Source organism: Streptomyces sp. NBC_00986, from assembly GCF_045162565.1.
Classification (GTDB): Bacteria; Actinomycetota; Actinomycetes; order Streptomycetales; family Streptomycetaceae; genus Streptomyces.
This window is the reverse complement of the sequence record NZ_CP108733.1, coordinates 3,329,506-3,387,176: the sequence shown is the minus strand read 5'-3', so window position 1 is coordinate 3,387,176 and position 57,671 is coordinate 3,329,506. Positions and strand designations below refer to the sequence as shown.

Annotated in this window: 51 protein-coding genes and 1 pseudogene (2 of these 52 only partly in view); 27 read left to right on the top strand and 25 right to left on the bottom strand. The window is 70.4% G+C overall.

Annotated features, from left to right (window positions below; translation table 11 throughout):
• The 6 genes from OG504_RS14730 to OG504_RS14705 form a co-directional block, all read left to right on the top strand.
• On the top strand, positions 1 to 129 hold the 3' portion of the coding sequence (locus OG504_RS14730; protein ID WP_405996335.1) for a hypothetical protein. The gene continues 984 nt to the left of window position 1, outside the view; 129 of the gene's 1,113 nt are visible here — the last part of the coding sequence; its start codon lies beyond the left edge, outside the window; the stop codon is at positions 127 to 129.
• Between the two features lie 266 nt (positions 130 to 395).
• Positions 396 to 2,207, top strand: coding sequence for a stealth family protein (locus OG504_RS14725; RefSeq protein ID WP_405990249.1), 1,812 nt, complete (start codon positions 396 to 398; stop codon positions 2,205 to 2,207).
• A complete protein-coding gene (locus tag OG504_RS14720; protein ID WP_405990248.1) occupies positions 2,204 to 3,175 on the top strand; it encodes a hypothetical protein in 972 nt (323 codons plus the stop codon). Before OG504_RS14725 ends, OG504_RS14720 begins: the two co-directional genes overlap by 4 nt.
• An 8-nt stretch (positions 3,176 to 3,183) precedes the next feature.
• On the top strand, positions 3,184 to 6,054 hold the full coding sequence (locus OG504_RS14715; protein WP_405990247.1) for a stealth conserved region 3 domain-containing protein: 2,871 nt from the start codon (positions 3,184 to 3,186) through the stop codon (positions 6,052 to 6,054).
• 68 nt (positions 6,055 to 6,122) lie between these two features.
• A complete protein-coding gene (locus OG504_RS14710) occupies positions 6,123 to 8,126 on the top strand; it encodes a PIG-L family deacetylase (protein ID WP_405990246.1) in 2,004 nt (667 codons plus the stop codon).
• 49 nt (positions 8,127 to 8,175) lie between these two features.
• On the top strand, positions 8,176 to 9,564 hold the full coding sequence (locus tag OG504_RS14705) for a hypothetical protein (protein WP_405990245.1): 1,389 nt from the start codon (positions 8,176 to 8,178) through the stop codon (positions 9,562 to 9,564).
• Between the two features lie 75 nt (positions 9,565 to 9,639).
• On the opposite strand, the gene OG504_RS14700 is transcribed toward OG504_RS14705, so the two are convergent.
• The 5 genes from OG504_RS14700 to OG504_RS14680 all read right to left on the bottom strand — a co-directional run bounded on the left by OG504_RS14700 (position 9,640) and on the right by OG504_RS14680 (position 16,275).
• Positions 9,640 to 11,769: a 3-hydroxyacyl-CoA dehydrogenase NAD-binding domain-containing protein gene (locus OG504_RS14700; RefSeq protein ID WP_405990244.1), complete on the bottom strand. Its 2,130-nt coding sequence runs from the start codon at positions 11,767 to 11,769 to the stop codon at positions 9,640 to 9,642.
• Positions 11,766 to 12,983, bottom strand: coding sequence for an acetyl-CoA C-acyltransferase (locus OG504_RS14695; RefSeq protein WP_033285033.1), 1,218 nt, complete (start codon positions 12,981 to 12,983; stop codon positions 11,766 to 11,768). The genes OG504_RS14700 and OG504_RS14695 overlap by 4 nt, the downstream gene beginning before the upstream one ends.
• Positions 12,984 to 13,303: 320 nt before the next feature.
• Positions 13,304 to 14,581: an HRDC domain-containing protein gene (locus OG504_RS14690; RefSeq protein ID WP_405990243.1), complete on the bottom strand. Its 1,278-nt coding sequence runs from the start codon at positions 14,579 to 14,581 to the stop codon at positions 13,304 to 13,306.
• A 167-nt stretch (positions 14,582 to 14,748) separates the two neighbouring features.
• Positions 14,749 to 15,411, bottom strand: coding sequence for a response regulator transcription factor (locus tag OG504_RS14685; RefSeq protein ID WP_030605794.1), 663 nt, complete (start codon positions 15,409 to 15,411; stop codon positions 14,749 to 14,751).
• A 237-nt stretch (positions 15,412 to 15,648) separates the two neighbouring features.
• Complete coding sequence (locus OG504_RS14680) at positions 15,649 to 16,275, bottom strand: DUF3000 domain-containing protein (protein ID WP_405990242.1); 627 nt, start codon at positions 16,273 to 16,275, stop codon at positions 15,649 to 15,651.
• 147 nt (positions 16,276 to 16,422) lie between these two features.
• Between OG504_RS14680 and hemE the strand changes: the two genes are divergently transcribed.
• Positions 16,423 to 17,490 carry a uroporphyrinogen decarboxylase gene (gene hemE / locus OG504_RS14675; RefSeq protein WP_405990241.1) on the top strand — a complete coding sequence of 356 codons (1,068 nt, stop codon included), beginning with the start codon at positions 16,423 to 16,425 and terminating at the stop codon, positions 17,488 to 17,490.
• A 9-nt stretch (positions 17,491 to 17,499) separates the two neighbouring features.
• Here hemE and OG504_RS14670 read toward each other — a convergent pair whose 3' ends face one another.
• Positions 17,500 to 18,324, bottom strand: a complete 825-nt coding sequence (locus OG504_RS14670) for a rhomboid family intramembrane serine protease (protein ID WP_405990240.1) — start codon at positions 18,322 to 18,324, stop codon at positions 17,500 to 17,502.
• Between the two features lie 125 nt (positions 18,325 to 18,449).
• Between OG504_RS14670 and OG504_RS14665 the strand changes: the two genes are divergently transcribed.
• Complete coding sequence (locus OG504_RS14665; protein ID WP_033285029.1) at positions 18,450 to 18,773, top strand: hypothetical protein; 324 nt, start codon at positions 18,450 to 18,452, stop codon at positions 18,771 to 18,773.
• 5 nt (positions 18,774 to 18,778) lie between these two features.
• Here the strand turns inward: OG504_RS14665 and OG504_RS14660 are convergent, their stop codons facing one another.
• Together OG504_RS14660 and OG504_RS14655 are read right to left on the bottom strand one after the other, a co-directional pair.
• On the bottom strand, positions 18,779 to 20,179 hold the full coding sequence (locus tag OG504_RS14660) for an FAD-dependent oxidoreductase (protein ID WP_405990239.1): 1,401 nt from the start codon (positions 20,177 to 20,179) through the stop codon (positions 18,779 to 18,781).
• Positions 20,180 to 20,206: 27 nt separating this feature from the next.
• Positions 20,207 to 21,142 carry a DUF4349 domain-containing protein gene (locus OG504_RS14655; protein WP_405990238.1) on the bottom strand — a complete coding sequence of 312 codons (936 nt, stop codon included), beginning with the start codon at positions 21,140 to 21,142 and terminating at the stop codon, positions 20,207 to 20,209.
• 174 nt (positions 21,143 to 21,316) lie between these two features.
• Between OG504_RS14655 and hemG the strand changes: the two genes are divergently transcribed.
• Together hemG and hemQ are read left to right on the top strand one after the other, a co-directional pair.
• Positions 21,317 to 22,747, top strand: a complete 1,431-nt coding sequence (gene hemG / locus OG504_RS14650; protein WP_405990237.1) for a protoporphyrinogen oxidase — start codon at positions 21,317 to 21,319, stop codon at positions 22,745 to 22,747.
• Between the two features lie 4 nt (positions 22,748 to 22,751).
• Positions 22,752 to 23,483, top strand: coding sequence for a hydrogen peroxide-dependent heme synthase (gene hemQ, locus OG504_RS14645; RefSeq protein ID WP_405990236.1), 732 nt, complete (start codon positions 22,752 to 22,754; stop codon positions 23,481 to 23,483).
• 64 nt (positions 23,484 to 23,547) lie between these two features.
• Here hemQ and OG504_RS14640 read toward each other — a convergent pair whose 3' ends face one another.
• From OG504_RS14640 to OG504_RS14610, 7 genes are all read right to left on the bottom strand, one after another.
• The gene (locus OG504_RS14640; protein WP_405990235.1) at positions 23,548 to 25,149 is read right to left on the bottom strand and encodes an alpha/beta hydrolase; all 1,602 of its coding nucleotides are present in this window, start codon (positions 25,147 to 25,149) and stop codon (positions 23,548 to 23,550) included.
• Positions 25,150 to 25,283: 134 nt separating this feature from the next.
• Positions 25,284 to 26,060, bottom strand: a complete 777-nt coding sequence (locus OG504_RS14635) for a TIGR04222 domain-containing membrane protein (RefSeq protein ID WP_405990234.1) — start codon at positions 26,058 to 26,060, stop codon at positions 25,284 to 25,286.
• A 117-nt stretch (positions 26,061 to 26,177) separates the two neighbouring features.
• The gene (locus OG504_RS14630) at positions 26,178 to 26,948 is read right to left on the bottom strand and encodes a DUF4142 domain-containing protein (protein WP_405990233.1); all 771 of its coding nucleotides are present in this window, start codon (positions 26,946 to 26,948) and stop codon (positions 26,178 to 26,180) included.
• Between the two features lie 135 nt (positions 26,949 to 27,083).
• A complete protein-coding gene (locus OG504_RS14625; protein WP_405990232.1) occupies positions 27,084 to 28,451 on the bottom strand; it encodes a DUF692 domain-containing protein in 1,368 nt (455 codons plus the stop codon).
• Positions 28,452 to 28,592: 141 nt separating this feature from the next.
• Positions 28,593 to 29,381 carry a DUF4142 domain-containing protein gene (locus OG504_RS14620; RefSeq protein WP_405990231.1) on the bottom strand — a complete coding sequence of 263 codons (789 nt, stop codon included), beginning with the start codon at positions 29,379 to 29,381 and terminating at the stop codon, positions 28,593 to 28,595.
• Positions 29,382 to 29,515: 134 nt separating this feature from the next.
• Positions 29,516 to 30,127, bottom strand: coding sequence for a TIGR03086 family metal-binding protein (locus tag OG504_RS14615; protein ID WP_405990230.1), 612 nt, complete (start codon positions 30,125 to 30,127; stop codon positions 29,516 to 29,518).
• Between the two features lie 104 nt (positions 30,128 to 30,231).
• Positions 30,232 to 30,915 (bottom strand): TetR/AcrR family transcriptional regulator, encoded by a 684-nt coding sequence (locus OG504_RS14610; RefSeq protein ID WP_405990229.1) that lies wholly within the window; start codon positions 30,913 to 30,915, stop codon positions 30,232 to 30,234.
• Positions 30,916 to 30,960: 45 nt separating this feature from the next.
• On the opposite strand from OG504_RS14610, the gene OG504_RS14605 reads away from it, so the two are divergent.
• From OG504_RS14605 to OG504_RS14565, 9 genes are all read left to right on the top strand, one after another.
• Positions 30,961 to 31,416, top strand: coding sequence for a hypothetical protein (locus tag OG504_RS14605; RefSeq protein WP_405990228.1), 456 nt, complete (start codon positions 30,961 to 30,963; stop codon positions 31,414 to 31,416).
• A gap of 150 nt (positions 31,417 to 31,566) precedes the next feature.
• Positions 31,567 to 32,391, top strand: a complete 825-nt coding sequence (locus tag OG504_RS14600) for an ABC transporter ATP-binding protein (protein ID WP_405990227.1) — start codon at positions 31,567 to 31,569, stop codon at positions 32,389 to 32,391.
• Between the two features lie 17 nt (positions 32,392 to 32,408).
• Positions 32,409 to 33,266 (top strand): ABC transporter permease, encoded by an 858-nt coding sequence (locus OG504_RS14595; protein WP_405990226.1) that lies wholly within the window; start codon positions 32,409 to 32,411, stop codon positions 33,264 to 33,266.
• A 107-nt stretch (positions 33,267 to 33,373) separates the two neighbouring features.
• A complete protein-coding gene (locus OG504_RS14590) occupies positions 33,374 to 34,483 on the top strand; it encodes an ABC transporter substrate-binding protein (protein WP_405990225.1) in 1,110 nt (369 codons plus the stop codon).
• Positions 34,484 to 34,522: 39 nt separating this feature from the next.
• The gene (locus OG504_RS14585; protein ID WP_405990224.1) at positions 34,523 to 35,584 is read left to right on the top strand and encodes an LLM class flavin-dependent oxidoreductase; all 1,062 of its coding nucleotides are present in this window, start codon (positions 34,523 to 34,525) and stop codon (positions 35,582 to 35,584) included.
• Entirely contained in the window at positions 35,584 to 36,243 is a 660-nt protein-coding gene (locus tag OG504_RS14580; RefSeq protein WP_405990223.1) for a cysteine hydrolase family protein, read from the top strand. Before OG504_RS14585 ends, OG504_RS14580 begins: the two co-directional genes overlap by 1 nt.
• Positions 36,240 to 37,574: an NtaA/DmoA family FMN-dependent monooxygenase gene (locus OG504_RS14575; protein ID WP_405990222.1), complete on the top strand. Its 1,335-nt coding sequence runs from the start codon at positions 36,240 to 36,242 to the stop codon at positions 37,572 to 37,574. Before OG504_RS14580 ends, OG504_RS14575 begins: the two co-directional genes overlap by 4 nt.
• Before the next feature lie 46 nt (positions 37,575 to 37,620).
• On the top strand, positions 37,621 to 39,018 hold the full coding sequence (locus tag OG504_RS14570) for an MFS transporter (protein WP_405990221.1): 1,398 nt from the start codon (positions 37,621 to 37,623) through the stop codon (positions 39,016 to 39,018).
• Positions 39,019 to 39,077: 59 nt separating this feature from the next.
• A complete protein-coding gene (locus OG504_RS14565) occupies positions 39,078 to 39,605 on the top strand; it encodes a flavin reductase family protein (RefSeq protein WP_405990220.1) in 528 nt (175 codons plus the stop codon).
• A 6-nt stretch (positions 39,606 to 39,611) separates the two neighbouring features.
• On the opposite strand, the gene OG504_RS14560 is transcribed toward OG504_RS14565, so the two are convergent.
• Positions 39,612 to 40,502 (bottom strand): DUF2236 domain-containing protein, encoded by an 891-nt coding sequence (locus OG504_RS14560; RefSeq protein WP_405990219.1) that lies wholly within the window; start codon positions 40,500 to 40,502, stop codon positions 39,612 to 39,614.
• A gap of 205 nt (positions 40,503 to 40,707) precedes the next feature.
• On the opposite strand from OG504_RS14560, the gene OG504_RS14555 reads away from it, so the two are divergent.
• The 5 genes from OG504_RS14555 (at position 40,708) to OG504_RS14535 (ending at position 47,240) form a co-directional block, all read left to right on the top strand.
• Positions 40,708 to 41,352 carry a methyltransferase family protein gene (locus tag OG504_RS14555; protein WP_405990218.1) on the top strand — a complete coding sequence of 215 codons (645 nt, stop codon included), beginning with the start codon at positions 40,708 to 40,710 and terminating at the stop codon, positions 41,350 to 41,352.
• Positions 41,353 to 41,839: 487 nt separating this feature from the next.
• Complete coding sequence (locus OG504_RS14550; RefSeq protein ID WP_405990217.1) at positions 41,840 to 43,429, top strand: NAD(P)-binding domain-containing protein; 1,590 nt, start codon at positions 41,840 to 41,842, stop codon at positions 43,427 to 43,429.
• Between the two features lie 5 nt (positions 43,430 to 43,434).
• Positions 43,435 to 44,568 (top strand): alpha-hydroxy acid oxidase, encoded by a 1,134-nt coding sequence (locus OG504_RS14545; RefSeq protein ID WP_405990216.1) that lies wholly within the window; start codon positions 43,435 to 43,437, stop codon positions 44,566 to 44,568.
• On the top strand, positions 44,565 to 45,947 hold the full coding sequence (locus tag OG504_RS14540; protein ID WP_405990215.1) for a cytochrome P450: 1,383 nt from the start codon (positions 44,565 to 44,567) through the stop codon (positions 45,945 to 45,947). Before OG504_RS14545 ends, OG504_RS14540 begins: the two co-directional genes overlap by 4 nt.
• A 12-nt stretch (positions 45,948 to 45,959) precedes the next feature.
• A complete protein-coding gene (locus OG504_RS14535; RefSeq protein WP_405990214.1) occupies positions 45,960 to 47,240 on the top strand; it encodes a cation:proton antiporter in 1,281 nt (426 codons plus the stop codon).
• 421 nt (positions 47,241 to 47,661) lie between these two features.
• On the opposite strand, the gene OG504_RS14530 is transcribed toward OG504_RS14535, so the two are convergent.
• Positions 47,662 to 48,393 carry an aminoacyl-tRNA hydrolase gene (locus OG504_RS14530; RefSeq protein ID WP_405990213.1) on the bottom strand — a complete coding sequence of 244 codons (732 nt, stop codon included), beginning with the start codon at positions 48,391 to 48,393 and terminating at the stop codon, positions 47,662 to 47,664.
• A gap of 151 nt (positions 48,394 to 48,544) precedes the next feature.
• Here OG504_RS14530 and OG504_RS14525 point away from each other — a divergent pair.
• Together OG504_RS14525 and OG504_RS14520 are read left to right on the top strand one after the other, a co-directional pair.
• Positions 48,545 to 49,390 (top strand): annotated as a pseudogene (locus tag OG504_RS14525) (ATP-binding cassette domain-containing protein); the annotation flags it as partial.
• A gap of 34 nt (positions 49,391 to 49,424) precedes the next feature.
• Entirely contained in the window at positions 49,425 to 50,096 is a 672-nt protein-coding gene (locus OG504_RS14520; protein ID WP_405996334.1) for an ABC transporter, read from the top strand.
• Here OG504_RS14520 and OG504_RS14515 read toward each other — a convergent pair.
• The 8 genes from OG504_RS14515 to zapE form a co-directional block, all read right to left on the bottom strand.
• On the bottom strand, positions 50,088 to 50,231 hold the full coding sequence (locus OG504_RS14515; protein ID WP_405990212.1) for a hypothetical protein: 144 nt from the start codon (positions 50,229 to 50,231) through the stop codon (positions 50,088 to 50,090). The two genes, OG504_RS14520 and OG504_RS14515, sit on opposite strands and share 9 nt — an antisense overlap.
• Before the next feature lie 39 nt (positions 50,232 to 50,270).
• Positions 50,271 to 51,113, bottom strand: coding sequence for a polysaccharide deacetylase family protein (locus OG504_RS14510; protein WP_405990211.1), 843 nt, complete (start codon positions 51,111 to 51,113; stop codon positions 50,271 to 50,273).
• A 55-nt stretch (positions 51,114 to 51,168) separates the two neighbouring features.
• Positions 51,169 to 52,065: a PPK2 family polyphosphate kinase gene (locus OG504_RS14505; protein WP_405990210.1), complete on the bottom strand. Its 897-nt coding sequence runs from the start codon at positions 52,063 to 52,065 to the stop codon at positions 51,169 to 51,171.
• Positions 52,066 to 52,136: 71 nt separating this feature from the next.
• On the bottom strand, positions 52,137 to 52,934 hold the full coding sequence (locus OG504_RS14500; RefSeq protein WP_405990209.1) for a slipin family protein: 798 nt from the start codon (positions 52,932 to 52,934) through the stop codon (positions 52,137 to 52,139).
• A 100-nt stretch (positions 52,935 to 53,034) separates the two neighbouring features.
• Positions 53,035 to 54,531, bottom strand: coding sequence for a SulP family inorganic anion transporter (locus OG504_RS14495; protein ID WP_405990208.1), 1,497 nt, complete (start codon positions 54,529 to 54,531; stop codon positions 53,035 to 53,037).
• A gap of 8 nt (positions 54,532 to 54,539) precedes the next feature.
• Positions 54,540 to 55,121, bottom strand: coding sequence for a carbonic anhydrase (locus tag OG504_RS14490; RefSeq protein ID WP_393754240.1), 582 nt, complete (start codon positions 55,119 to 55,121; stop codon positions 54,540 to 54,542).
• An 87-nt stretch (positions 55,122 to 55,208) separates the two neighbouring features.
• On the bottom strand, positions 55,209 to 55,607 hold the full coding sequence (locus tag OG504_RS14485) for a hypothetical protein (RefSeq protein ID WP_405990207.1): 399 nt from the start codon (positions 55,605 to 55,607) through the stop codon (positions 55,209 to 55,211).
• 154 nt (positions 55,608 to 55,761) lie between these two features.
• Positions 55,762 to 56,868: a cell division protein ZapE gene (gene zapE / locus OG504_RS14480; RefSeq protein WP_405990206.1), complete on the bottom strand. Its 1,107-nt coding sequence runs from the start codon at positions 56,866 to 56,868 to the stop codon at positions 55,762 to 55,764.
• A gap of 197 nt (positions 56,869 to 57,065) precedes the next feature.
• On the opposite strand from zapE, the gene OG504_RS14475 reads away from it, so the two are divergent.
• Positions 57,066 to 57,671, top strand: partial view of a pyrimidine reductase family protein gene (locus tag OG504_RS14475; protein WP_405990205.1) — the 5' portion only. Its footprint extends 189 nt past the window's final position; only the first 606 of its 795 coding nucleotides appear in the window; the start codon lies at positions 57,066 to 57,068; its stop codon lies off the right edge, out of view.

Sequence of the window (57,671 nt, the reverse complement as noted above, 5' to 3'; positions counted from 1 at the left end):
ACGCCCGCCCTGGCGCACGACGCCTGGGGGCGTGTGGTGCTCGCCGCCTTCGACGCGGACGGCGCCCTGTGGGTGGGGCGGCAGGCCCCGGATCCAGGATTGGTCTTTTCGGACTGGGTGCGTGCCTGACCTGCGGTCCCCGTGCGGCGGCCTCGCGATGTGGCCTTCGTGACAGAAGTTTCACAGAAACCGATTGCTTCTGGACAGGTTGCGAACCAGATGTAAACATTCTGTCTGATCAGTAAGACGCAAGTAAGCCGCAAGTGTGACTTCGGTAAAAATTTGGTCAGATCTACTGGTTCGGCGGCGGTCGCACAGGGGGTGCGGCAGTCGGTCAGGGTGGGGAAAATCCGCCGGGGGTGACCCCGGCCACGACTTGGATGGTGCGGAAACAGGTGAGCCTCAACAATCCCGAGGCGAGCGCGTTCGTGTCGACATATCGATCTTTGGTGCCTGTGGGGGCGCGTCGCAAGATCGTCAGGCGGCTGCCGAGCCCTCTGCGCACCTCCGTGAAGCGCTCGCTCGCCTCTGCCGACGCGGTGCGATCGGCGGTGGTGGTGCGGGCGCTGGGCGGCAGCCGCAAGGGGGGCCGGCACACCACCGAGGGCCGGCTGCGGGTCGTCCGCGTGAGCGGCCGGCACCTCCGCGCCATGGAGGTGCCCGGGGCCACGGCCTGGGCCGCTCGTGCCCGTAACCTCCACCTCCTCGTCGCGGTGCTCGAAGAGGCCGGGATCGACTACTTCTGTGTGCGGGGCACCTCGGCCGCCGTGCCGTGCGTCGCCGTACCGGCCCGGCTGCGGCCGGAGTTGGAGGCCGCGCTGCGGCTGGAGTGCGAGGACGGCGCCGGCTACGTCGGCACGGTCCCGCCCGGTCAGATGCGGCCCGGCGCCCTCACCGCGAGCTGGCGAGGGCTGCGCGACCAGCGCGTGCTGCGCCTCGCCTGGTACGTCTGCGACCCGTCCGGGAACCTGGTCTTCGGCCGGGAGTCCGGCTGCGACGTCGAGTTCTGGGACGAGCGGGACGGGCAGCTCGTCGCACCGCGGCCCAACCGGGTGATGACCGAGGTCGCGGTGGACGCCGGCCGCTGCTGGACCGAACAGAAACGATTCAGCCCTGTTCCGGCCGCCTACGCCACCGGTCATGCCCGTACCCTCCCCGAGTTCGCCGCCGCGCTCCCCGACGACCACCTCTTCCCGATCGACGTGGTCTACACCTGGGTGGACGACTCCGACCCGGTGTGGAGCGCCGGCCGGGACGCGTTCCGGCGCGAGCTCGACGGCGGCGACGCGGACGGCGGGAGCCTGCACGAACAGGCCGCGAACGACTCCCGCTTCACCAGCCGCGACGAGCTGAAGTACTCCCTGCGCTCCATCCACCAGTACGCCCCGTGGGTGCGCAACATCTTCCTCGTCACCGCCGGCCAGGTACCCGCCTGGCTGAACACCGACTTCCCCGGCATCCGCGTGGTGGACCACCGGGAGATCTTCGCCGACCCGTACGCGCTGCCGACCTTCAACTCGCACGCCATCGAGAGCCAGCTGCACCACATCCAGGACCTCTCGGAGCACTTCCTGTACCTGAACGACGACGTCTTCTTCGGCCGCCCGGTCCAGCCGAGCCACTTCTTCCACCCCAACGGGCTGACCAAGTTCTTCCAGTCCAAGGCCCTCATCCCGTCCGGCCGGGCGAGCACCGGAGACCTCCCCGTCAACGCGGCCGGAAAGAACAGCCGCGGTCTGATCGCCCAGCACTTCGGGACCGTCATCTCACAGAAGATGAAGCACACCCCGCACGCCCTGCGGCGGAGCATCCTGGCCGAGATCGAGCAGGTCTACGACAAGGCCCACCGGGTCACCCAGCACTCCCGCTTCCGCTCGCCCCGCGACGTACCCATCGCCTCCTCGCTGCACCACTACTACGCCTACCACTCCGCGCGGGCCACGGTCGGCGACATCCGCTACGTCTACGTCGACCTAGCCGACGACCTGGCGGAGCGCCGGCTCAACAGCCTGCTGGCGCGGCGCAACTTCGACACCTTCTGCATGAACGACACCGTGACCGCAGCCGACCCCGAGGCCCAGAACCGCATGGTGGAGACGTTCCTGGAGGCCTACTTCCCGGTGCACAGCCCCTTCGAGACCGCATCCGGCATCACCGCACCGCGGCCCGCGCCGCGGGTAGCCGAACTGGGGCGCACCGGCTCATGACCTCCCGCCCCGAGAGCTCCGCCCGACCGACGGGCGGAGCGGCTCGACCGCGCCGTGCGCGCGCCCGCCTCGGCGCCCTGCGCAACCGGCTGATGCTCGGCTTCTTCATCCCCCTGCGCCGCCGCCGGGCCGCCCGGCTCCACTACGCCGCCATCCTCGACGGCCAGACGGTGAACCTGCACGCCGGACTCCCGCCGTCCGCCGGACTGCCGGACCGGGCCGAGATCCTGGTACGGCGCGGCCGGCGCCGTCATGCCGTCGAGGCCCGCGTCTACCAGGGCCCGGCCGGCGAGGCACTGGTCGACGTCGCCGTCCTGCTCGGCGCGGAGGTCGGCGGAGTACCCGTCACCACCGGACGCTGGCGGCTGCGCCTGCGCCTGTACACCGGGCGCAGGAAACGCTCGCTGTCCCTGCTGCTGCTCCAGCCACCGGTGCCCTACGAGGGACCGACCAAGCCCATGGCGGCGTCCCCCGTGACCGGGGAACGCCACCGGCTCGGCCGCTCCGTGCGCGGCAGCGCCCGGGTCATCAGCGCCGGGGTCCGCCCAGGCGTCGAGGTGACCAAGGTGCACCTGACCCATGCGGGCGTCACCGTGGACTTCCGGGTGCTGGGCGTCACGACCGACCGGCCGTGGGCCGAGTTCGTCGCCTCCGGACGCCGGTTCGAGCAGCCTGTCACCGCCGACGCCACCAGCGGCTCCGGCCTCTTCCGGGTCGACGTACCCCTGGACCGGATGACCCCGCGCGGCGCACGCCCCGAGCACTGGGACGTCGAACTGCACGACCACGACGGCCGGTCCCTGCGCCTGGGCCGCCGACTGCACGACGTACGCAACCCGCTGCGTGTCTTCGCCATGCGCAGCATCGCCATCACCCCCCAGGGCCGACCGCCCCTGATCGTCCAACCGCGCTACACCCCCGCAGGAAATCTAAGGTTCACCTGCACGCGCATGTCCGAGGCAGGCTGAACCGACCGATGAAGATCACATTCCTGCTGACCACGGCCGACGCCGTGGGCGGCACCGAACGCGCGGTGTTCAACCAGGCGTCGGAACTCGCCGCCCGCCACGACGTGCGGGTGCTCAGCGTCTTCAAGAGCAGGCCGGCCCAGTTCTTCACCCCGGACGAACGGGTCCGTGTCGACTACCTGGTCGACCTCACCGCACGCACCCCCCGCCCCACACGTCCGACCACCGTGGACACCTCGGTGTGGGCCGGACTCGCCGCGCAGCCCAGCCACATCGTCGACCGGGCATGGGAGTCGGCCTTCAACCGGCTGGCCGACCTGGAACTCGAACTCGCCCTGCAGGACACCGACACCGACGTCCTGATCACCACCACCCCGGCGCTGATGGCACTCGCCGTCCAGCTCGCACCGGCCCACGTCATCACTGTCCACCAGGAGCACCGGGTCTCCGAACTGCGCGGCACCAGCGGCGAACCGCTGCGCCGCTACGCCGCCCGGCTGGACGCGCTCGCCGTGCTCAGCGAACGCACCCGGGACTGGTTCGCCGAGACCCTGGGTGACGCCGCGCCCCGGCTGGAGGTGGTGCCCAACGCCCTGCCCAGCGGCTTCCGGCCCCGCTCCACCCTGCAGACCCGCACCGTCGTGATCGCCGGCCGGCTCGTGGCCGAGAAACAGATCGACCACGCCGTCACCGCCTGGGCCACCGTGGCCCGCCACCACCCGGACTGGCAGCTGCGGATCTTCGGCGACGGCCCGCTCAGCGGCGCCCTGCGCCGGCAGATCGACACGCTCGGACTGCACGACTGCGTCCAGCTCAACGGCAACTCCCCCCACCTCGCCGAGGAGTGGGCCAAGGCCGGCATCGCCACCCTCACCTCGCGCAACGAGGCCTTCGGCCTGGTCCTCGCGGAGGCACACGCCGCGGGCGTCCCGGTCGTCTCCTACGACTCGCCCAACGGCCCCCGCGAAGTGGTCATCGACGGACAGACCGGCGTCCTGGTCCCGCCCGGCGACACCGACGCCCTGGCCTCGGCCCTGATGCTCCTCATCCAGGACGGCGAACTGCGGCAGCGGATGGGCGCCGCGGCGCTCGCCTCCGTCAACCGCTTCTCGCCCGCCGTGGTCACCGCGCACTGGGAGCGGATCCTCCACGAACTCGTCGCCGAGCGGGACACCGGCCGCCGGGCCGTGGCCAAGGCCGAACGCCAGGCCGTGCACGCCTACTACGGCGGCGCCGACGGCATGGTGCCCGCCGCGGTCCCCGCCCCGGCCACCACCGTGCGCACCTCCGACCAACGGGCCCTGGAACAACGGCTCCTGAAGCGGCGCGGCACGGTCAGCGACGGCGGCCAGGTCTGCCGGCTGCTGGACTGGGAGTCGCCCTGGGACGTCGTGCAACAGAACCTCGCCCTGGTCGCGAACGCCCTCGAGGCCGCCGACATCCCCTACCTCGTCGTGCGCGACCACCTCGTACGGCACACGGTCGCGGTGCACGCCGTACACCGTGAGGCGGTCTTCAAGGCGCTCGCCGAGCGGTACGCCACGGAGGCCGTCTACGCGGCCGTGCTCAACGAGGGCCAGAAGACGGTGGCCACCGTCCTCGCCGGACTCGTCGCGCCGTACGCCGACGGAGCCTCGTCCGGCGTGCGGATCTACCAGAACGTGGTCTCGCCCTCGCGCATCCTGCGCCTCGGTGCCGTCTACGGCTGCACCGTCTCCTTCTGGGAGCACGACCCCGAGGACGAGACCCACCTCAAGGCGCCCGCCCGCACCCTGATCGGCGACCGGGTGCCCAACAGCGCCATGTACCGGAGCACGTTGACGTTGGGGGGCCGCCCCTACCCGACGATCCACGCCTTCGGGCAGGCGCTCCACGGAGACGTGACGTTTCCCGTGGACGCCGTCTACACGTGGGTGAACGGCTCCGACGTCTCGTGGCTGGAACGGAAGAACGCCGTGCTGGCGGCCCTGGGCATGGAGACGGAGGACGCGGCGACGAGCGCGGCGCGCTTCCGGGACCGTGACGAACTGCGGTACTCCCTGCGCTCCATCGACATGTACGCCCCCTGGATCCGGAACATCCACATCGTCACCGACCAGCAGATCCCGCACTGGCTGGACCTCTCCCACCCACGGATCCGCGTCGTGGACCACACCGAGATCTTCGGCACCCGGGGCGCGCTGCCCACATACAACTCCCATGCCATCGAGAGCCAGTTGCACCACATCGAGGGCCTGGCCGAGCACTTCCTCTACTTCAACGACGACGTGTTCGTCGGACGGACCCTGCAGCCCACCATGTTCTTCCACGGCAACGGGCAGGCGAAGCACTTCATGTCGCCCACCTCCGTCCCGATGGCGCCGCCCTCCTACGACGACGAGTTCAACATCAGCGCCGCGAAGAACAACCGTGCCCTGGTGGAGCACTCCTTCGGACAGACGCTGGTCCACTCGTTCCTGCACGCCCCGCATCCGCTGCGGCGCAGCGTCCTGGCGGACATCGAGGAGAACTACCAGCAGGCGGTCGCGACGACCGCGGCCAACCGGCTGCGCGACCACAGCGACATCTCGGTCGCGTCCTCGCTGCACCACTACTACGGCTTCCACACCCTGCGCAGCGTGCCGGGCAGCATCTCGTGCGGCTTCGTCAACGTGGGGCTCAGCGAACACCAGCCGAGGCTGAGCCGACTGCTGACGGCCCGCCCGCACGACGTGTTCTGCCTGAACGACTACCACGACGGCGATGTGCCCGAGGACGAACAGGACGCGACCCTCAGGGCCTTCCTCCCGAGCTACTTCCCGGTGCCGAGCCAGTTCGAGACCGGATCGCTGCGCAACCAGCGCGCCCACGCGGGCTATCTGCCGGACTGGCCGCTGTGACGCCCGGCATCCCATCGCTCCACCGCCCGTCCGCCCGTCCGCCCGTCCGCAGCCGAGGGAACACCGCCATGCAGTCCGCTGAGGGAAACACACCGCGCGCTTCGCTGGTCCAGGTGCTCGCACACCCGGACGACGACCTCTACTTCATCAACCCCGACCTCCAGCGGGCGCTGGAAGCGGGGCACCGGGTGACCAGCGTGTACCTGACGGCCGCCGAGGCCGACGGGCGCAACATCGACACCCGCGATCCGCACCGCCTGGACAGCCCGCCGGACTACGCGGGCTACGCGGAGGCCCGCCAGCAGGGGCTGCGCGCGGCCTACGCGACCATGGTGACGGGCAAGCGCGAGAGCGAGTGGGCACGGGACGTCGTCTCGTTCTCGACCGGAGTCACCGCCGAGCGCTCCACCCTGCTGGCGGCGCCGCACGTCCAGCTGTTCTTCTTCGGGCTGCGCATGGTCGACGACCGGCACGGGTTCCCGGCCGACCGCCCGCAGGCCCGGCTGGCCACCCTGTGGACCGGGCAGTCCGGCACCCAACTCACCCTGAACGCCGCGGAGTCACCGCTTCAGCAGCCGCAGGAACTCACCCGGGACGAACTGCTCGGCTCCCTCGTCGAGGTGCTCCGCCACACGCGGCCCGACCACTTCTGGACCATGGACCCCGACCCCTGGCACACGGCCTGGGACGAGAAGCGGGGGCCGACGTCCAGCGACCACCAGGACCACACCGCGACAGCGCAGTTCGCGCTGGCCGCCCTGGAGCACTACGTCGCGGAGGGCGGCGTGCCGCCGCTCGTGGACCACTGCGTCGGCTACGGCAACAAGCTCTGGCCCAGCAACCTCACCGAGCACGCGTGGGCCGAGAAGAAGCGCGTGGTCGAGGTGTACACGTCGGCCGACGGACATGACTGCCGCCACCGGCACTGCGGCGACCGGCAGTTGTCCGACGGCTCCGACATCCGCCGCTACGGCTGGAGCACCCGGGCCCGCTACGAGGGCGGCACCGACTGGCTCCACCTCCAGGCCGACGGCCGGCTCGCCGCGTACACCGTGCTCGGCGGCCGGGTCGCGGTCTGGACCGAGGGCGTGCCCGGTGGCGACAACTGGGGCCGGCCGGCCTTCCTGCCCGGGGCCGGTCTGACGCCGGCCCTGTCCGTCGCCCCCGACCGCACCGGCGGAGTGCACCTCGTCGGTCTGCGCCGCACACCGGGGCCGGGCGGTCAGGTGGACGTGGAGGTCGTCCGCATGTGGCGGCAGGCCCACACCGGGGCCGTGGCGCCCTGGGAGGAGGTCGGCAACCCCAACGCGCGGTCGAACGACTGGCAGCGCTGCCGGGAGGTCGGCGTGCCCGAGGCCGTGGCCGACCCGTCGGGACGGCTGCACGTCTTCATGCGGAACTTCGGATCGGGGATCAGCGCCCGCCGCGAGACCGGCGAAGGGTGGGCCGCCTGGGAGGACCTGGGCGGCCGCGGCATGCAGGACTGTCTCACCGCGGTCCTGAAGTCCACCGGCCGGATCCAGCTGTTCGCCGCGAACCGCGTCGGCGGCGTGCACTGGTACCAGGAGGACGTGTACGGCCCGTACAGACTCCAGGACGGTGTGACGACGGCCGACCCGGACGCCTGGCGGCCCGCCGGCGGTCTCGCCCCCGTGCAGATCGGCCGCTCCCGCATGGCGTTCTTCTACCGCGAGGAGGACTCCGGCGAGGTGATGTGCGTACGCCAGCGGCCCGACGGCCGGTGGAACGGACAGGCCGAACGGCTCGGCGGGCACGGCGGAACCGGCCGGATCGCCGCCCTGCGACAGCTGACCGACCGGCACGACTCCCTCGTCCTCGCCCGCCGCAACGCCCACAACCGGCTGAGCCTCGCGGTCCTGCCCACGCAGGGCAGGCCGCAGGCACCGGACTGGTTCGACCACGACGTGCTGATCGCCCGGCCACCCGCCCTCGCGCTCGACCACGTGGGCCGGGTCGTGGTGGCGGTGCTCGGCACGGACTCGCGACTGCGGGTGATGCGGCAGAACACGCCGGACGTGGCCGACGGCTTCGGACCCCCGGTGATCGTGTGACCGGCTCCGACACCGGCCGCGGAGGACATCGGGAAGACGTGAGGAACACATGAGGAAGATCTGCATCATCGGGAACTCGGTGGCCGCCTCGCGGACCGAGGAGGAGGCACCGCTCGCCGGCTGGGGCCAGTTCCTCGGCGAGTTCCTGGGCGGCGACTGCGAGGTGCGCAACTACGCCCGGGACGCCATGACGTTGCGCGGCTACTTCACCGAGCGCCTCGCCACGCTCCTCTCCGTCCTCAACCCCGGCGACCTGGTCCTCATCGCCTTCGGCAACGTCGAGCAGCGCGTCAACCAGCCCGAACGCCACCACGGGCCACGCGAGTTCAAGGAGTACCTGCGCCTGTACGCCGAGGCCGTCCGGACCGAGGGAGCCCTCGCCGTACTGGTCACTCCCGCGGCGCGCTGCACCTTCGACGAGGCCGGGAGCGTCCTGGACACCCATGACGGATACCCCGAACTCACCCGCGAGGCCGCGGCCGAGACGGGTGCCGCACTGATCGACATGACCGCGTTCACCACCACGATGCTCGCGGAACTCGGGCCCACCCGGGCCCGCCGGCTCTACCGCTGGCTGGATCCGGGCGAGCACCCGAACCACCCCGACGGCATCATCGACTCCAGCCACTTCAACGAGCAGGGAGCACGCGAGGTGGCCCGACGGCTGGCCGCGTCCGTCCTGGACAACCCGGGCCTGCCGCGTGACCTGGTCGACCCGCAGCGGCTGGCCCCCGACACGTTTCCCGCGGTCCTCGCCGAGTTCACCGTGAGCCGCCCCGAACTGGCCCTCACCATGCAGCCGAGCCTGCCGGACCCGCCGGTCTTCACCTCGCCCGCCCCCGGCGAACTGGTCGGCGCCGCCCGCAGACTGAGCGGCAAGGCACCGGCCGGGACCGACTACGTCCTCTTCTACGAGCAGGGCCGCTACCTCGGCGGCACCTCCGTCTCCTCTTCCGGGACCTGGCAGTGGCGCCGGGTCGTCAACTGGCCGGCGGGCCCGCACACCGTCGAGGTGCTCGGGGTCGCGGGCAACAGCGTCTCCCGGACCTCCGCCGTGGACTTCCGCGTCCTCGACCGGCTGGAACCGCCGCAGATCGTGGGCCCGAGGCCGAACGCCTGGTGCGGTCCACGTCCCCGCTTCTCCGGCAGGGCGGCCCCCGGCGTCACGAAGGTCATGGTGCTGGAGCAGGGCAGACTCATTGCCCAGGCACCCGTCCAGGACGACGGAACCTGGCGGGTCACCCACGCCCACGACTGGCGGCCGGGCACCTACACGGTCGAGTTCGTGGCGGTGTTCAGCGCCATCCACTCGGCGCCCGCCGCCCTGACCCTGCGCGTGCACGGCATCCCCGAGGACAACTGGCTGCACACGTCGCTGTCGTCCCGCGAACCCTGCTCCGGCACCTGCGAGCACTACCCGGCGATGCCGACCTGGTGACCCACCGGCACGGAACGACAGAGGGCCCCCGCCCAAGGCGGAGGCCCTCATCAAGTCACGTCCGTACGGCGGCAGTTACGCCGGAACGCTGGCCACACCCGGCGCCAGGAACGGCTTGCCGTTGACCCGCTCCGACACACCCTCCCGGTCCAGGTACGGCGTGATGCCGCCCAGGTGGAAGGGCCAGCCGGCGCCCGTGATCAGGCACAGGTCGATGTCCTGCGCCTCGGCGACGACACCCTCGTCGAGCATCAGCCCGATCTCCTGCGCCACCGCGTCCAGGACCCGGTCCCGCACCTGCTCCTCGGTCAGCACGGAGTCGCCCTGCTGCAGCAACGCGGCGACCTCGGGGTCGAGTTCGGGCTTCCCGCTGTCGTAGACGTAGAAGCCGCGCTTGCCCGCCTTGACGACGGCCGCGAGGTTCGGGGAGACCGTGAAGCGGTCCGGGAAGGCCCGGTTGAGGGTCTCCGAGACATGCAGGCCGATGGCCGGACCGACCAACTCCAGTAGCACCAGCGGGGACATGGGCAGCCCGAGCGGTTCTACGGCCTTCTCGGCGACGGCGACCGGGGTGCCCTCGTCGATGACGTTCTGGATCTCGCCCATGAAGCGGGTGAGGATGCGGTTGACGACGAACGCCGGGGCGTCCTTCACCAACACCGCTGTCTTCTTCAGCTTCTTGGCCACCGCGAATGCGGTCGCGAGCGAGGCGTCGTCCGTCTGCTCGCCGCGCACGATCTCCAACAGGGGCAGAATCGCCACGGGGTTGAAGAAGTGGAAGCCCACGACCCGCTCGGGGTTCTTGAGCTTCGACGCCATCTCGCTCACCGACAGCGAGGAGGTGTTGGTGGCGAGGATCGCGTGCGCCGGGGCGACCGCCTCGACCTCCGCGAAGACCTGCTGCTTGACGCCGATCTCCTCGAAGACGGCCTCGATGATGAAGTCGGCGTCCGCGAAGCCCTCGGCCTTGTCCAGCACACCGGTGACCAGGGCCGTGAGGCGGTTGGCCTTGTCCTGGTTGATACGGCCCTTGCCGAGCAGCTTCTCGATCTCGGCGTGGACGTAGCCCACACCCTTGTCGACGCGCTCCTGGTCGATGTCCGTGAGGACGACCGGCACTTCGAGGCGGCGCAGGAAGAGCAGGGCGAGCTGCGAGGCCATCAGACCGGCGCCGACCACACCCACCTTGGTGACCGGACGGGCGAGGGACTTGTCGGGCGCACCCGCCGGACGCTTGCCGCGCTTCTGGACGAGGTTGAACGCGTAGATACCGGCGCGGAGTTCGCCACCCATGATCAGGTCGGCGAGGGCCAAGTCCTCGGCGTCGTAGCCCTGTTGGAGGTCGCCGTTCTTCGCGGCGCCGATGATGTCGAGGGCGCGGTAGGCGGCCGGGGCGGCCCCGTGCACCTTGGAGTCCGCGACGAAACGGCCCTTGGCGACGGCCTGGTCCCAGGCCTCGCCGCGGTCGATCGCCGGACGCTCGACCTTGATGTCGCCCTTGAGGACGCTCGCCGTCCAGATCAGGGACTGCTCCAGGAAGTCGGCGCCCTCGAAGAGCGCGTCGGCGATCCCGAGGTCGAAGACCTGCTGGCCCTTGAGCTGCTTGTTCTGGTTCAGGCTGTTCTCGATGATCACCGAGACGGCCTTCTCCGCGCCGATCAGGTTCGGCAGCAGCGTGCAGCCGCCCCAGCCGGGGACGAGGCCGAGGAAGACCTCGGGCAGCGAGAAGGCCGCGATGTGCTTCGACACCGTGCGGTACTCGCAGTGCAGACCGACCTCGACACCGCCGCCCATGGCCGCGCCGTTGTAGTACGTGAAGGTCGGTACCGCGATGTCCGCGAGGCGCTTGAAGACCTCGTGGCCGCCCTTGCCGATGGCGAGCGCGTCGTCGTGGTTCTTGAGGAGCTCGACGCCCTTCAGGTCCGCGCCGACCGCGAAGACGAACGGCTTGCCGGTGATGCCGACACCGACGATCTCGCCGGCCGCCGCCTCCTTCTCGACCTGGTCGATGGCGGTGTTCAGGTTCGCCAGCGAGGCCGGACCGAAGGTGGTCGGCTTGGTGTGGTCGAAGCCGTTGTCCAGCGTGATGAGCGCGAACCGCCCAGCGCTGTACGGCAGTTCGAGGTGACGGACGTGCGCGGACGTCACGACCTCGTCGGGGAACAGCTCGGCCGCACCCTTCAGAAGCTCGGTGGTGGTGCTCACTTGTCCCCCTCGAAGTGCGGGTTCTCCCAGATGACCGTGGCGCCCATGCCGAAGCCGACGCACATCGTCGTCAGGCCGTAGCGGACGTTCGGCTGCTCCTCGAACTGACGGGCCAGCTGCGTCATCAGGCGGACGCCCGACGAGGCCAGCGGGTGGCCGAAGGCGATCGCGCCGCCGTACTGGTTGACGCGCTCGTCGTCGTCAGCGATGCCGTAGTGGTCGAGGAAGGCCAGCACCTGTACGGCGAAAGCCTCGTTGACCTCGAAGAGGTTGATGTCCTCGATGCCGAGACCCGCCTTGGCGAGCGCCTTCTCGGTCGCCGGGATCGGGCCGTAGCCCATGACCTCCGGCTCGACGCCCGCGAAGGCGTACGACACGAGACGCATCTTCACCGGCAGGTTGTGCTCGCGCGCGAAGTCCTCGCTGGCGATGATCGAAGCGGTGGCACCGTCGTTCAGCCCGGCCGCGTTGCCGGCGGTGACCCGCCCGTGCACACGGAACGGAGTCTTCAGCCCGGCGAGGTTCTCCAGGGTCGTCCCCGGACGCATCGGCTCGTCGGCGGTGACGAGACCCCAACCGACCTCGCCCACCTGCTCGTTGGTGTTGCGCACCGAGATCGGCACCAGGTCCTGCTGGATCTTGCCGTTGGCGTACGCCTTGGCGGCCTTCTCCTGCGAACGCACCGCGTACTCGTCGGCGCGCTGCTTGGTGATGTGCGGGTAGCGGTCGTGCAGGTTCTCCGCGGTCATGCCCATGAACAGTGCGGAGTCGTCGACCAGCTTCTCGCTCACGAACCGCGGGTTCGGGTCCACGCCCTCGCCCATCGGGTGGCGGCCCATGTGCTCGACACCACCGGCGATGACGGCGTCGTAGGCGCCGAACGCGATGGAGCCGGCGGTGGTCGTGACGGCGGTCAGCGCGCCCGCACACATGCGGTCGATGGAGTAGCCCGGGACGGACTGCGGCAGCCCGGCGAGAATGCCCGCGGTCCGCCCCAGGGTCAGCCCCTGGTCACCGATCTGCGTGGTCGCGGCGATGGCGACCTCGTCGATCTTCGCGGGGTCGAGTCCCGGGTTGCGGCGCAGCAGCTCCCGGATCGCCTTCACGACGAGGTCGTCGGCCCGGGTCTCGTGATAGATGCCCTTCGGGCCCGCCTTGCCGAACGGGGTGCGGACGCCGTCGACGAAGACGACGTCCCTGACGGTACGAGGCACGATTGGCTCTCCTCCAGGGTGCGGGATCGGCACTGCCGCGATGCGCTGAGCGCGCGCTCAGTACCCATGCTACTTGCGGGTAACCAACCTGCCCACCCCCGGGGTCGGGAGCGGCGAACGTCACACCCCGCCCGCGCCCGGTTCCCCACGCACCACCTGAGGATCTTGGCCTGATCTCGACGCCGAGGTTCCGCTTCCGAGCGCCTTTCCGTGCCCCACGGGGAGCCGATCGGCAGCGGCCAGCCGACCAGCCTTTAGGGGCGCGGGGAACTGCGCGACCAGCCACAACGGACGCGCACCCGCAAAACAACGCACAACCCCTACGGTGCTTTCGCGGTCAACGCCTCCACCAAAACCGGCGCAACCTGCTCAACCTGCCAAGCCCGAGCCCCATACCCGGCAAGAGCCGCCCCCACAGACTCCACATCCACACTCTTCGGCGGCTCCCAGCAAACCCGCCGCACAGTATCCGGAGTAATGAGGTTCTCCTGAGGCATGTTGAGCCCCTCAGCGACCGCCGACACCGCAGCGCGCGCCGCGGACAACCGAGCCGCAGCCTCAGGATCCTTGTCGGCCCAAGCGCGGGGCGGCGGCGGCCCGGTAACCGGCTGACCAGGCTGCGGCAGCGCGGAGTCGGGAAGGGCCTTGGCCCGATCGACGGCCGCCTGCCACTGCTCCAGCTGCCGCCGCCCCATCCGATGCCCGAACCCGTTCAACGCGGCCAGCGCCTGCACGTCGACGGGAAGAGAGAGTGCGGCCTCCACGATCGCCGCGTCCGACAGCACCTTCCCCGGCGACACATCCCGCCGCTGCGCGATCCGGTCCCGCGTCTGCCACAGCTCCCGCACGACACCGAGCTGCCGGCGCCGCCGTACCTTGTGCATCCCGGACGTCCGACGCCACGGATCCTTGCGGGGTTCGGCGGGCGGCGCCGCCGCGATCGCGTCGAACTCCTGGCGGGCCCAGTCCAGCTTGCCCTGCCGGTCGAGTTCCTTCTCCAGCGCGTCCCGCAGATCGACGAGGAGTTCGACGTCGAGGGCGGCGTAGCGCAGCCAGGGTTCGGGCAGCGGGCGGGTGGACCAGTCGACGGCGGAGTGCCCCTTCTCCAGGACGAAACCCAGCACACCCTCGACCATCGCGCCCAGTCCGACCCGCGGGAATCCGGCGAGCCGACCCGCCAGCTCGGTGTCGAAGAGCCGCGTCGGCACCATGCCTATCTCGCGCAGACACGGCAGGTCCTGAGTGGCGGCGTGCAGCACCCACTCGACGCCGGAGATGGCCTCACCGAGGCCCGACAGATCGGGGCAGGCCACGGGGTCGATCAGTGCGGTGCCCGCGCCCTCACGGCGCAGCTGCACCAGATAGGCGCGCTGTCCGTAGCGGTAGCCGGACGCGCGCTCGGCGTCGACGGCCACGGGACCCGTGCCGGCGGCGAAGGCCGCGATCACCTCGGCGAGGGCGTCCTCGTCGGCGATCACGGGCGGAATGCCCTCTCGGGGCTCGAGCAAAGGGATCGGCGCCGTTTCGACGTCGTCCGGAGGGGCGCCTCCGGTGGTTCGCAGTGAGCTGTCTGCTGCGGTTTCTTGGGCGTCGGTCACCTGTCAAGGGTATCCGTGTATGGACAACGCCCGCCGACGGAACGTTCCGTCGACGGGCGTCTGGGGGTCGTAAACCAGTCAGGTAAGTGAAAGATCCGGTTCACGGCTCGAAGGGGGAGCGGGAAGGAGAGCGGAAGGAGATGCGGGGACGGGGTCGCGGGACAGGGTCAGTGGATGATTCCGGTGCGCAGCGCCACCGCGACCATGCCGGCGCGGTCACCCGTGCCGAGCTTGCGGGCGATACGGGCGAGGTGGCTCTTGACGGTCAGTGCGGACAGGCCCATGGAGACGCCGATGGCCTTGTTCGACTGGCCCTCCGCGACCAGACGCAGGACCTCGACCTCACGGCCGGACAGTTCGCGGTAGCCACCCGGGTGGCTCGGGGAACCCGGGGGGCGGCGGTGCATACGGGCCGCGGCGGAGCCGATGGGGGCGGCGCCGGGCCGGGTGGGGAGCCCGACGTTGGTGCGGGTGCCGGTGACGACGTAGCCCTTGACGCCGCCCGCGAGGGCGTTGCGCACGGCACCGATGTCGTCGGCGGCGGACAGGGCCAGGCCGTTGGGCCAGCCTGCGGCTCTGGTCTCGGAGAGCAGGGTGAGACCGGAACCGTCGGGAAGGTGGACGTCTGCCACACAGATGTCGCGGGGGTTGCCGATGCGGGGACGAGCCTCCGCGACGGACGAGGCCTCGATGACGTCGCGCACACCGAGCGCCCACAGGTGGCGGGTGACGGTGGAGCGTACGCGCGGGTCGGCCACGACCACCATGGCGGTCGGCTTGTTCGGGCGGTAGGCGACCAGGCTTGCGGGCTGCTCGAGGAGAACGGACACCAGGCCTCCTGGGGTGTGGGACGACTTTCAAGGTCACAGTCGTCTTCGGCACCAAACCCCAGGTCCTTTAGAGAAAGATCACGATTTAGTGAGTAGCAATCAGTGCAATTCGGACATGCTGTCGATCGTTCGGTGAACGAAACGGCTCGTTCGATGGGCCACTCCTGATTGAAAGTGGCCGTATCGACAAAGACACCGGAAGTGCTCGGTAAGACCTCGGTGTGCCTCGGGTAAGGCTCAGCGTGACTGCGGGCCCCGGCGCTGCGGCAGCGTGACGATGGACGCGTCGCCCGGGCCCGCCGGGGGCAGGCCCGCGACCTGGGCCAGCAGATCGCACCAGGAGGCCAGATGCGCCGCCGTGTCCGGGACGCCGCCGAGCCCCTCGCGCGGAGTCCACGAGGCACGGATCTCGATCTGGGACGCGGACGGCCGCTCGGACAGTCCGCCGAAGTAGTGGGAGCTGGCGCGGGTGACGGTGCCGCTCGGCTCGCCGTACGTCAGTCCGCGCGCCTGGAGCGCGCCGGTCAGCCAGGACCAGCACACGTCGGGCAGCAGCGGGTCCGCCGCCATCTCCGGCTCCAGCTCCGCGCGCACCAGCGTCACCAGCCGGAACGTGCCGTGCCAGGCGTCGTGCCCGTCCGGGTCGTGCAGCAGCACCAGCCGGCCGTCGGCCAGGTCCTGGTCGCCGTCGACGACCGCGGCCTCCAGCGCGTACGCGAAGGGGGCGAGCCGCTGGGGAGCGGGCGTCGGATCGATCTCGATCTGCGGCCTCAGCCGACTGTTCTTCAGGGCCTGGACCGCGGCCTGGAAAGCCGGCGGCGCCGCACCGCCCCCATCCCGGTCCCCCTCCTTGGAGTCGTCCATCCCGTCAGCGCCATCCGACAATCGTCCCTGAGCCGCAGCCATGCGGGAAGATTAAGGGGAACGGAGGCATCGTGCGGGACTAGACACCCGCTCTTCCGCTCAGCACACCGTGTAATCGCCTTCTGGCGCCGTGCGAGACTTGCCCCCGTGAGTGCCAACCAGAGCCCCGCGGGCCAGCAGCCGACCGCCACTTACGACTCCGCCTTCATGAAGGCGGCCAGGCGTGAGCCCGTTCCGCACACACCCGTGTGGTTCATGCGGCAGGCCGGGCGCTCGCTGCCGGAGTACCACAAGGCGCGCGAGGGCATCGCGATGCTCGACTCCTGCACGCGCCCCGAGCTGGTCGCCGAGATCACCCTCCAGCCGGTGCGCAGGCACAACGTGGACGCGGCGGTCTACTTCAGCGACATCGTCGTCCCGCTCAAGGCCATCGGCATCGACCTCGACATCAAGCCCGGCGTCGGCCCGGTCGTCGAGAAACCGATCCGCACCCGCGCCGACCTGGCCCGGCTCCGCGACCTCACCCCCGATGACGTCTCCTACGTCACGGAGGCCATCGGCCTGCTGACCGCCGAGCTCGGCCCGACCCCCCTCATCGGCTTCGCCGGCGCCCCGTTCACCCTCGCGAGCTACCTCATCGAGGGCGGCCCGTCCCGCACGTACGAGAACGCCAAGGCGATCATGTACGGCGACCCCGAGCTCTGGGCCGACCTCCTGGACCGCCTCGCCGACATCACGGCCGCCTTCCTCAAGGTCCAGATCGAGGCGGGCGCCAGCGCCGTCCAGCTCTTCGACTCCTGGGCCGGCGCCCTCGCCCCGGCCGACTACCGCCGCTCGGTGCTCCCCGCCTCCGCGAAGGTCCTCCAGGCGGTCGAGGGCTACGGCGTCCCGCGCATCCACTTCGGTGTCGGCACCGGCGAGCTGCTCGGCCTGATGGGCGAGGCCGGCGCGGACGTCGTCGGCGTCGACTGGCGCGTCCCGCTCGACGAGGCCGCCCGCCGCGTCGGCCCCGGCAAGGCGCTCCAGGGCAACCTCGACCCGACCGTCCTGTTCGCCTCCACGGAGGTCGTCGAGGCGAAGACCCGCGAGGTCCTCGAGTCGGCGAAGGGCCTGGAGGGGCACATCTTCAACCTCGGGCACGGCGTGATGCCGTCCACCGACCCGGACTCGCTCACCCGGCTCGCCGAGTACGTCCACACCCAGACCGCCGGCTGAAGTCCGCGCTCACCACGTGTGCCGGGGCCTCGCCCGCCTGCCGAACAGCAGGCCGCGCGGTTCCGGCGGCGGGGGCGTGCCCGCCTTGAGCGGCCAGGCGAGCAGCATGCCCACCAGGAACCCGACGACATGCGCCTCGTACGCCACGGTGCCCGCGTCGGAGACGCCCTCGCCGGACGAGTAGAACGCCTGGAGCACGAACCAGAAGCCCAGCACCAGCCAGGCGGGCAGGCGTAGTGGCAGGAAGAACAGGAACGGCACCAGGACCCACACCCTGGCCTTCGCGTACAGCACCAGATACGCGCCCAGGACACCGGCGATCGCCCCGGAGGCGCCGATCAGGGGGTCGGCCGAGTTGTCGTTGAGCAGCGCGAAGCCGTAGCCCGCCGCGTAACCGCAGACCACGTAGAAGAGCGTGAAGCGGATGTGGCCCATGCGGTCCTCGACGTTGTTGCCGAAGATCATCAGGAACAGCATGTTGCCCAGCAGGTGGATCCAGCTGCCGTGCAGGAACATCGCGGTGAAGACGCTCAGCGGGGCCGACTTGTCGTAGGTCGGCGGGCCGGCCGCGCACGCAGGGCCGCCGGGGCCCGCCTGGACGGCGCCGGTCGGGACGAGCTGCGGCATCTGGTGGTGGATCAACTCCCGCGGTACGGCCGCGTAGTGGTCCAGGAACGCCTGCAGATGGCACAGCTGCGAGAGGTCGCTGCCGCCCGCCACGGAGCCCGCCATTCCGGGCGTGAACAGGAAGACGAGCACGTTCGCGGCGATGAGCGCATACGTCACCCAAGGGGTGCGGCGCACCGGGTTCACGTCATGGACGGGGATGACCACAAGGGATTAGTGCCCCCGATACGCGCGGCGAACCGGTGAACACCGCCGTCCGCCTGTGCGTATGACTCCTCAACCGCCCGCGGTGCGGGGAAGGCGTGTCGCGGGGACGACGTGAGGAACAGGCGATGAACGACCGTATTTCCCCTCAGATGACCGCCACGCCCGACGGCGAGGCCGAGATCTCCCTGGTGGTGCGCCTCCCCTGGGAGGACGTCGCCCGGCTCGGCCAGGAGGCGGGACGCATGGCCGCGCAGATGCAGCGGCCGGTCACCCTGGACGAGGCGGTGAGCAACCGGCTGCGGTCCAACGCGCTGGGCGCCCACGCGAAGCCGGCCGGGGCTCAGCCCGCCGCGATGGTGCCGCCGAGCGCGTCCGTCTCGTCCCTGCCCGCCAGGCCGCCGGCCGAGCAGGCACGGCAGGCGATAGACCGCATCAACGGCACGGCGTAAACGCTTTACCGCAGGCCCGCCTGGACCTTGGCGGCCGCCTTTCGGGCCGCCACCAGGACCGGGTCCCACACCGGGGAGAACGGCGGGGCGTAGCCCAGGTCCAGGGCCGTCATCTGTTCCACCGTCATACGAGCCGTGAGGGCGACCGCCGCGATGTCGACACGCTTCGCGGCGCCCTCCCGGCCGACGATCTGCACGCCCAGGAGCCTGCCGGTACGGCGTTCGGCGAGCATCTTCACCGTCATGAGGGCGGCCTCGGGGTAGTAGCCCGCGCGGCTGGTCGACTCGATGGTGACCGTCTCGAACCGCAGGCCCGCGCGGTGGGCGTCCTTCTCGCGCAGCCCGGTACGCGCGATCTCCAGATCGCACACCTTGCTCACGGCGGTGCCGACCACCCCGGGGAAGGTGGCGTAACCGCCGCCCACATTGGTGCCGATGACCTGCCCGTGCTTGTTGGCGTGGGTCCCCAGGGCGATGTGCCGCTCCTGCCCGGAGACCAGGTCGAGCACCTCGACGCAGTCGCCCCCGGCCCAGATGTTCTCGTGCCCGCGCACCCGCATCGCCAGGTCGGTGAGCAACCCGTCGTGCTGCCCGACCGGCAGCCCGGCCGCCTTCGCGAGCGTCGTCTCGGGCCGTACACCGATCCCGAGCACCACGACATCCGCCGGATACTCCGCGTCCTCCGTGACCACGGCCCGCACCCGTCCGTCGTCCCCGGTGCGCAGCTCGGTGACGTGGGCGTCGTCGACCATGGTGATGCCCAGGCCCGCCATCGCCTTGTGCACCAGGCGCCCCATGTCCGGGTCGAGCGTGGACATCGGCTCCTTGCCCCTGTTGACGACGGTGACGTCATACCCGCGGTTGACGAACGCCTCGGCCATCTCGACCCCGATGTACCCGGCCCCGACCACCACGGCCCGACGCCCACGCGTGCGTGCCAGCGAGTCGAGCAGTGCCTGCCCGTCGTCGAGCGTCTGCACCCCGTGCACGCCGGGCGCGTCCACCCCGGGCATGTCCGGCCGGATCGGCCGCGCCCCGGTCCCGATCACGAGCTTGTCGTACGACGTCCAGGACTCCTCCCCGGAATCGACGTCACGCGCGCGTACCCGCCCACCCGCGACGTCGAGTTCGACGACCTCGGTGCGCATGCGCAGGTCGATGTCCCGCTCGCGGTGCTCCTCCGGGGTGCGGGCGATCAACTCCTCCGGGGCGGACACGTCACCGCCCACCCAGTAGGGGATGCCGCACGCCGAGTACGAGGTGAAGTGGCCGCGCTCGAAGGCCACGATCTCCAGCTCGTCCGGCCCCTTGAGGCGCCGTGCCTGTGACGCCGCGGACATGCCCGCGGCGTCTCCGCCGATGACGACCAGTCGTTCCCGGGTACCCCTCGCACGGCTCATGCTCATGCGAACACGCTACGGGGACCGATCATTTCAGTCCTGGCTGCCCTCTTCCGGCAGAGCGCTCACTCCGGTGGCCGCCGGAACGGTCGCCGCCCGGCGCGGTCGTACGAGACGCAGCCACACGACGAGCGCCAGCGCCGCCACGGCCGCGAACGGCAGTACCGCGCCGAGCGCCAGGGCGATCCAGCGCAGCATCGTCACGAAGACGTGCCAGCCGCCCGCCACAGCGTCCACGAAGCCGGGACTGTCGTCCTTCGCGGCGGCCTTCGCCACCGGGGTCTGCGACAGGGACAGCGTGATGGTGGCCAGGCTGGTGCGGTCCTTCAGGGAGGCCTGTTGGGCGAGCAGCGCCTCCAGGTCGGACTCGCGGGTGCTCAACTCGCCCTCCAGCTCCACCACATCACTGAGCTTGGTGGCCCGGTCCATCAGGTCACGCACGCGTGCCACGCTGGCCCGCTGCGAGGCGATACGGCTCTCCACGTCCACCACCTGGTCGGTGACGTCCTGCGCCTTCGCGGTGCGGTCGAGCAGCTTGCCCGCGCCCTCCAGGTCGGCGAGGACCTCGTCGTACTTGTCGCTGGGCACCCGCAGGACGACCCGCGTGCGCTCGTGGCCCTGCCCGTCGCGGCTGGTCGACTCGTTGCCGACGAACCCGCCCGCGTTCTCGGTGGTGGTGCGGGCCTCGTCGAGGGCCTTCGGCACGTCCTTGACCCGCACGGACAGCGAGGCCGTACGGATGATGCTGGTCGCGGTGAGCTTGGGCGTCGTCTTGGTGTTCCGGGCGTTGCCGCTGCCCGCCGCGCCTTCCTGCGGAGCGACGGCCTTGTCGTTCGCGCCCGCGCCGGCATCGCTGGCAGTGGAACTCTTGTCGCTCGCGCCGCCGCTGCACCCGGCCAGCGCGAGCGCCGAGGCCAGCAGGACCGCGGCCAGGGCCTGGACAGGCCGTACGGAGTGTCGTGTGCGCATGTGTCGCTACCCCCGGGGTTTCGTCGTGACGACTGACGCACCTTCGACGCCGGGACCGGGCGGGACGTTGGCGGTAAACGGTCCCGATGCGGTCACGGTCGGGACTCGCACCGGACACCGCGTCGGACACCGGCCCGGAGTCGGACTGTCAGTGGGGTCTGAGAGGCTGGGTGCATGCGTGAAGTGGAGACTCGTACGGGCACAGGGCATGTCGTCGTCATCGGCGCCGGGATCGGCGGGCTGGCCGCCGCACACCGGCTGCTGGACAGAGGCGTGCGCGTGACCGTCGTCGAGGCGTCGGAGCGGGTCGGCGGCAAGCTGCTGCCCGGTGAGATCGCGGGCGCCCGCGTGGACCTCGGCGCCGAGTCGATGCTGGCCCGCCGCCCCGAGGCCGTCGCGCTGGCCCGCGAGGTGGGCCTCACCGACCGCCTCCAGTCGCCCGCCACGTCCACCGCGTCGATCTGGACCCGGGGTGCGCTGCGCCCCATGCCCAAGGGCCACGTCATGGGCGTCCCCGGCACCGCCTCCGCCCTCTCCGGAGTTCTCTCGGACGAGGGCCTGCACCGCATCGAGCGCGACGCCGACCTGCCCCGCACGGAGGTCGGCGACGACGTGGCGGTCGGCGAGTACGTGGCGGCCCGCCTCGGCCGCGAGGTCGTCGACCGCCTCGTCGAGCCCCTCCTGGGCGGGGTCTACGCAGGCGACGCGTACCGCATCTCGATGCGCTCCGCAGTCCCGCAGCTGTACCAGGCCGCGAAGACCCACGACTCCCTCACCGAGGCCGTCCGCGGCATTCAGGAGCGCGCCGCCGCCGCACAGCAGACCGGCCCGGTCTTCATGGGCATCCAGGGCGGAGTGGGCCAACTCCCGCTCGCCGTCGCGGAGTCGGCACGCGCGCGGGGCGCCGAGATCCGCACCGGAACACCGGTCACGGAGCTGCGCCGCACCGGGGCATCGGGCTGGCGCGTCGTCGCCGGAGGCCGCGTGCTCGAAGCCGACGGCGTGATCGTCGCCGTCCCCGCACCTGTCGCCGCCGAGCTGCTACGGCCCGAAGCACCGGGCGCCGCCGCCGAGTTGGCCGCCGTCGAGTACGCCTCGATGGCCCTGATCACCCTCGCCTACCGCCGCGCGGACATCGAACTCCCCGAAGGCAGCGGCTTCTTGGTGCCACCGGTCGACGGCCGCACCATCAAGGCGTCCACCTTCGCCTCCCAGAAGTGGGGCTGGATCGCCGACGAGAACCCGGACGTGCTGGTCCTGCGCACCTCGGTGGGCCGGTACGGCGAGACGACGATCCTGGAGCGCGACGACACGGGCCTGGTCGACGTCTCCCGGCACGACCTGCGCGAGGCCACCGGCCTCGACGCCGAGCCCCTCGCGACCCGAGTCACCCGCTGGACCGACGGCCTGCCCCAGTACCCGGTAGGCCACCACGCGCGCGTGGCCCGCATCCGCGAACACGTGGGCAAGCTCCCCGGCCTGGCGGTCTGCGGCGCTGCGTACGACGGCGTAGGCATCCCGGCGACCATCGCGAGCGCGTACGCGGCCGTCGAGCGGCTGACCGGTGACCCGGTGCCGAGCGCCTCCGGCGGAGCGGGAGAATAGCCCCATGAGCGACGACGCCCCCACCACCGACCCCGGCCGTGTCCCGAACAAGGGCAAGCTGGCCAAGGACCTCAACGAGGCCATCCGCTACACCCTGTGGTCCGTCTTCAAGCTGAAGGACGTGCTGCCCGAGGACCGCGCCGGTTACGCCGACGAGGTCCAGGAGCTGTTCGACCAGCTCGCCGCGAAAGACGTCACGGTCCGCGGCACGTACGACGTCTCGGGCCTGCGTGCCGACGCCGACCTCATGATCTGGTGGCACGCCGAGACCGCCGACCAGCTCCAGGAGGCGTACAACCTCTTCCGCCGCACGAAGCTCGGCCGCGCCCTGGAGCCGGTCTGGTCGAACATGGCGCTGCACCGCCCCGCCGAGTTCAACCGCTCGCACATCCCGGCCTTCCTGGCCGACGAGACCCCGCGCAACTACATCAGCGTGTACCCGTTCGTGCGCTCCTACGACTGGTACCTGCTCCCCGACGAGGACCGCCGCCGCATGCTCGCCGACCACGGCAAGATGGCCCGCGGCTACCCCGACGTCCGCGCCAACACGGTCGCGTCCTTCTCCCTCGGCGACTACGAATGGCTCCTCGCCTTCGAGGCCGACGAGCTCTACCGCATCGTCGACCTCATGCGCCACCTCCGAGCCTCCGAGGCCCGCATGCACGTCCGAGAAGAGGTCCCGTTCTACACGGGCCGCCGCAAGGACATCGGCGACTTGGTAGCAGGCCTGGCGTAGTCGCCCTGTTTTAGGCTTTTAGGGGCGCGGGGAACTGCGCGACCAGCCCCCACCGGCTCGCAGACTACTTACTACCTGACCGCGCAGCACTCGGTTTCGGCTCCTGATGCGGCGCGCAAGCCGCACGCCGCTCAGGCAGCCGCCCCTCCAACAGGTACGCATCCAAATACCCGTTGACGCACTTGTTGGATCCCCCCGCGATCCCATGCGTCCCCGCATCCCGCTCAGTCACCAACACAGAGCCGAACAACCGCCGCTGCAACTCCAACGCCCCGTCATAAGGCGTAGCCGCATCCCGCTCAGCAGCCATGATCAGCACCGGCGGCAACTCACCCGGGCCCGTGCGCACATCCAGGGGCTGCTGACGCGGCTCGGGCCAGTACGCACAGGGCAGATTCATCCACACGTTGTCCCACGTCTCGAACGGCGCCACCCGAGCGAGCCGAGTGTTGTCCCGGTCCCAGGTCTGCCAATCGGTAGGCCAGGCCGCGTCATTGCACTCGACGGCCGTGTACACCGCATTCCCGTTCTCCGCCTCGACGGCCGCCCCCGGCGTAGGCCCGGCCTGCTGGATCAACGGCTTCGGGTCGCCCTTCAGGTACGACGACAACGCGGCGGCACTGTGCGGCCAGTAGTCGTCGTAGTACCCGGCGGACAGGATCGCGCCCTGCAACTGCGCCGGCCCCACCTTGCCGCCGGCGGGCTTCTCGGCGAGCCGCGCCTCGGCCTTGCGGTAGTTGCCGAGCACCTTCTCCGCCGTGTCGCCGAGCCCGTAGACGTCGTCGTGCCTGGCGATCCACTCGCGGAAGTCCGTCCAGCGGCCCTCGAACGCGGCCGACTGGTCGAGGTTGTTGCGATACCAGATCTGCTCGGGGTCCGGGTTCACCGCCGAGTCGAACACCATCCGCCGTACGTGCGTGGGGAACAGCGTCGCGTACAGCGCCCCGAAGTACGTCCCGTAGGACGCCCCCATGAACGTCAGCCGGTCCTCGCCGAGCGCGGCGCGCAGGACGTCCAGGTCGCGGGCGTTGTTGAGGGAGGTGTAGAAGCGGAGCTTGCTGCCGGAGCGCTTGGCGCAGCCGCGCGCGTAGGACTTGGCCTCGGCGATGCGTTCTTTCTTGTACGACTCCGAGGGGTACGTCGGCGACTGCGAGGGCGCCTTGAAGAAGTGCTTGGGGTCCTCGCAGGACAGGGGCGCCGACTTGTCGACGCCGCGCGGGGCGTAGCCGACGAGGTCGTAGGCCGACGCGATGCGCTTCCACTCGGGGAGCATGCCGATCAGCGGGAAGTAGAGGCCGGAGGCGCCGGGGCCGCCTGGGTTGTAGACCAGGGAGCCCTGGCCGGGCACTCTGCGCTTGCTGTTGTGCGGGTCCTTGTGGGTGGCCCGGGCGCGGCTGACGGTCAGCCTGATCTGCTTGCCGTCGGGGTGCGCGTAGTCGAGCGGGACGGAGACCGTGCCGCACTCCATGGTGCCGGGCAGGTCCTGGGCGTCGGGGCACTTCCCGAAGGTGATGCCCGCCGCCCGGGCGTGCGCGGCGGCCAGCGCGGTGCCGGTCAGTTCGGCTGCCCGGACGCCCGGAACGCCGGGGGTACCGGTGGCCGGGGCGGCGGCGAGGGTGGTGAGGAGCAAGGACCCGGCGGCCGAGTACAGGGCGGCGGCTCGCATGGTGGGGTATCCCTTCGGAGCACGGCAGCAACAAAAGGGATGTTTCGTTCGGCTGTTGGCGAAGGCAAGCACCATCGGGCGGTGTCGGCCCCAATGACCCCTGTGCGCCCCCGGGGAGCGCCTTCACGCTGTGGTCAGCGGCGCCACTCGTACTGCTCGCGGTGCGCGAAGGCCGCCCGTAGATCCGGTTCGCCGACCGCGCGGATGCCGCGTACGGCGACGGACGTCAGATACGTACGGTCGTCCCCGCTGCCCGCGTGCCGGGCCAGCGTGCCCAGCAGCCGCTGACCGGCCGGGGAGGCCCAGCGCGAGTACGGGTGCACCTCGACGCGCGCGATGGCCAGACAGCTCAGCGTGAGGGCCAGCGGCAGCGCGAACCAGAGCGCGACCAGCCCCCGCGGCATCTCGGCCCCCGGCGTCAGCAGCGCGGTCGCGCCCAGCGCGAGCACGACGAGCGCGGCGCCCCGCACCTGCCGTACCCCGGACGCAACGGTCGTAGTGCTCCCGTCCGGTACGGCCAGACCCGCGTCGACGAGCCGGACCGCGACCTCGCGCACCGCGTCCGTGGCCGCCGCGGTGGCCCGCACCGGGCCGATCCTGGACTGCCCATCGGGCCCGATGGCGCCTATCACCGACCGCTCGATGGCGTCCCGGCCGCGCGGGTCGACGACGGTCGCCCAGCCGGTGTGCGCGAGCAGCAGCCGGTGCTGCCGCGCCATGGAGACGAGCGTCAGATCGGCGACCCGCGCGGGGCCGCCGGACAGGAACGCCGCCTCGTAGAGCGTCAGATCGTGTCCCGTGCCCGTGTCGTCCGTGTCGACGGCCGCCGCTCTGACGGCGGCCAGGCACAGCCGCGTGCACGCCGTGCCGGCGACGGCCCAGGCCAGGAGCAGGAGAAGGACCCAGAACATGCCAAGTTTCTATGCCAAAGGCCCAGTGCGACGCCATGCCTTGTTCACAATCCGGACGGAGCGTTGTCGGTATGTGACGTTCCGAATGTCCGGAAACGGACTACGGCCGAAACGGTTCTACGGCTGTGCCGACGGCGGTGGGGCGGAGGCGGCCGGCGGGAGCGTGTAGGTCGGCGAGACCGACGGGGTCAGCGGGACCACCTGACCGGGGTCGGCCGCGGCGGAGACGCTGGGCACCGGCGAGCTCGACGCGGCCATGTCCCGGGCCAGCGCGGCGAAGTCGACGTACCCGGTGGCCTCCAGGACCTTGATGTGGTCCAGGACGGTCGTGTTGGCGTCGTCGGCGAGGGCGCGGACCAGCGAGTTCTGGGTGGTGGCGCGGACCTGCGCGACCACCGTGAACACCTTGCCGTGCGCGAGGCGCAGGATGTTGGCGAACTTGCGGTCGAAGTCCACGCCCCGCGCCGCGTTGAGTGTCGCGAGCCACTGCTGCTGCTGAGCGTTGGGCTGGTTGGGCAGCGGCACCCCGAGCCGGGCGGCGACATCCCGCACCCGCTCGTCCAGGAACGTGTGTCCGTCGATGAGGTGCTGTCCCGCCGTCCGTACGGCCGCGGTGGTGCCCTTCTCCTCGGCCTGCTGCCCGGCCGGCAGCTCCCACAGCCCGGCCAGCCGGACCCTGGTGACGAAGTCCCGGTCCAGGGCGGACAACGGCCCGTACTGCGTGGTCACGGTCTGGTCGCTGAGCACGCTGGCACTCGTCGTCCCGGACCGGTCGGCGTAGGACCAGACCGGGAAGACCAGCGCGGCCAGCGTCGCGGTCAGGCCGATGACGATGACGCCGGTGCCACTGAATATGCCTCGGCCCTGTACGGGTGGTCGCGGTCGCATGGGTGCCTCCTGTTACGGCACCGCACGTGAGTGTGCTTTTCGTGCGCTTCGCGTGCGGGACCGCAATATTACTGCGGAGTCACTGTCACCTTCCAAGGCCCCACGTCAGCCGCACAGCAGCCCCGCCCAGATCCCTCAACGGCGCAGCAGCACCCGCCGGGTGGCGCGGGCGAGCCGGACCGCGGGCCGCGTCGACCGCGGGACGGGCCCCGAGCGCTCCAGCCACCACTCCCGCAACTCCCGCCGCACCTCCGCGTCCTCGGGCCCGCCCGACAGCAGCAGCTGCCCGGCGAAGTCCAGCGCGTCCCGTCGGTAACCGCCGGTCATCGGGTGCGAGTGCGCGTACGCGAGGAAGGCCGGTCGGTACAAGTCCCCGAGAATCTCCGGCAGTTCGGGCGCCACCTTCGCCACGACATCGGCCCGCTTCACCCCGAGCGCCCGCGCTTGCACACCGAGCCGCACACGGTCGAACCCGTCGGGAACGGGAGTCCCGGCGACCAGGGCGGAGAGGAGGGCGGTCTGGGCGAGGGCGAGGCGCTGGCGGGTGGGGGCGGTTGGGGGAGGGGGAGGGGTGGGCTGAGCGGCGGCGGTTTGGGGAATGTGTGCTGCTTTCGATGCCCTTGCGGCCTTTGTCGCCCGCGCTTCCCGCGCAGGAACCCTGCTCGCGGCCGCCCGCGCCCATCCCTTGGTCAGCGCCCCCTGAATCGCCTCCAACTCCCGCTCCAGCACGGCCGGTTCGGGGAAGTTGTCGTCCCGCTCCAGCAGCACCCCGGGCGGGGAGACGCGGGACGCGAGATCGGTCAGGATCGCGAGGACCGGGGCGGGGACCGGGTGGGCGTGGGTGTCGTGCCAGACGCCGTCGCGTTCGACGCCGCCCGCGACATGGACGTACGCGATCGCCTCGACGGGGAGTTCGGCGAGGGCCTTGGCCGGGTCCTCGCCGCGGTTGACGTGGTTGGTGTGCAGGTTGGCGACGTCGATGAGGAGGCGTACGCCGGTGCGGTCGGCCAGTTCGTACAGGAACTGTCCCTCGGTCATCTCCTCGCCCGGCCAGGCCAGCAGCGCGGCGATGTTCTCGACGGCGAGGGGTACGGGCAGTGCGTCCTGGGCGATGCGGATGTTCTCGCAGAGCACGTCGAGGGCGTCCCGGGTGCGCGGTACGGGCAGCAGGTGGCCGGCTTCCAGGAGTGGGGAGGCGGTCAGGGGGCCGCCCGCGCGGACGAACGCGATGTGCTCCGTGACCAGCGGTGCGCCCAGCGCCTCGACCCGCTCGGCGAGCGCCGTCAGCCTGGCCTCGTCCGGGCGGTCGGCGCCGCCGAGGCCCAGGGAGACGCCGTGCGGGATCACAGTCACGCCGCGTTCGCGCAGCCGTAGGAGGGAGTCGGGGAGGTGGCCGGGGCAGACGTTCTCGGCCACCGCCTCGACCCAGTCGATGCCCGGCATACGCTCCACGGCGTCCGCGATCTCCGGTCGCCAGCCGATGCCTGTCCCCAGTCGCTTCAACGTCCGTCCCCGTCCTCCAGGAAATCCATGAACTCCTCATGGCCGCTGTTCCGGCGTGACGGAGGTATCGCCCCGGCGCCGGGACCCGAACCCCGCCCGCGTCACCTTCAGAGCAACATTTGAGGTTCGGGGAGCGGTCTCCTAGCCCAGAATGCCGTTCGAGTCGACCGGATCCGGGCGGCCGGTGTTGACCGTGCCCGGTGCCGCCGGGGACGGGCGCGAGGTGGCGCCGATGTTGCCGCTCGCCTCGGCGGCCGGTGCGGACGGCGCCTGCTGGCCGGGCGCCGGCGCGGCGGGGCCGGTCGGGCTGGCGGTCGAGGCGTTGGCGATCTCGTTGGCGATGGCGTCGAAGTCGACCCGCCCGGTCTTCTCCAGCACCGTGATGTGGTCGAGCACGGTCTGGTTGGCGTCCGAGGCGAGCTGCCGTACGAGCGTGTTCCGCGTGGTGTTCCGTACGGCGCCGATGGCCGGGAAGATCTTGCCGTGCGCGGCCCGCAGCAGGTTGGCGAACTTGTACTCGTACTCGGCGCCGGTCGCCGCGCTCATCTCCCGCAGCCAGCCCTGCTGTTGCTCGTTCGGCACGTTCGGCAGCGCGACACCGAGCTGGGCCGCGATGATCCGCACCCGCTTGTCGAGGTCGGTGTGGCCGACGATGAGATGGTCCCCGGCCTCCTTGATCGCCTGGCTGGGCGCCCGCTCGATCGCCTGCTGCCCGGCCGGCAGCTCCCACAGCCCGGCCAGCCGCACCCGCACGATCAGATCCCTGTCGGCGGCCGTCAAGGGCCCCCACTCGGTGTTCACGGTGCCCGCCGCCACGTTCGCCTGCCCGGTCCCCGCCCGGTCGGCGTACGACCACACGGGAAAGACGAGCGCACCGGTGGTGGCGAAAATGGTGGCGATGAACACAGCCGTACCGTTGATACGACGCAAGGGAGCCTCCCGGGGAAACCAACTGGTCGTTGGGGAAAGTTGACGCTTGGCCAGTGTCAGGAGGTACGCGCGGGGCGGTTTCCTTGTTCAAAGGGAGGGCAGCTTTGCTCAAAGGGCAGGCAAAGGGAGCGAGTTCAGCGGCCCTTCACGGGCCAGTGTTCCGGCGTCCGGCCCAGCAGCCGTAGCGCCTCGTCGAGCGGGCCTGCCTCCGGCGGTACGTCGAGCGGCGGGGCGAAGGCGAACTCCGGTCCGCGTACGGCGGGTTCGGTGGGTACCAGTCGGGCCACCACCAGCGCGATGTCCAACACGTCGTCCGGCAGGTCGAGTTCCGTGCCGAGGGTGGCGGCGACGTCCCAGGCGTGGACGACGTAGTCGATGAAGTGGAAGCCGATCGCGGTCCGGCCGGGGAAGCTCGCGCCCAGCTCCGGGAGGGTGAAATCCCGCTCGGTGGCGCCGGGTTCGGCGAACGCGGCGAGGACGGCGGTGGCCGCCGCGCGGTGCGTCCGGGCCGGCTTGCTCATGTCCTCCGGCTCCCGCCAGTACGCCCTGTCCTGACCCGCGCCGCGCGCGGCGGCCGCGAACCCGTGATGCTGCGCGGCCATGTGCGCCACGAGCCGCCGCAGGTCCCACCCCGCGCAGGGGGTGTCCCGCCCCCAGTCCTCCTCCTGCGCCAACTCCACTACGCGCAGGGCCTCGTACACGGCGATCCGGTCGAGCTCGACGATGTCCGTTCCGGTGGCTGTCATGGGGCTTGAGCCTAAAACTGTGCGAACGGTCGTGCTACTTGTTTTCGGCCGAAGTGAGGTGAGGGGAAAAGTGCTGTCTGTCGGGAGGCGAAATGCCTTGTACGTCAGGGGACTTGAGGAGCCGTCGAAGGGTTCGTGGCCGCGCATCGCAGACGGGCCGCTATGCCGACGCGGGCCCGGCGGTACACGGTCTCCTCGTCGTGCAGGACCGAGAACGCGTTGGACGTCTCCATCAACGCGACGATCTCGAAGGCGAGTTGGGGTATGTCGGTGTCGGCCCGCAACTCGCCGGAGTCCCGGGCCTCGGCGGCCGTCCGCTCCACGAGGGCCGTCCAGGCCCGCTGAGCGTCGACCATCGCGTCGTGCACGGGACCGGAGCGGGCGTCGAACTCGGCGATGACCCCGTAGAAGAAACAGCCGCCGGGGAACACCCGCCCCCGCGAGTACTCCAGCCACAGCTCGCACAGCCGCCACAACCGGCCCACGCCGACCGGGACTTCGGCGGCGGGCCCGATGACCTTCTCGGTGTAGATGCGGGCGGCCTCGCGCACGGTGGCCAGTTGCAGCTCCTGCTTGGAGCCGAAGAGCGCGAACACCCCGCTCTTGCTGAGCTGCAGCTCGGTGGCCAACCGGCCGACGGTCAGGGCCTCAAGGCCTTCGACGGAGGCGATGTCGACGGTGCGGCGCAGGATCAGTTGCCGGGTGCGGTTGCCCCGCTCGACCCGGCCGTCGGGTCGTGTCGTACCCGCGTACTCGTCAGGTGTCCTTGTCGCTCCGCCCGCTCTCATGGTGGTCCACCCTAAGCAACACGGGGGAAACGGACTCTTCCTAGGATGCGGCGCGTGCACCTGATCGTCCTGGACGCCCCCACCGAGTGGAGCCGGTTCGCCGAGGGTTCCGTCGAGCGCCGCATGCTGCTCGCGCTCGGCGACCGCCTCGGTACGCCGCTGCGCCCGAAGCCGCTCATGCTGCCCGACGGCAGCCGGGTCGAGGTCGAGGGGATCGACGCGGGCTGCCGCGTACTCGTCCAACTGGTCGGCAATCAGGGTGCGTACAAGCCCGCGTACCGCAACAAGGTCATGGCGGACATGTTCAAACTGCTCTGGCTGCGGGAGTCCGTACCGACCGCCGAGCGTGCGGTGCTGCTGGTCACCGAGCTGATCGTGCAGGCGCTCGGCGGCTGGGTGGCGCGGGCCGCGGCGGACCTCGGGATCGAGATCCAGGTCTTCGACGGCAGCGCGGTCGCTCCGCTGCGATCTTCGGCGAAGCCAGACGTAAAACGCCCGTAACAGTCAACTGCGCTGTCCCGAAACACAATCTTCCTACGGTCGGGGGCACCTAAGCGGATTTCCGCGTGGCAGTCAGTCGCACTCGCTACGCACGCTCTCCGACTTCCAGGATCGGGCACTTGTGCCCGCGACATGGATGGGAGCGTGAAGGTGACTGGTACGCCAGCACTCGAACTGCGGTCGGTACGACGGGTCTACGGCTTCGGGTCCGCCGCGACCACGGCTCTCGACGACGTCCACCTGACGGTGCCGTCGGGCCGTTTCGTCAGTCTCATCGGCCCCAGCGGCTGCGGAAAGTCCACCCTGCTGCGTCTCGTCGCGGGCCTCGAACAGCCGGACCTCGGCGAGGTGTCGGTGCACGGGGTGACACCGGCGGACGCCTGCGCGGCCAAGATGATCGGCCTCGTGCCGCAGAGCCCGGCGCTGCTGCCGTGGCTGTCGGTCCTGCGCAACGTCACGCTGCCGCAGAAGATCAACAGGGGCGCGGGCAAGCGGCGTGAGCGCATCGCGGACTTCGCCGAGCGGCAGACGGCGGTTCCCGACATGGAGGAACTCCTCGTCAAGGCCGGTCTCGGCGACGCCCTGCACAAGCTCCCGGCCCAGTTGTCCGGCGGCATGCGCCAACGCGCCGCGATCGTGCGGGCGTTCGGGCTGCAGCCGGATGTGCTCGTCATGGACGAGCCCTTCTCGGCGCTCGACGAGTTCACCCGCGAGAGCCTTCAGGACCAACTCCTCGACCTGTGGGAGGAGTTGAGGACGACCGTCCTGTTCGTCACCCACTCCGTCTCCGAGGCCGTACGGCTCTCCGACACCGTCGTCGTCATGGCGCCGAACCCCGGCCGGATCGTCGAGAGCATCGACGTCGACCTGCCTCGGCCACGTGGTGAACGGCTCTTCGGGGAACGGCGGTTCCACGAGTACGAGGACCTGGTGAGAGAGCGGCTGCGGCGCGCGTGGAGCAGTGAAGCCGCGTGAGTGGGGGCGTGAGGGACGTGACTGTTGCCGACGAACGCACCACCGCTCCGGTGACGAAGACACCGTCGCCTGTCGAGCCGTCCCGGTTCAGCCTGAAGCACCCGAGGTCGCGGATCGGGTGGATCCGGCCGGCCGTGTGGCTGCCGCTTGTGGTGATGCTGGTGCTGCTCGGCGGGCTCTGGCACTGGGGAGCTGAGCAACTTCCTTATCTGTTGCCGCCGTTGTCCGACGTCGGTAGTTCGCTGTCCGATGAACTCGGCTACTACGTCCACAACGCGCTTGTCACCCTTGGCGAGGCTACGGCCGGGCTGGGAATGGGGTTCGTCGGGGCGTTCGTCCTCGCGGTGCTGACGAGTGAACTGCCGTTGGTGCGGCGGGCGGTGATGCCGATCGCTGTTGTCCTCAATGTGACGCCGTTGGTTGCCATCGCGCCGGCGCTTGTCGTGGCCTTCGGGTTCGGGCCGATGCCCAAGCTGATCATCACTGGGTTGATCTGTTTCTTTCCGATTCTCATCAACACGGCTACGGGGTTGCGGTCTGTGCCGCAGCAGGTGTTGCAGGTGTATCGGACGATGGATGCGAGCCGGGTCGAGTTGTTGTGGCATGTGCGTGTGCCCAACGCGCTGCCGTATCTCTTTGCCGCGCTGCGTATCGTCTTTCCGCTGTCGATCATCGGGGCGGTGGTGGCGGAGATGTCGGCGTCCGGGTCCACGGGGGGACTGGGCACCGCGATCAGTGTGGCCTCCTCCATGAATCAACTCCCTGTTGTCTACGCCTCGATCCTCGTGCTTGCGGTGATGGGCGTCTTGCTGTTGCTGGCCGTCACGTTGGTCGAGCGACGTGTGTTGCATTGGCACGACAGCGTGCAGGAGTAGTAGGGACTGTTCTTTATCTGCGGGCCGGTGGGGGCTGGTCGCGCAGTTCCCCGCGCCCCTTTGGGGGCGCTCAACTCACCGGCATTCAGCCAGTTTGGAGTCCACCCATGCCTCGTTATCGCCTCACCAGATCTGCCCTCGTCGCCGCCGTTTTGGTGCTCGGAGTCGCCGGATGTGGCTCCGGGTCGGACGACAGTTCCTCCGCCGGCTCGGCCGGGTCCGCGATTTCTGCCAAGCGGTGTGCCGAGAACAAGGCCGCCGGGAAGATCACGTACCTCTCCGGGTACCAGTTCCAGTCCTCTGTCTCGATCCTCGAATACATCGCGGCCGCCAAGCTCGGCTACTTCAAGGACCTTTGCCTCACCGTCGACCTCAAGCCGGGCAGTGGCGACACCGCGCAGAACACCAAGTTGCTCGCCGGGGGACAGGCGACCGTGTCCGCTATCTCCGAGCAGGATCTGATTCAGGCGCAGGCCAACGGGATTGACATCAAGGGGATTTCCTCGTACTCGAATGCCGGGCTCGACATTCTGATGACGAACAAGGACATCACCGATCTGACCCAGCTGGACGGGAAGGTCGTCGGGCACAAGGGGTATGTTCCCGCTGCCGTCGAGGCGATGCTGGTCAAGGCCGGGGTCAAGTGGGACTCGCTCAAGCTGGTCAAGGAGGGGTACGACCCCTCGGTGCTGCCGCGTAAGCAGGGTGGGCTTGAGGCGCTCACCGGGTTCGTGTCCAACGAGCCGAATCAGCTGAAGGCGGCCGGCAAGGACGTCACCGTGTGGAAGCCGGTCGACTACAAGATTCCGAGTTCGATCGGGGCGATGGCGGTCAACCCGGCGTTCGCCAAGGCGCATCCGCATGCCGTCGAGGACGTGTTGCGGGCCGCGCTGCACGCGTACCAGTACTGCTCCGCCAGCGAGGCGCACATCACCGAATGCGTCGGCTACGCGGCCAAGTTGTCCGGTCCGACCTACGACAAGAAGCTGAACGCGACGATCTGGAAGACCGAGACGCAGGTCGTCAAGGAGAACCCGACGCCCGGACAGCCGCTCGGCGGTGTCGACCCCGACAACGTCACCCAACTCGTGGCCATGCTGCACCAGTTCAAGATCGTGCCGAGCAGTGTGACCGCCGCCAAGGCAACGGGGTGGTTCGACACGTCCTTCGTCAAGGACATCTACAGCGGCGACAAGCTCGTCTGGCCCGCGCCGTAAGAACCAAGAGACCCGCAGAGCCGTAGAAAGGTCCGTGACGTGCCCGCGAAAGAGTATGGAATCTTCCTTCCCATCGGGAACGGCGGCTGGATGCTGTCCACCACCGCGCCGCATCCCGAGGCGACCTACGCGTACAACAAGCGTGCCGCCGTGCACGCGGAGAGCATCGGGCTCGACTTCGTGATGTCGATGGCCAAGTGGCGTGGTTTCGGGGGGAGTACGGACCACTGGGGCCGTTCGCTGGAGTCGATGACGATGATGGCGGCGCTCGCCGAGGCGACCAGCCGGGTCAAGATCTGGGCGACTCTGCACGCGAACATCCACAATCCCGCCGTCGCGGCGAAGATGCTCACCACGCTTCAGGACATCTCCGGCGGGCGGGCCGGGATGAACATCGTGAACGGGTCGTACGCGGGGGAGTTCGAGCAATTCGGCGACTGGGACCCGGAGTTGAGTCATGAAGACCGTTACCGGATGACGGAGTTGTGGACGGAGGCGGTCACGCGGCTGTGGACCGAGGACTCGGTCACCCTGCGCACCCCGTACTTCGATCTCGTCGACTGCGAGTCCCGTCCGCATCCGGCGACCCGGCCGACCCTCATCAGCGCGGGGCGGTCCGAGGACGCGCGGCGGTTCCAGGCGCGGTACGCCGACGGTGCCTTTCTCGCCGCCGACAGCCTCGACGACATGCGGTCGCTCTCGGCCGACGTGCATGCGCGGGCGAAGGCCAACGGCCGTGTCTGCAAGACGTATTCGATGCTCACCGTCGTCCAGGACGACACCGACGAACTGGCCGTCAAGAAGGTCAAGGAGTGGGGCGTCGGCGTGGACCGCGAGGCGCTCGCGCATATGCGGCACACCTGGGGCGTCCCCGCGGACCAGGCCCGCGCGTGGGCCGACGGCGCCAATGGGGAGGCGGCGTTCCAGACGCCGTACGTCGCCGGTTCGGCCCGTACGGTCACCGAGCACATCGAGTACATCGTGCGGGAGGCCGACCTCGACGGACTCATGCTGATCTTCCCGGAGTACGACGAGGACATGCTGCTGTTCGGCGAGACCGTGCTGCCCGAGCTGCGCGCCCACGACGAGGTGGCGGCCTGATGTCCGATCTGCGGGACAGACAACTCGCCCAACTCGCCGGGCCGTTCAGCAGGCCCGCGCTCGTCGTCGTGGATGTGCAGCGTGACTTCGCCGACCCGGACCGGCTGGGGGCCTACGGCCTGACGGACACGGCGCTGGCGACCCTCGACCGGACGGTCACCCGTATCGCCGAACTCGTCGACACCGCGCGCGCCGCCGAAGTACCCGTCGTCTGGGTTGAGTTGGGCAGCGACCCGGCGCGACCGTGGCGGTCGAGCAACTGGCTGCGCGAGGGTGACTACGACGCGCCCATGAGCCCCGACGAGCCGTGCCGCATCGGGACGTCCGGCGCCGAGTGGTATCAAATGCAGCCGGAAGAAGGGGAGTTGCGGGTCGTCAAGCGTGGCTACAGCGGCTTCCTCGGTACGGATCTCGACGCGCGGCTGCGCGCCGCCGGCCACGACTGGCTCACCGTCGTCGGCCTGACGAGCGAGTGCTGCGTGTACGCCACCGCTCAGGACGCCGTCCAACTCGACTGGCCCGTCGTCGTACCGCAGGACACGACGACCGCCTACGACCACCACGTCAACGCCGCCGCCCTGTTCCAACTGGGCCTGAACGTGGCCGTATTGAGCGACGCCGACGAAGTGGCCGAGCTGTGGAAGAAGGCCGTGCGATGACCGGAATGCACATCGGCTACGACCTCTCCTTCACCCACACCGAGGGCGCCTGGGCGCGACAGGGCTCGTGGATCGGGCGGGACTTCCCGGACGTCCGTATGTTCATGGAGCTGGCGCAGACCGCCGAACGCGCGGGCGTGGGCCTGCTGTTCTTCGGTGACGGCAGCGGCATCCCCAGTACCTGGCGGGGCAGCATCGCACCGGCCGTGGAGTGGGGCATCCAGTGGCCGCGCCACGACATGGCGCCGGTGATCGCCGCGATGTCCACGGTGACGGAGAAGGTCGGCTTCGGGCTGACGTACTCCTCGACGTTCATGCATCCCTTCTACGTCGCACGGCTGTTGAACTCGCTCGACCATGTGACCGGCGGCCGGATCGCCTTCAACGTGGTCGCCTCCACGCGCGGCGCCGACGCGGCCAACTACGGGTTCGCCGAGCTGATGGACCACGACCTGCGCTACGAGCGGATGGAGGAATTCGTCGACGTCTGCCGGGCGTTGTGGGACTCCGTCGCCCCGGACGCCATCGTCCGCGACCGCAGCACGGGGCGGTTCGCCGACCCCGAGAAGGTGCACCCCATCGACCACGAGGGGCGCTTCTTCACCGTCAAGGGCCCGCTCGCGTCCGTACCCGGTCCGCAGTACCACCCGCTCATCGTCCAGGCCGGCAACTCGCCCCGGGGCATTGCCGCTTCGGCCCGCTTCGCCGACCTCGTCTTCGGCTTCGGCGGCAATCTCGCCGGCCAGCAGCGCCACCGCAAACTGCTCGACGAGGCGCTCCTCGCCGAGGGGCGGGACCCGGACCACGTGGGCATCCTCTGGGCGACCCAGGTGATCGTCGGCCGCACGAAGGCCGAGGCGTCGGCGCGCTGCGAGGCGGTGCACGAGTTCTGGAACGAGGAGGCCGTCGCCACCTATCTCTCGCACAACGCCGGTTACGACTTCTCGACGCTTCCGGCCTCCTTCCAACTCGGAGAGCTGCGCGACGAGTTGGCCGCCGCCAACGCGAGTCCCGCGGGGATCGTCGGCTCGCTCGTCGCGGAGTTCGGCGCGGACCACACCATGAGCCGTAGCGAGTTCTTCGAGCACGGGCGGGGGAGGGCGACGGGCCTGGACCACAGCGTCGTCGGCGATCCCGCCGCCGTGGCCGACGCGTTGGAGGAGACCTTCGCCTCGACCGGAGCACGCGGCGGCTTCATGTTCTCCAGCCCGCTCGCCATGCCCTCCGGCTTCGCCGGGATCAGCGAACTGCTGCTGCCCGAGCTGCGTCGTCGCGGTGCGCTCGCGCCGCCGTACCAGGGGCCGACTCTCCGCGAGAACCTGGCAGTTTGAGATGCCCGCGGTGAGTGCGGGCGCGAGTGCGGGTGGGGATGGGGGCGTGGGTGTGCGGCGCGAGTGGTTCGCGCTCGGCAGCCTCTGTACGGGGTTCTTCATGCTCCTGCTGGACAGCACGATCACCTCGGTCGCGCTGCCGTCCCTGATCAGCGGGCTGCACGCCGACGAGACCGCCGCGATGTGGGTCAACAGCGGCTATCTCATCGCCTATGCGGTGCCATTGGTCGTCGCGGGACGACTCGGGGATCGGTACGGCCATCGGCGCGTCCACATGGTCGGCCTTGCGGCCTTCACGCTCGGGTCGCTGCTGTGCGCAACTGCCGCCTCCATCACGGCACTTGTCGCCTGGCGGGTGGTGCAGGGCATCGGGGCCGCGCTGATGACACCGCAGTGCCTGACCCTCATCAAGGCGCTGTTCCGGCCGCCGCGGCTCGCCGTGGCGCTCGGGGTCTGGGGTGCGGTCGGGGGAGCGGCAGTGGCTGTCGGGCCGTTGCTGGGCGGTTTCCTTGTCGCCGCCGGGGGTTGGCCCGCGGTGTTCTGGGTCAACGTGCCAGTCGGGGTTGGTGCGTTGGTGGCCGTGGCCGTGTTCGTGCCGGTCCTGCCGCGGCAGGAGGCGCGTATCCCGGTGTGGGCGATCTGCGCGAACGCGAGCGGGGTCGGTGCGCTGGTGATCGGCATCCAGGGCACGGATGCGGCGAGTGGTGAAGTGCTGGGTGTGCCGAGGTGGTTGCTCGTCGCCGTCGGTGTGGTGGTCGTAGCGGGCGTGGTGTGGTTTCAGCGTCGGGACGGTCAACGTGCGCTGGTGCCGGTCGAGTTGTTGCGCAGGCGGGGGTTCGTCGTCGCGGCTTGGGCCGGTGCCGCCGCTGCCTTCTGTTCCGGGTCGGCGATGATCCCGCTGATGTTGTACCTCCAGCGGGAGCGCGGGCTCGATGCCGGCGCGGCCGCGCTCACCCTCGTACCGATGGGCGTGGTCTGCCTGTTGGGGGCTCCGGTGTCGGCCCGGCTCAACAACGGGATCGGGTCCCGCGCGGTCGCCGTCATCGGCTCCGGCGCCCTCGTCCTGTCCATCGGGACGTCGGCGGTGCTCGTCGCGACGGACGCCCCGATCTCCGCACTGACCGCCACCTTCGCGGTGTACGGGGTCGCCAACTCCTTTGTCTGGTCGCCTCTTTCGATCGCGGCGGTGACCTCGGTCGGCCCGGACGAGGTCGGGGCCGCGTCCGGAACCTTCAACGCCGTGAAGCAACTTGGCGCGGTGCTGGGCAGTGCGGTGTGCGCGGTTCTGCTGGCCGGGCACGGTTACGCGACGACGCTCGGTGGGCTCGCGGCGGTCGGGGTGCTCTGCCTCCTGGCGTGCGCTCTCCTTCGTACCGAGCCTCCTGGCAACGGACCCCTGCCGGTGTCCGCCGCCGCACCACAACTACCCACGGGAGTCGCCTGATGAAGCCCGATGAGAGCTGATGGGACCTCATGAAGCCTGATGCAGACGGGGGTTGCACGATGACGGCAATCGAAGGCATGGCAGGCCTGGAGAATCTGGACGGCGTCACCTCGGACCCCGGGGAGATCACGAGAGCGTTCTCCGGGTTTCCGTCGGGCGTCGCGGCCCTCGCCGCACGCGTCCACGGCGAACCGACCGTCATGATCGTCTCGTCGTTCGCGGTCGGGGTCTCCCACAACCCGCCCATGGTCTCCTTCGCCGCCCAACACACCTCCACGACCTGGCCGTTGCTCTCCCGCGCGCAGACCATCGGCATCTCCGTCCTGGGCGAGACCCACGGCGACAAGGCCCGCCAGCTCGGCTCCCGCAGCAAGGCGGCCCGCTTCACCGACCTGCGTACGGTGGAAGCGGAATCCGGCGCGATCTTCCTCGACGGCGCACCGGTGTGGCTGGAGTGCACGGTCGAGCACAGTTATCCGGCCGGCGACCACGACATCATCGTGCTACGGGTGCTCGCGATGCGGTCCGACGATGAGAGGAGTCCGTTGGTGTGGCATCGACGGACCCTGAAAATGCTGGGTAGTTGAGGCGCTTCACCCGAGGGAGGGGCTTGCGGCGGATGGCCCGCGGCGGGTCCGCCGTAGCCGCTCGGGAAGCGGTCTGCGGTAGTCGGGCAGTAGACGCTGGGCGAGGAACGCGGACTTCAGGAAGGCGCGGACGGCACGCTCGCGGCGCGGGGAGAGCCAGCCGATCCGGTGGAGCCGGCAGACTCGCTCGCCGGCGAGATACCGGGTCAGGTCCCTGCCGAACGCCCGTAAGGGGGTGGGGAACCAGTACTCGGCGAAGAACTCCATCATCGCGGTCGCCACCCGGTGGCCGGACTCCGTCCCTGGGTACGGCCGGGATTCAAACTTCAGGGCGAACTCGGTCATCGCGTCCCAGTCCTCTGGGAAGGCCTCGTCGGCCAGCGGGCCGGACTCGCGCTTCAGGAGGCGGAAGAGGGTCTGCGCCCAGTGATGCCAGGCGGTCTTCATGTTCTCGCTCGTACCGGGCAGGCCGAGGGAGGTCTGCAGCCGGTCGGCGGACGTGGCCAGCAGGACCAGGGGATAGACGAAGTCGTCGACGTCGTCGAAGTTGCCCGGCAGGTGCGGTGTCGCACGGGCGATGGCCAGGTGGATGTGGTTGAGCCGCTCGGCGGCCCTGCGGCCCGCGGCGCTGGTCAGCCCGTCCACCATCCAGGCCATCAGGAACTCGTTGCCGTCCTCGAAACGCCGCCGGGGTCTCGTCTCCAGCTTCCCGGTGTGGGCGAGGGTGGCGGATCCGAAGCCCGGCTGCATCATGCGCATGGTGCCCGGATAGACCATCATCGCCAGCGCGAACTCGGGGACGCGGTGGCCGACGTAGAGCGAGATCATGCGCTCCCAGTCGGTGTCCGGGTCCATCCGGGCCAGTTCGCGGTCGACCCACTTGTAGCCACGACGCACGGTCGGTTCCCTCTCGTGGACTTTCAGAAGGGGGACGCTCCGGCAGGGCTGTCCGATGCCGCGATCCGTCGTGATCTGAGTCACCTCGACCGTGAGTCATGGCGTGAGTCATAGCGTGAGCCATGGGTCTCCACCCGAGGGTGGAGCCGCGGAATCAGCCCGTGGGTGGTGGTGATCGACGCAGGTCGGGGCGCAGCCTTGTGCCATGGGCTCACTACATTCCGCACTCGTCGCTCTCACGGGCAGCTGTGTCGCGATCTTCGTCGTGGCCTGGATCGCGGGCGCCGTCTACTTCGGTGTGAAGAGCGAGGCCGGGCTGAGCGGCTGGGCGCGCGGCCTCCGCCGCACCCTGCCTCGGCGGGCTCTGCTGTTCGTGGGCGCCTACGCCTTCTCCGTACTGATCGGACACTCTCCGGACTCCTTCTGGCACCACCTCCAGTACTGGCAGCCCGAGTTGGCGATCCCGGGCGCGGTGCTCGCCGTCGCCTCCACCGCCCTGCTGCTGTGGGCCCGTTGGGTGCTGGGCGTCATGTGGGCCAGTATTCCGCTGGTCCACGAACACCACGAGCTGCGCACCGAGGGCCCGTACCGCATAGTGCGGCACCCCATCTACACCGGGCTCCTCGGCCTGGTCCTCGGCGGGATGCTGGCCTGCGGCTTCGGCATCTGGATCGTGTTCCTCGCCGTGGCTGTGCCGTGGCTGCTGCGCCGGGTGCGTATAGAGGACGGGATGATGGCCGACCGGTTCGGTGCGTCCTACGACGCCTACCGCGCCCGTGTTCCGGCACTGATCCCGTGGACCCGGCCCGTTCCGGTCGGACCCAGGGCCGTCGGCGGTCGGCAGAGGTAGTCCGGGTCGGTCGTGTGGTTGTCACTCGCGTCAATTTCCGCCCCAAGTGCGGAAGTTGACGGGGTCACCTGTCGGATTGCTGTCATCCCGGTGCCACTGTTGCCCATGTCCACAGCTCGTCACTAACGTGCTCATGGAGATTTCAAAGGGAAATCTGATGGAGGGTCTGCAATGCCCCTGCCAGAACGCCCGGCCACGTTGTCCTCGGCCCGCACGGCGACCGCTCCCGAATCGCTCTGTCCGCCGACGAGGCGCGACCATTCCGGCTGACCGGCTGACCGGCTGACCGGCTGACCGGCTGACCGGCCACCCCTGACGCGTCCGTGGGCCGTGCCCCCTGGCTCACGAGCGACACCTCGCAGGAACAGCGCCCGGCCGCCAAGACGTGTCGCCACGCGACGGCGACCGTCCTTCCTCATCCCCCCGCACCTGTCACCCCCCCACCCTCCTCCAGGCATGTCCCCGCCCGGAGCAGAAGGAGAGTTCCGTGAACTCCACGCACAGCGAGCGTCTGGACTACCTCGTGGTCGGTGCCGGGCCCGCCGGGCTCCAGCTCGGGCAGTTACTCCAGGCGGCCGGCCACGGATACCGCATCCTGGAGAGCGGTCACGCTCCCGGCACGTTCTTCGACACCTTCCCCCGCCACCGCAAGCTGATCTCCATCAACAAGGTGTACAACGGCACCGACGATCCCGAACTGAACCTCCGGATGGACTGGAACTCCCTGCTGTCCTCGGACCCGGACCTCCTCTTCAGCCGGTACAGCAAGCGCTATTTCCCGCACGCCGACGACCTGGTGCGCTATCTCGCCGACTTCGCCGAGGCGTTCAAGCTGGACATCGCCTACGACACCCGGGCGGAGCGGATCCGGCGCGAGGAGGACGGCTTCACCGTCACCGATCAGCACGGTCACGAACACCGCGCCCGTCGGCTGATCGTGGCCACCGGACTGACCCGGCCCAACACCCCCGACATCCCCGGTATAGAGACGGCCGAGGACTACTCCGTGGTCTCCGTGGACCCCGAGGACTTCATCGACCGGCGCGTCCTGATCATCGGCAAGGGAAACTCCGCCCTGGAGACGGCTGACAACCTTGTCGAGACCGCCGCCGTCATCCATGTCGCCGGCCCGCACTCCGTCCGGATGGCCTGGAACAGCCACTACGTCGGCCATCTCCGCGCGGTCAACAACAACTTCCTCGACACCTACCAACTCAAGTCGCAGAACGCCCTGTTGGACGGCAGTGTGCTGTCCGTCGAGCAGGACCCCGACGGCATGTACCGCGTCCGCTTCAGCTTCTCCCGGGCCAATGAGGTCGTGAAGGAACTGCTCTACGACCGGGTGATCGTCTGCACCGGATTCCGCTTCGACGCCTCGGTGTTCGACCCGGAGTGCAGCCCCACCCTGGTCATCGACGACCGCTTCGCCGCCCTCTCCCCGGCGTACGAGTCGGTGAACGTGCCCGGCCTCTACTTCGCCGGAACACTCATGCAGCAGCGCGACTTCAAGAAGTCCACCGGCGGCTTCATCCACGGCTTCCGCTACGCCGTACGCGCCCTGAGCCGCATCCTCGGCGAACGCCATCACGAACAGCCCTGGCCGCACCGGCAGTTGGAGAGCGACCCGGCCGCGCTGGCGGACGCCGTGGTGGCCCGGGTCAACCGCAGCTCGGCACTGTGGCAGCAGTTCGGCGTCATCGGGGACCTCATCGTCACACCACCCGGCGAACCGGCCAGGTACCACGAGGAGGTGCCGGTCGCGTACGCCCACGAACGCCAACTCCCCGACAGCAGCGACTACTTCACCGTCACCCTGGAGTACGGCCCCGACCACGACAAGGTCGACCCCTTCGACATCACCGTGCGCCGCACCGCCCAGAACTCGGTCGACGACGCCTTCGACGCGGCGTACCTCCACCCGGTGATCCGCCACCACGGAGGCGGTGAACTTCTCGGCACCCATCACATGGCCGAGAACCTGGAGAACCACTGGGACGACCCGGAGGCCCACCACGCCCCGCTGGCCGCGTTCTTCGCCCGCGAGCTGGACCGTCGGCCGACTCCGGCGGGGCGGTGAGCGGCGTGCAGTACACCGTCCGTGACTTCGAGACCGCGGCGCGCGCCGAACTGGACCCCGTGTACGCCGACTTCATCGCCGGCGGGGCCCGTGACGAGATCACCGTACGGGCCAACGAGGCGGCGTTCGGGCGGCTGCAGCTGCTGCCCCGGGTGCTGCGGGGGAGTGCCGAACGGGAGTTGGGCATCACCCTGCTGGGCAGCCGGGCGAGCCTGCCGGTCCTGATCTCCCCGACCGCCTTCCACAAACTGGTCGATCCGGAGGGGGAGTTGGCGACGGCCCGGGCCGCAGCCGCCGCCGGCGCGATCATGATCGTGGCGATGGCGTCCACGGTGGCGGTGGGCGAGATCGCCGACGCGGCCCGCGCGGCCGGCGACGACGTGGCCCTGTGGTTCCAGCTCTACATCCAGCCCGACCTGGACATCACCGAGACGCTGGTGCGGCGGGCCACCGACGCGGGGTGCACCGCGCTCGTGGTGACCGTGGACTCCCCGGTGCTGGGCGCGGGCGAGCGCAACCGGCGCAACGGCTTCCACGACCTGCCGCCGGGCCTGCGCTGCGAGAACCTGGTGGACCTGCGCGACGGCGAGCGCGGCCACGTACGCCAGATCGCCATGTCCCCCGAGCTGAACTGGGAGCACGTCGACTGGCTGCGCGGCATCACTTCCCTGCCCGTCCTGCTCAAGGGTGTCCTGCACCCCGAGGACGCCCGGCTCGCGGTCCGCCACGGCGTCGACGGGCTGTTGCTGTCGAACCACGGAGGTCGCCAACTCGACACCGTCCCCGCCACGTTGGAGCTGCTGCCCGAGATCCTCGCCGCCGTCGAGGGCCGTATCCCCGTCGTGCTGGACGGAGGCGTCCGGCGCGGCACCGACGCGGTCAAGGCGCTGGCGTTCGGCGCGTCCGCGGTGGGCATCGGCCGGCCCGTGATGTGGGCGCTCGCCGAGGGCGGCGAGAAAGGCGTACGGCGTCTCCTCGAACTGCTGCGGGACGAACTCGACGACACCCTCGCCCTGTGCGGGGCGTCCGGACTCGCCGACCTGACACCCGATCTGGTCCGGGTGCCCGCGTGGGGTCCCGTGCCCGGTCCCGCCGTGACGCCGGGGGCGGACCGACGATTCGGCGGGGTGGTCGCGTGAGCCCCACCGGTTGGCTCGTTCTGGGTCTGGCCGTGATCCTGGTGGCCGGTCTGCCGTACTGGCTGCCCAGGACCGTGATCGCGCTGCGGGTGCGGATCTTCGCCCGGGTGGGTGGCGAGGAAGGGGTCCGGGCTCCGGGCGAGGAGGTGCCCGCCGACGAGTTCAAGAAGGTGTACGGGCATCCGGCGGCCGACGGCCGCAGCCGGGGCGCCGCACTCTCCGACCTGTTCTGGTACTGGCTGTCGCCGGGCCCGGAGGTGCACCAGGAGCACCTGGAGCCCGGCCCGCGCTACGACGACGTGGCCCGGACCACCCGGCAGATCCTGGCCGGGCTGTCCCGTGAGCGGTGGGCGGAGCTGGTCGGCCGCTGCACCCGCCGGGTGCTCGACGAACTCGACGGCCACGCGCGCGTGCAGCAGGTCAGACTGCGCGACCTGATGATGCCCGTCTGGGCCGAGGTCTACTACGAGGTGGTGTTCCGCGCGCCCTGTCCGCGGCACGTCCGGGACCTGATCACCGGCAATGCGGACGACGTGGTCAGCGCCCTGAAGTGCACCCGCCTGCGCCACATGGACCGCCGGGCCCGCCTCACCGCCCACCTGCGGGACCGGCTCGCGCACGACCCGCCGCCCGGTCCGCTGCCGGCCACACTCACCCCGCGGGAGCAGGCGTACTACCTCCAGGGCACGTTCTTCAACACCGCGGTCGTGCAGATGTCGGAGGCGATGGCGCATCTGCTGCTGGCCCTCGCCACCCACCGGCCGGTGCAGGACCGTCTGGCGTCCGGACAGGAGGACCCGGACTTCCTGGACGGGGTGATCAACGAGACGCTGCAGCACTTCCCGCTCTTCGGAGTGGCCCACCGGATCACCTCGGGGGAGATCCCCCGGGACGGGCGCGACCCCATCCCGGCCGGTTCGGTCCTGTTGTTCAACTACCCCGAGTACCAGGGGTCCGGAGGCGACCCGTTCGACCCGGATCGGTGGCTGGACCCGGACACCAGACCCTCAGCCTTCATCCCGTTCGGGGTGACCGCCAACCGTCCCTGCCCGGCACGCGGTTTCGCCGTCCTCACCATGCGGGTCGCGGCGGAGGAGGTCCTGCGCCGCTTCCGGCTCGACTCCTCGGTGGAACACACCCGTTCGCTGCCGAGCCGCGGTCCCTGCCTGCTGGTCCCGCGCACCGGGGCCGAGGTCCGCAGCCGGACCCGGCTCGCGGTGATGCGCCTCGCCGACAGTTGGGAGGGCGTCTGGCGCAGCCTCGTCCAACTCGCCCTCGGCAGCTACATGGTGTGGGACGCCCGGCGCCAGGCGCTGTGCCGGAACTATTTCGCCGCCTCTCCCGGCGGCTCCGCCACCTCTGTCCCAGCCGGCCGTTGAGAGGACGAGACCATGACTCCCGTGGAGCTCGCTCCCGCCTTCTTCCTGGCCGTCGTCGTGATTCTGCTGGCCTGCCGGCTGGTCGTCCTGCTGGCGGGCCGCTTCGGCCAGCCGCCCGTGGTCGGCGAGATGATCGCCGGGGTACTGCTCGGCCCCTCCCTGTTCGGGCTGATCGCCCCGGGGGCCTCCGCCCATGTCTTCCCGCCCGAGCTGAAGCCGGTGCTGTACGTGGCCGGCCAGATCGGTCTGGTGGCCCTCATGTTCGGTGCCGGTTACGAGTTCCGGGCGCACGCGGGACGCGGCCTGGCCGGCACCGCCGTCGCCGTCTCCTCGGCCGGGGTGGGGGTCCCGCTGGTGCTGGGCGTGGGACTGACCCTCGTGGCCCACGGCCATGTCGGCATCTTCGTCGACGGGGTCTCGGTCTGGGTGACGGCGGCGTTCGTCGGGGTCGCGCTGGCGATCACCGCCTTCCCGATGCTGGCCCGGATCATCACCGAACGCGGGCTGTCCGGCTCGCGGTTCGGCTCACTCGCCCTCGCCTCCGGCGCCACGGACGACGCCGTCGCCTGGATCATGCTGGCCGGCGTGCTGAGCGTCGCCTCGGGCAAGGTGAGACCCATCCTGGAGGCCGTCGGCGGCACCCTGCTGTTCGTCGCCGTCCTGCTCCTGCTGGGGCGCCGTCTGCTGGCCTGGATCGTGAACCGTCCCGGCCTCGGCGACGACACCCGCCTCCTCTTCACGGTCGCCCTGCTGTTCTGCGCGGCCTGGTTCACCGACATCAGCGGCCTGTACTCCGTGTTCGGGGCGTTCTGCGTGGGGATGGCCATGCCGCGCGGCGAGGCGTCGGAACGGCTGGTGCGGACCACCCAGTCCGTGACCCAGGTGGTGTTCGTGCCGATGTTCTTCACCTACTCCGGCCTGAACACCCGGTTCGACGTCTTCTCCGACCCGCCCGTGCTGCTGTTCGGGGCGGCCGCGGTCGTCCTGGCGGTGGCCGGAAAGTTCGGCGGCTGCTGGGCCGCCGCCCGGCTGCGCGGCGAGCCAGGCCCGGTGGCCGTCCGGGTCGGCGCCCTGATGAACGCCCGCGGCCTCATGCAGCTGATCGCGCTCAACATCGGACTGTCGGCCGGCATCGTCAGCGAGGAACTGTTCACCGCGCTCGTCCTCGTCGCCCTGGTCACCACGGTCATGACGGTTCCGGTACTGAGTCTGCTGGACCGCCGCGACGCCAGATCCCGGGCGGCAGTGGAGGAACCGGAGGGCGAGGAGGAGGTGGCGGCGGCGCCGAGTTGACCGGGCGCCTGCGGGGCGACGGACGGCGTGGCGCACCCGGCACGAGTTCCACGCCGGGATCGTCACGCCGCGCGCGGCGCCGAAGGGGTCGACGGTCGCGCGGCGCATCCGGCGCGAGTTCGAAGCCGGGATCGTCACGCCGCGCGGCGCCGAAGGGCCAACGCCTGCGCGGCGCCGAAGAGTTCGACGATCACGCGACGCCAAAAGAGAGTCGGCCGACCAGCCGTCGCCCCGGCCGGGTAGACCCCGATACGGCCGAGTGGGCCCCGATACGGCCGAGTGGGCCCCGATAGGGCCGAGTGGGCCCCGATAGGGCCGAGTGGGCCCCGATAGGGCCGAGTGGGCCCCGATAGGGCCGGGAAACCGCCGACACAGCCGTACGTTTTCCACAACGGGCGCCGCGCACCGCGGTCGCGCTGCCTCAGCCTCGTCGCCGCAGCGCCGGATGCTCCGTCACGACGGTCGCCGAGCCCGGCGCGATCTCCGTGAAGCCCGCGTCCTTGACCAACGGCAGCCCGCTGTTGGTGAGTTCGGCCCACCGGGCGGGGTCGGCGGTGCGGACCGAGAGCGGGAAACCCGCCTGGCGCCAGGCGGTCCGCTCCTCGTCCGACAGTTCCCACCAGGCGAGTTGGGCACCGTGGCCGGTCTGGGCCATCGTCTTGCCGGCGGACATGTCGAGGTCGGGGTTCAGCCAGAGCACCGGTGCCGTGGGGTCCGCGTCGCCCGGCGGTTCGGGGTCGTCGAGGTCGGTGCCGGACACCTGGAGCCGGGCCAGGTCCTTGGGCCAGCCGTCCAGCGGGACGGGCGGGAAGACCCGTACCTCCGCCGACTTCCCGGTCACGGTGATGCCCGGCAGCGCCTCGGCCCGCCGCCACTCGGCCCCACGCGCCCGCCGGACCACCTTCCGGATCCGCGCGTCCTGCCAGGCCCGCATGACCTGCGCCCACTCCCCCTCACCGACGGCCCGCTCATCGCTGAGGATCGTCAGCACAGCCCGAGCGGCCGTCTCCAACGCGTCGGTACGGGCCGGCGGAGCATCCCGCTCGATCCGCACGACCAAGGGCAGCACGAACTGTGGGGCCTCGTCGCGAGAAGTGGGCTCATTGAGGAAGGGGTCGACGTTGTCGCCGGAAACGGTGGAATCACTGGTCACACCCCTAGTCTGCCAGGCAAGGGAGCGGCCCTTAGAAACACCGCTAAGGGGACCCACCCAAGGGGCGCGGGGAACTGCGCGACCAGCCACAACGCCCCCGCAGCCGCCGAACGACACGCCCACCCCACTCCTCCTGCGAGAGAATGCCCCGATGCGACGCGATCTACAGCTGACCAACGTCGGCCGCCGCTACGGAATCCGAGGCCCCTGGATCCTCCGCGGTATGAACCTCGCGTTGGCGCCCCGCACCCTCACCCGCATCGAGGGCCCCAACGGCACCGGCAAATCCACCCTCCTCCGCCTCGTCGCCCGCACAGACGCCCCCACAGAAGGCAAGGTCACCGGCCACCCCCGCACCGCGTACGTCCCCGAACGCTTCCCCCAGGCACTCCCCTTCACCGCCGAGGCCTACCTCACCCATCTGGGCTCGGTGCACGGCCTGTCCCGCGCGGCAGCGCCCCGCGCCGCCGCCGAGTGGCTGGACCGCTTCGGTGCCGCCGCCTACGCCCGCACCCTCATGACCCGCCTCTCGAAGGGCAGCAGCCAGAAGGTAGCCGTAGCCCAAGCCCTGCTGGCCGAACCGGAGTTGCTCGTCCTCGACGAGGCATGGACCGGCCTGGACGAGGACGCGAGGGCGGAGTTGGAACGGGCCGTGGCCGAACGCACGGCGGCCGGCGGAGCCGTGGTCTTCGTCGACCACGATCCCCGCCGCCTCGCAGGGGCACCTCACGCGACGTACACGGTCACGGACGGAACCCTCAACCTCCGCACGGACAAGCCCACTTCACCATGCGGACCGCAGGTCACCCTGGACGTCCAGGGCCCGCCAGGAGGTCAACTCCCCGCAGAGACAGGCAAGTTCCTCACCTCATCCACGGAACTCACCCCCGGCACCCACCGCCTCACCGCCCCCGCCTCCCACTCGGACGTCCTGCTCCGCACCCTGCTGACGGCCCGCCCGCCCTGGCACGTGGTGAGCCTGAACCAGCGCGACGACCTCCCCTCGACGACGAAAGCCCCCGGTGACCGCGATGACGGCCCTCCTGCGCTACCAGGCCACCCTGCTCCCGCGCTCGCAACGCTGGCTCCCGCCGTTCATCCTGTACGCCGCGTTCCTGGGCATCGGCGTCCAGGGCGGCCAGCCCGTGCTCGACTCGCTCGGCTACACGGCCGCGGCCCTGCTCCCCGTAGCGGCCTGGCTGGTGCGGATCTGTACGACCAACGAACCGTCCACGGCGCGGAGTTGTGTCGCCGCGGCGGTCGGACCCGCGCGGGCCCACCTCGCCTGTCTGCTGGTCGCGCTGACCACCGCGGCGGCGCTCGGCACGGCGGCGACCCTCGTCGTGACGCTGATCAGCGACCCGGCGAGCGCCGATCACCGTACCCGGGTGTCGCTCCTCGCCGCCGCCGCGGCCGGCCTGCTCGCGACCCTGGCCTGCGCCCTGCTCGGCACGGCGGTCGGCGCGCTCACCGACTGGCCGCTGCTGCGCTCACCCGGCAGGGCGGTGCCCGCGATGCTGCTCGCGGCACTGCTGGCCGTGGTCGTGACCGGCTCCCCGGCGCAGGCGGCGGTCAGCGGCCTGGTCACCGGCTCGCAGTCCGGCACGGTCCCGGTCCCGCTGCTGCCACTGGCCGGTGCGGTCCTGGTCACGGCGGCCGCGACCGCCGTGACCTGCGCCCTCACCTCCCGCCGCTCACCCTGAACAGGCGGTGCGCTGCGCCTCCTGCCACTCGCAGACGGGGCACAGCGTGATCCCCTTGTACGACTCCGGGTACTCGGTCGGCTCCCGGCACAGCACACACTCCGCGTACGCCGACGCCGGCTCTTCGTCGCTCATGCGACCAGCGTACGAGGCGTGCGCGACCCTCAATCGACCTCAGCGGTGCCGGCCCGTCGCCCCGATCAGCTCGGAGACCTTCACGAACCGGTACCCCTTCTTCCGCAGCTCGGGCACGATCATGCGGACGGCGCGCTCGGTGGCCGGGGCGGCGCTGCGCGTGCAGTGCATGACGACGACCGAGCCGGGCTTCACGCCCTCGAGCACCTGCTGGGCCACGGCGTCCGAGTCCGTCGCGAACGCGTCACCGCTCACCACGTCCCACTGCACCGCCGTGACACCGACCGCGCTCAGCGTCTTCAGCGCCTGCCGGTCGTAACACCCGCCGGGGAAGCGGAAGTACGGCATCGCGTTCGGCACCCCCGCCTTCTTGAAAGCGGTGTACGCCCGCTCCACATCCGCCTTCATCCGGTCCGGGGAGACAGTCGGCAGGCCGTAGCAGTCACCGGTGAAGGCGTAGTGGCTGTAGGAGTGGTTGGCGATCTCGAACTGCGGGTCGCGTCCGATGGCCCGGGCCTCGGCCGGGTACTCGTCGGCCCAGCGGCCCGTCATGAACACGGTCGCCGGCACCTTCAGCGTGCGCAGCGTGGCGATGAGCTGCGGATTGTCGAAGTGCTCGCCCTTCGCCGCGCGCGGCCCCTCGTCGGCGGTCATGTCGGCGTCGAAGGTCAGCGCGACGGTCTTCCCGTCCACCCGCGGACCGTTCTTGAAGACCGGGGTCAGACCGGCGGGGCCGGGCGCGAGCGTGGGCGGCCGCGACACGGCGGCGGAGGGCGCACTGGGCGCCGGACGGCTGGCATGGGGCGCCGAGGGGGCCCCGCAGGCGGTGAGCGCGGCGCCGAGTGCACAGGCGGCGGCGACTCGTCGTACTCGAATGGTCACCGTAGGAACATAAAAGGATAAACGGAACTATTCGGTCATCGACACGGATGTGCGGTCAGTCCGAACTCAGCAGCCGCTCGCGGCATGCCTCCACATCGAAGTCCGCCTTCGGGTACTGCGGATCCAGTGCCGTCAGGTGTTCCAGGAGGAGGCGGCTGATCGCCCAGTTGCGGTACCACTTGCGGTCGGCCGGGATCAGGTACCAGGGGGCCTCCGGGGTGGAGCAGCGGGCGAGGGCGATCTCGTAGGCCTGTTGGTACGCGGGCCACAGGGCGCGTTCCTCGATGTCGCCGGGGTTGAACTTCCAGTGCTTGTCCGGGTTGTCGAGGCGTTCGAGCAGGCGGCGGCGCTGTTGGTCGTAGGAGATGTGGAGGAAGCACTTGACGACGGTCACGCCGTCGTCGGTCAAGGACTTCTCGAAGCGGTTGATCTGGGTGTAGCGGTCGTTGATCTCGCGGTGCGGGGCGAGTTCGCGGACGCGGGCGATGAGGACGTCCTCGTAGTGGGAACGGTCGAAGATGCCGATCTCGCCGGGGTGCGGGAGGGCGCGTCTGATGCGCCAGAGGAAGTCGTGCTTCCGCTCCTCGGGAGTGGGGGCCTTGAAGGCGTTGATCCGGCAGCCGGAGGGGTTGAACAGGCCGATGACGTGCTTGACCGTGCCGCCTTTGCCGCTGGTGTCCATGCCCTGGAGGACCAGGAGGAGGCGGCGGTTGTCGCCGGCGGTGCTCGCGGCCCAGAGGCGTTCCTGCAGGTCGGCGAGGTGTTCGCCCATCCGGGCGGTGTCCTTGAGTCCTGCGGCCTTGTCGGCGGGGCCGCCGGGGGTGGCCGCGGCGTCGTAGGAGGAGAGGTCGACCGGGCGGGCGGCGGGGATGCGCAGGCGGTCGGCGAGGGGGACCGCCTCGCTCTTCGTCCCCTTGTTCCCGTTCTTGCGCTTCGCGCCCTTCTTGGTCATGGGGCACCCCTTCCGGTCGGCTCCCTCGATCCTGCGGCGCGGGGGCCGTGCCCGCCAGTCAGCGGGCGGGACTACGGGTCCACGGCAGGCGGCGGCTGAACCGGAGGCGGCTGCTGCGGCTGCGCGCGTTCCAGGAAGCGCAGCAGCTCGACCGGGAAGGGGAGCACCAGCGTCGAGTTCTTCTCGGCCGCGACCGCCACCACCGTTTGCAGCAGGCGGAGTTGAAGCGCGGCGGGCTGCTCGGACATCTGCTCGGCGGCCTCGGCGAGTTTCTTCGACGCCTGCAACTCGGCGTCCGCGTTGATGATTCGGGCCCGCCGTTCGCGGTCGGCCTCGGCCTGGCGGGCCATCGAGCGCTTCATCGTCTCGGGGAGGGAGACGTCCTTGATCTCGACGCGGTCGATCTGTACGCCCCAGCCGACGGCCGGGCTGTCGATCATCAACTCCAGCCCCTGGTTGAGCTTTTCGCGGCTGGAGAGCAGATCGTCGAGGTCGCTCTTGCCGATGATCGAGCGCAGGGACGTCTGGGCCATCTGCGAGACCGCGAAGTCCTCGACCGTGACGATCGCGTCGGCCGCGTTGACGACCTTGAAGTAGACGACCGCGTCCACCCGGACCGTCACGTTGTCACGCGTGATGCCCTCCTGCGCGGGGACCGGCATCGTCACGATCTGCATGTTGACCTTGCGGAGCCGGTCCACGAACGGGACGACCATGGTGAAGCCGGGTGCCCGGACCTCACCGGCCACCCGTCCGAGGCGGAAGACGACCCCGCGCTCGTACTGCTTGACGACCCTGGCCGCCGCAGCGATGTACACCACGCACGCGGAACCGGCCGCCGCGCCCGCCACCAGCAGTTCCTGGAGCATCCTGACCCCCTCGTCGAGAGGCCGTTTTGTCTGCTCCTGCAAGGGTATGCCCGGTGCCTGCTCCGGGGCCACGATCATCCCGGAGCAGGCACCGACGCCCCTACTTCACGGCCGGGATCTTCGCCGCCGTGACCTTCACCGGCTCGGTGCCGGCCGCGCTGTGCCGCTCCGCCCAGTTCTCCAGGGCCGTACGGCAGGCGTGGTCCAGGTGGTGCAGGCCGGAGAGGTGCAGTTCGACCGGCCGGTCCTGGGGGAGTGCCTCCAGGCTGTCGAGGATCTTCGGCAGCCGTAGGAAGGTCGCGTTGCCCGACAGGTACGCCTGGACCGGGCCCGCGCCCTTGTCGACGACCTCCAGCTTGATGTGCGAGGCCTCCCACGCCGTCTTCGCGACGGCCAGCGCGAGGCCGATGAGGACACCCTCGAACATGCTGACCGCGACGATCGACAGCGCCGTGACGACCAGGATCAGCGCCTCGCCCCGGTGCTCGCGCCACAGCGACACGATCTCCCGGACGGGGATGAGCTTGGCGCCGGCGTGCACCAGGATGCCCGCCAGGGCCGGAATCGGGATGTACGCGAGGACGTTCGGCAGCAGCGCCGCGAACAGCAGCAGCCATACGCCGTGCATGACCCGGGACGCCTTCGTCCGCGCGCCCGCCTGCACGTTCGCCGCGCTGCGCACGATCACCGCTGTCATCGGCAGCGCGCCGAGCATCCCGCACAGCGCGTTGCCCGCGCCCTGCGCCACCAACTCCTTGTCGTACTCGGTGCGTCGACCGGAGTGCAGCCGGTCGACCGCCGCCGCGCTGAACAGCGACTCGGCGGACGCGATCAGCGTGAACGCGACGATCGTGCCCAGCATCCCGACCTGAGCCAGGTCACCGAACTCGCTCAGCGGCGGCGGCTGCAACGAGCCCAGCAGCCCCTGCACTTCGACCGTCGCCACCGGCACCCCGAACACGAGCGCGGCGAGCGTCGCCAGTCCTACGGCGGCCAACGGACCCGGCACCGTACGGACCTTGGCCGGCAGCCGCTTCCACAGCACCAGGACGGCGATGGTGGCGGCGCCGAGCGCGAGCGAGGCCAGCGCCTCCGTGCTCCCGACGGCGTCGATCAGCGCGCCGGGCAGCTCGGCTATCTTGTCCAGCCCCGAGGCGGGGGCCTTCGCCCCCGCCACCGAGTACAACTGCCCGGCGATCAGCACCAGTCCGATGCCGGCCAGCATGCCCTCGACGACCGAGACCGAGATGGCCCGGAAGTAGCGCCCCAACTTCAGGACGCCCATGGCGATTTGAAGGACGCCGGTGGTGAGCACGATGACTCCGAGGGCGGGCAGTCCGTACTCCCGCACCGCCTCGAAGACCAGCACGGTCAGACCGGCGGCGGGCCCGGACACCTGGAGGCTGCTGCCCCGCATGAATCCGGTGACGAGTCCGCCCACGATGCCGGTGACCAGGCCGAGTTCGGCCGGGACACCGGAGGCGACGGCCACGCCCACGCAGAGCGGGAGCGCGACCAGGAACACCACGAGCGAGGCCGCGAAGTCCTGCCGTAGATAAGGGAACTTGGTCTTTTCGTTGTTCTTCTTCAGGTCCATGGCGCTGCTCACAGGGCCTCGAACTGGTCGGTGTCCGCGCTGTGTTCGAGCACGGCACCGGTGTGCACCTCGTAGTACCAGCCGTGCACCCGCAGCCGTCCGTCCGCCAACCGCCGCTCCACACAGGGGTAGGAGCGCAGTCGCAGCAACTGGGCGAGCACGTGGTTCTGCACGGCTCCGGCGACCGTCGGGTCGGCGGTGTCGCTCGGGGCGGGTTCGTCGGCGGCGTGCGCGAGCCAGTCGCGTACGGCCGGGACGGCGGCGAGGTCGTCGCCGCGCACCAGGGCGCCGACGGCGCCGCAGTGGGAGTGGCCGCAGACGACGACGTCCTGGACGCCGAGCACCTCCACGGCGTACTCGATGGTGGCCTCTTCGCTGGTGGGGTTGCCGGAGGCGTACGGCGGGACGATGTTCCCTGCGGTACGCAGCTCGAAGAGCTGGCCGGGGCGGGCGCCCGTGATCAGGGCCGGGACGACCCTGGAGTCGGAGCAGGTGATGAACAGCACCTGCGGGGACTGGCCTTCAGCGAGTTTGGCGAACTCCTCAGGGCGTTGTCCGAACGTACGGGCGTTGTCGATGAGGGGCTGCATGGCGTGTTTGTTCCTCCTGGCGCGCCCTCTGGGCGCGTCGGGCTTGCATGACAGTGTGCGTGGGGGAATTGACTGCCTGCTCTGCTCTCAGCAGCGGAAGACCTGAAGTGCCGCCGGAGTGTGTGCTGTCGAGGATCTCGATGTGCGGTGCCGCGCCGTGCCGGGCGCCACCGGTGTGCGTACGGCCGCCGGGTCCTCGGTGAGGAGCGGGCGTTCGGGCGTCTCGGGTCCGCAGTCTGCGGAGCGGTAACGATCGCGCAGGCGCAGCGGGACGGTGGGCGTCCCGGAGGCGCCGCAGTCGCGGAACGTGATGGTCTCGGCGCGCAGGGCCTTGCCGCTGAGCTTGAACCCGGGCTGTGCCTTGGCCTCCGCGTGACGCGCTGTGTGCGCGGGTGCGAAGGATTCCATGGAAGCGAAGAACTGAAGGGCGAACAGGACGGCAGTGAGGAGCGTCACGACGGTCCGAGCCGTCTTACCTCGGAACATGCGCCCCCCTTCAGCCAGTTCGTGTTCCTAGTACAGACCAAGGCCAGGTCAACGGCTGGTCAAGTAACACGGTAACCCGGTGAAGTTGTTTGCAGGGTTAACGCAGCGTTTCCGATGCAAGAGAGCGTGAAAAGCGCGCCTGGGCTGGCGTGAACTAAGCGGTTTTGACGAGGCTCTTGGCGTCCCGGGCCAGCGCGGTGAGGCGGGAGATCGCGCGGAAGTACTTCTTGCGGTAGCCGCCGTTCAGCATCTCCTCGCTGAACAGCTGGTCGAAGGGCAACCCCGAGGCCAGGACGGGCACTTCACGGTCGTAGAGCCGGTCCGCGAGGACGACGAGCCGCAGCGCGGTCGACTGGTCGGGTATCGGCTGGACGTCGGTGAGGCAGACGGCCTTGAGGTCGTCGGTGAGGGCGCCGTAACGGCTGGGGTGGACCTTGGCGAGGTGGGCCAGGAGGTGCGGGAAGTCGTCGAGGGAGGCGCCCGGGGTCGCGTACGCCGCCTTCGTCACCTGCTCGTCGGAGAACGGGGCCGGGGCCTCCGGCAGGCCGCGGTGGCGGTAGTCGTCGCCGTCGATGCGCAGCGAGCGGAAGTGCGCGGACAGGCCCTGGATCTCGCGCAGGAAGTCGACGGACGCGAACCGGCCCTCGCCGAGCTTGCCCGGCAGGGTGTTGGAGGTCGCGGCGAGCGCCACGCCCGCGTCGACCAGCTTGCCGAGCAGGGTCGACACGAGCACGGTGTCGCCCGGGTCGTCCAGCTCGAACTCGTCGATGCACAGCAGTCGGTGGCCGGAGAGCGTCTGGACAGTCTTCTGGAAGCCGAGCGCGCCGACCAGGTTCGTCAGCTCGACGAACGTCCCGAAGGCCTTGAGCGAGGGTTCGGCCGGAGTCGCGTGCCAGAGGGAGGCCAGGAGGTGGGTCTTGCCGACGCCGTAGCCGCCGTCGAGATAGACACCACGGGGGCCGGCCGGGGTCTTGGCCGCCTTGCCCTTGCCGAAGCCGAGGAAGCCGCGCTTGGCGGTGCCCGCGGTGTGCGCCCCGCCGAGTCCGGCGGCGAAGGCCTCCAGGACGCCGACCGCCTCGGTCTGGCTGGGCTGGTTCGGGTCCGGGATGTATGTGGCGAAGCGCACCGAGTCGAAGCGCGGCGGCGGCACCATCTCGGCGACCAGCCGGTCCGCGGGGACGAACGGCTCTCGGGCGCACAGGGACAGCGGGGCCGCGTCTGCTATCGGGCTGATCCCGGAGGCGGCGGAGGAGGATGACACGGTTCATCAGTCTAGGGCCTGTCCGATAATCCCCGTCGCCGCCCGGAGGGCGACCTCGCGCCCGCTGCGGCGAGAGGGCGTGCATGGCCTCGCGAGGCCGGGGGCACCTCCCACGCCCTGGAGACAGTGGGGGAGGCGATTGTCCGACAGGCCCTGATCATCAGACAGGCCCTGGGGGGCGTGCCACACTGCACGACATGCGACGCCTGTTCCCTGTGACCGACGAAACAGCAGCCCAGGCCTCGAACGGGGCCCCCGATGCGCGTGGGACGGACCGGGAGTGGGGGCTTGCGGAGCTGGCGGAGGCGTACGCCTACCCCGCCGGGAGCGCCCCCTGGTTGCGCGCCAACATGGTGTCCACGCTCGACGGGGCCGGCCAGCACGAGGGCCGCTCCCAGCCCATCTCCGGGGACGCCGACATGCGGATCTTCGGCACCTTGCGGGCGCTGGCCGATGTCGTGGTCGTCGGTGCGGAAACGGTACGCCAGGAGGGCTATCGGCCCGCACGCGCGCGTGCGGAGTTCGCGGCGACACGCACGCGTGCCGGGCAGGGACCGGCCCCGGTGATCGCGGTCGTCACCGCGAGCCTCGATCTCGACTTCTCGCTTCCGCTTTTCACCTCGCCCCTGGTGCCGACGCTGATCCTGACGGGCGCACAGGCGGCGCCGGACCGGGTCGCGACCGCGGAGAAGGCGGGCGCGCGGGTGGTGGTCGCCGGTGACGGCGCCGGAGTGGATCCCGCGCGGGCCGTGGAAGCGCTCGCGGCGCTGGGACACGCCCGGCTGCTGACCGAGGGCGGGCCG

Excerpts from the sequence above, each read along its gene's own strand:
- OG504_RS14720 (WP_405990248.1), top strand. The coding sequence starts at position 2,204 with ATGACCTCCCGCCCCGAGAGCTCCGCCCGACCGACGGGCGGAGCGGCT.
- OG504_RS14715 (WP_405990247.1), top strand. The coding sequence starts at position 3,184 with ATGAAGATCACATTCCTGCTGACCACGGCCGACGCCGTGGGCGGCACC.
- OG504_RS14710 (WP_405990246.1), top strand. The coding sequence starts at position 6,123 with ATGCAGTCCGCTGAGGGAAACACACCGCGCGCTTCGCTGGTCCAGGTG.
- OG504_RS14705 (WP_405990245.1), top strand. The coding sequence starts at position 8,176 with ATGAGGAAGATCTGCATCATCGGGAACTCGGTGGCCGCCTCGCGGACC.
- OG504_RS14680 (WP_405990242.1), bottom strand. The coding sequence starts at position 16,275 with ATGGACGACTCCAAGGAGGGGGACCGGGATGGGGGCGGTGCGGCGCCG.
- OG504_RS14665 (WP_033285029.1), top strand. The coding sequence starts at position 18,450 with ATGAACGACCGTATTTCCCCTCAGATGACCGCCACGCCCGACGGCGAG.
- OG504_RS14660 (WP_405990239.1), bottom strand. The coding sequence starts at position 20,179 with ATGAGCATGAGCCGTGCGAGGGGTACCCGGGAACGACTGGTCGTCATC.
- OG504_RS14655 (WP_405990238.1), bottom strand. The coding sequence starts at position 21,142 with ATGCGCACACGACACTCCGTACGGCCTGTCCAGGCCCTGGCCGCGGTC.
- hemG (WP_405990237.1), top strand. The coding sequence starts at position 21,317 with ATGCGTGAAGTGGAGACTCGTACGGGCACAGGGCATGTCGTCGTCATC.
- hemQ (WP_405990236.1), top strand. The coding sequence starts at position 22,752 with ATGAGCGACGACGCCCCCACCACCGACCCCGGCCGTGTCCCGAACAAG.
- OG504_RS14640 (WP_405990235.1), bottom strand. The coding sequence starts at position 25,149 with ATGCGAGCCGCCGCCCTGTACTCGGCCGCCGGGTCCTTGCTCCTCACC.
- OG504_RS14635 (WP_405990234.1), bottom strand. The coding sequence starts at position 26,060 with ATGTTCTGGGTCCTTCTCCTGCTCCTGGCCTGGGCCGTCGCCGGCACG.
- OG504_RS14630 (WP_405990233.1), bottom strand. The coding sequence starts at position 26,948 with ATGCGACCGCGACCACCCGTACAGGGCCGAGGCATATTCAGTGGCACC.
- OG504_RS14615 (WP_405990230.1), bottom strand. The coding sequence starts at position 30,127 with ATGACAGCCACCGGAACGGACATCGTCGAGCTCGACCGGATCGCCGTG.
- OG504_RS14610 (WP_405990229.1), bottom strand. The coding sequence starts at position 30,915 with ATGAGAGCGGGCGGAGCGACAAGGACACCTGACGAGTACGCGGGTACG.
- OG504_RS14605 (WP_405990228.1), top strand. The coding sequence starts at position 30,961 with ATGCGGCGCGTGCACCTGATCGTCCTGGACGCCCCCACCGAGTGGAGC.
- OG504_RS14590 (WP_405990225.1), top strand. The coding sequence starts at position 33,374 with ATGCCTCGTTATCGCCTCACCAGATCTGCCCTCGTCGCCGCCGTTTTG.
- OG504_RS14580 (WP_405990223.1), top strand. The coding sequence starts at position 35,584 with ATGTCCGATCTGCGGGACAGACAACTCGCCCAACTCGCCGGGCCGTTC.
- OG504_RS14575 (WP_405990222.1), top strand. The coding sequence starts at position 36,240 with ATGACCGGAATGCACATCGGCTACGACCTCTCCTTCACCCACACCGAG.
- OG504_RS14565 (WP_405990220.1), top strand. The coding sequence starts at position 39,078 with ATGACGGCAATCGAAGGCATGGCAGGCCTGGAGAATCTGGACGGCGTC.
- OG504_RS14555 (WP_405990218.1), top strand. The coding sequence starts at position 40,708 with ATGGGCTCACTACATTCCGCACTCGTCGCTCTCACGGGCAGCTGTGTC.
- OG504_RS14535 (WP_405990214.1), top strand. The coding sequence starts at position 45,960 with ATGACTCCCGTGGAGCTCGCTCCCGCCTTCTTCCTGGCCGTCGTCGTG.
- OG504_RS14520 (WP_405996334.1), top strand. The coding sequence starts at position 49,425 with ATGACGGCCCTCCTGCGCTACCAGGCCACCCTGCTCCCGCGCTCGCAA.
- OG504_RS14515 (WP_405990212.1), bottom strand. The coding sequence starts at position 50,231 with ATGAGCGACGAAGAGCCGGCGTCGGCGTACGCGGAGTGTGTGCTGTGC.
- OG504_RS14505 (WP_405990210.1), bottom strand. The coding sequence starts at position 52,065 with ATGACCAAGAAGGGCGCGAAGCGCAAGAACGGGAACAAGGGGACGAAG.
- OG504_RS14500 (WP_405990209.1), bottom strand. The coding sequence starts at position 52,934 with ATGCTCCAGGAACTGCTGGTGGCGGGCGCGGCGGCCGGTTCCGCGTGC.
- OG504_RS14495 (WP_405990208.1), bottom strand. The coding sequence starts at position 54,531 with ATGGACCTGAAGAAGAACAACGAAAAGACCAAGTTCCCTTATCTACGG.
- OG504_RS14490 (WP_393754240.1), bottom strand. The coding sequence starts at position 55,121 with ATGCAGCCCCTCATCGACAACGCCCGTACGTTCGGACAACGCCCTGAG.
- OG504_RS14485 (WP_405990207.1), bottom strand. The coding sequence starts at position 55,607 with ATGTTCCGAGGTAAGACGGCTCGGACCGTCGTGACGCTCCTCACTGCC.